The following is a 57,671-nucleotide window of genomic DNA, read 5'->3' as shown; positions in this document are numbered from 1 at the left end:
AATATGAAAGCGACTACCCACTGCCTTGTGTCCAAAATATAAAAAGAAAAATAATGCCATGCTGTTTCAAGAAAATTATAAGGCAGTACACGAAATCAGATTGCTGTCTGCTGTCGCTGTTCCAGATGAAAAGAATATTATAGAAAGGTAGATGCTGACAAGATAGCATCAGGTGAAAAAATGGTAGAGAACTTTAAGAATCGTGATTTAAATGTAGTGGTATTCAAAGATGGAGAATTACAGTTGGATGTATCAGTATGTCCCGAAGAAAACAAGGTTTGGCTAAACAGAATGCAGATTTCCATGTTGTTTGACAGGGATATCAAAACGATTGGTAGACATATCAATAACATATTTAAAGAGAAAGAGTTGGACAAAGAAGCAGTTGTCGCAAAATATGCGACAACTGCCGCTGACGGAAAAACGTATCAAGTGGACAACTATAATCTTGATGTCATCATATCAGTAGGATATAGAGTCAAATCACAACGCGGTATTGAATTTAGAAAATGGGCAAATGGAATCCTAAAAGATTACATGGTTCAAGGCTATGCAGTTAATGAGAAAAGGCTGCAATATTTAAATAAAACAATACGACTGCAATCCGGCATTATTGCCGGAATCGCCGGTATTGATGCAGACTCGGTTCTTCAGGTGGTTGAAGAATACACTGCAGCCTTGGAATTGCTTGACAGTTATGATCACCAGAGCTTGAAAAAACCGGATGGAACCAAATGTGTTTATCAGTTGACTTATGAAGAAAGCAGAGAATTCATTGACAAAATGAGCTTTGATTCGGATGTGTTCGGAGTGGAAAAAGAGCCTGGAAAAGTTGCCGGTATATTGGCGGCTGTATATCAGGATGTATTCAGCCAGGAGGTTTATCCAACACTTGAAGAAAAGGCGGCAAACCTTTTATACTTTCTTATTAAGGACCATCCGTTCGCTGATGGATGCAAACGAATAGCAGCAGCATTGTTTCTGGAATTTTTAAATAAGAATAATGCCTTGCTTCATAATGGTGAAAAAATTATCAGTGATAGTGCACTGGTTGCCATCACACTGATGGTTGCTGAATCTAAGCCGGAAGAAAAGGAAATCATGATAGCACTGGTGATGAATTTTTTAATAAAGAATTGATGTTTTATGAAGCAAACGGAATATGAGCTGCTATGTTCAGGAATACTGTCAGGAACTGGCAGTTTTTTCTTAGGCATTTAAGTTGCGTGAACTGTCACAATCCACCTATACTAATACAAGATAGGTGGTATGTATATGAAGATACAGAAAAGAGATGGACAACTTCAGGAATTTGAAGGAGAAAAGATTGCACAGGCAATCAGAAAAGCATTCCGCAGTACCGGGACGCTCATTGAAGAGTCGGTACTTAAGGAAATTATTGAGGACATAACAAAAGCAGCAGCGGCAGACAAGCCGATGCTGAGTGTAGAGGTCGTTCAGGATCTTGTAGAAGAAGAACTGATGCAGCATCAGTTTTATAAAGAAGCAAAAAACTATATTCTGTATCGTCAGAAGCGAACGGAATCCAGGAAGGTGGTACAGGACCTTGTCCATGCACTGCAAAAGGAAGACCTTTACAGCATACTGGCGGATATTCAGCAGCGTTATCCGGATGAGGGCTATGATCTGCGTCATCTGCTCATGAAATTTCATTCCTTTTTGAAAGAGGATATGGAAAGTGATGAGCGGCTGCATATGCTGATGAAGGCAAGTGTTGAGTTAATCAGTAAAGAGGCACCCAAATGGGAATATATCGCTTCCCGCTTTCTTTCCTATGCACTGCATGAGGAAATCAGTGCCCGCATGCAAAAGCTGGAGCTTCCCGTATTCAGTAAAAAACTGAAATATCTGGAAGAACAGGGATATTACGGTGATTATATACGGAAGGCATACAGTGATGCGGAGATTGATGAGCTGGGCGCATATCTGAAGGATGAGCGCGATTACCTGTTTACCTACAGCGGTCTGGAGCTCGTGAAAAAACGGTATCTGATGTGTTCCCATGCTCATGAGGTTTTGGAAACACCGCAGGAAATGTTCATGGGTATCGCTATGCATCTGGCACTGCCGGAACAGAATCGCATGTACTGGGCGAAGCAGATCTATGATATTCTCTCTCAATTGCAGGTAACGATGGCAACACCGACCATGTCCAATGCCCGCAAGCCGTATCATCAGCTTTCCAGCTGCTTCATTGATACGGTAGAGGATACCTTAAACAATATTTATAAGAGTGTGGATAATTTCGCACAGGTTTCCAAATACGGCGGTGGAATGGGACTGTATTTTGGCAAGGTTCGTGCAAACGGCAGTGATATCCGCGGCTTTGAGGGAGCTGCCGGGGGTGTGATACGCTGGATCAAGCTTGTCAATGATACGGCGACCGCAGTCGATCAGCTGGGGGTTCGTCAGGGGGCAGTCGCTGTCTATCTGGATGCCTGGCACAAGGATCTTCCCGAGTTTTTGAATCTGAGAACCAATAACGGGGATGACCGCATGAAGGCACATGATGTGTTTCCTGCTGTCTGTTATCCGGACCTGTTCTGGAAGATGGCAAAAGAGGATTTGAATGCGACCTGGTATCTGATGTGTCCGCATGAAATTCATAAAATCAAGGGCTATCACCTGGAGGATTTCTATGGTGAGGAATGGGAAGAGCGCTACTTTGACTGTGTGCAGGACCCGCGTGTTCCCAAGCGCACCATGGTGCTGAAGGATCTGGTACGTCTGATTCTGAAATCGGCAGTGGAAACCGGTACACCGTTTACCTTTAACCGTGATCATGTGAACCGTATGAATCCAAATGCACATGCCGGTATGATTTACTGCAGCAATCTCTGTACAGAAATCGCACAGAATATGAAGGCGCTAAAGCTGGAAGAAAGCCGCATTGTGGAAATTGACGGAGAGAGCGTGGTAGTTAATGAAAGTAAGCCGGGAGATTTTGTCGTCTGCAATCTGGCAAGTCTGTCGCTGGGGAATATTGATGTAAACAACGAGGAAGAGCTTTCCCATATCATTCATGTTATTGTACGCGCATTGGATAATGTAATCGATCTGAATTATTATCCGATTCCCTATGCGAAAATCACAAACCGCAAATATCGCCCAATCGGTTTGGGAGTCAGCGGCTATCATCATATGCTGGTTAAGCAGAATCTGCGGTTTGAGTCCGAGGAGCATCTGCAATTTGCGGATACCCTTTTTGAAAAAATCAATTACTATGCGATTCAGGCAAGCACTGCACTGGCTAGGGAAAAGGGCAGCTATTCCATGTTTGCAGGAAGTGACTGGCAAAGCGGTGCCTATTTCACAAAGCGAGGCTATACATCCGATGCATGGAGCCGGCTGTTTCGGCAGGTGCGTGAGCAGGGAATGCGCAATGCATGGCTGATGGCAATCGCACCGACAAGCTCCACCTCCATCATCGCAGGAACAACGGCCGGTGTGGATCCGATTATGAATAAATATTTTCTGGAAGAAAAAAAGGGCAGTATGATTGCCCGTGTTGCACCGGATTTGGATGCGAGAACCTTCTGGCTGTATAAGAATGCCCATCTGATCGATCAGGAATGGGTGGTGCGCTCGGCCGGTATCCGGCAGCGTCATATTGACCAGGCACAGTCTGTCAATCTGTATATTACCAATGAATTTACCCTGCGCCAGGTTCTGATGCTGTATATTCACGCATGGGAATATGGTGTAAAAACGATTTATTATGTTCGCAGCAAGTCATTGGAAGTAGAGGAATGCGAATCCTGCGCATCCTAGAAGGGAGTATGTATGAGTGATTTAGTAAGAAAGCCTCTGTTTAATGAACACGGGGATTGCGAGGTCGGAAAGCGCCGCATGATCAATGGCAATACGACCAATCTGAATGATTTTAACAACATGAAATATACCTGGGTATCCGACTGGTATCGTCAGGCGATGAACAATTTCTGGATTCCTGAGGAAATCAACCTGAATCAGGATGTAAAGGACTACCGCAGGCTGCGTGAGGCAGAGAAAACGGCATATGACAAAACCCTGTCCTTTCTGATTTTTCTGGATTCCATTCAGACAGCGAATCTGCCAAATGTAGGGGAATATATAACCGCCAATGAGGTGAATCTGTGTCTGACGATACAGGCCTTTCAGGAGGCTGTTCACTCTCAGAGCTACAGCTATATGCTGGATTCCATCTGTTCACCGCAGGAACGCACGGATATTCTGTACCAGTGGAAGGACGATGAGCGTTTATTGAATCGAAACAAATTCATCGGGGATCTGTATAATGATTTCCAGACACATAGAGACGGCAGACATTTGATGAAAACGATGATGGCGAATTATATACTGGAGGGTATTTACTTTTATTCCGGCTTTATGTTTTTCTATAATCTGGGACGCATGGGAAAAATGCCGGGCTCCGTACAGGAAATCCGCTATATCAACCGGGATGAAAATACGCATCTATGGTTGTTTCGCTCTATGATTCTGGAGCTGCAAAAAGAGGAGCCGCAGCTGTTTACGGAAGAGCTGATTGAGGAATATAAGGACATGCTTCGCCATGGTGTGGAGGAGGAGATTCGCTGGGGAGAGTATGTGATAGGAAATCATATCGAAGGACTGACAATGGAAATGGTATCCGATTACATTCATTACTTGGGAAATCTTCGCAGCAATTCTCTTGGCTTCGGTTCCTTGTACGACGGCTTTGAAAATGAACCGAAATCCATGGAATGGGTATCCATGTATGCGAATGCCAATCTGATCAAAACCGATTTTTTTGAAGCACGCTCCTCCGCTTATGCGAAGAGCAGTGCGCTGGTGGATGATCTGTAGGCAGCTATAAAAACCATGTTTCTACTATCCTTTGTTTTTTAATACATCATGCAAAGGATTTCATAGGATGCGGATGTAATCGTATGGAATCCTTTTTTCTAATGGAAAAGCATACTTCATCGTACTGCGGTTTCATACGGATACCGTAATTGTACAGGCAATGTAAAGTACAGGTATGAATTGCAGGAAGACAGAGAAGAAAAGTAAGCAGCTATAAAGCGGTTTGAAATTGCAGGCATGATATATGCAAAAGGTCTGCACAAGCAACTAGCTGTAATCCTGAAAAGCGATGCATACACCTGCTCTCATATTCAAGCATATACAATGCGGGGCATGAGAGTTGCTTTGATTGTTAGCCTATGGTAATATTTATGCAGATAAACAAGGAGGTCACAGTATGACATATGTATATGCATCCAGAATGGGTAAAACAGAGAAATTGATCGAAAAGCTTGCGATTGACGCAATGAAAATAGAAAACGGTACAGAAACGGTGAAGGGTGATTACATTCTATTTACTTATACGGATGGGAATGGTGTCGTTCCAAACATCGTGGAGAGCTTCCTGGAAAACAACCCTGACGGCTTAAAGGGGGTTGTAGCCGGAGGAAGCAGAGAGCGCCATGCCGCAACCTTTGGCTGGGCGGGGGATATCATCTCAGAAAAATACAATGTTCCCTGTCTTTACAAGGTCGATGGTGAGGGCAGTGAAGAGGATGTTGAGAAAATAAAACAGATGATTCGCTAAGTATGACCGCATAATCTATGCGGTCACAAGAAGGATTGGATGCCTGCAGTCTGTATGCAGCTTCTGATCTTTTTTTTGTAATCAAAGGAAGGCGATACGAACAAATGTATGGTTCAAATATAAATTGTCTACTGATTATGCCTGAGGAAAGGTTCTATTCTTACCTTAGGGTGTATGCAAAAGGAAGGATTCAGATTCTGATGATAAGCTACTATCGTATGGATTTCTCCTTTAATTGAAATTCTCTGCAAACCCATTGGAAATTCCATACGGTCTTTTCATATACCGGTTTTTGTTCGTCATGGTTACTGTCGTACAGCTTTTCGGTCATCTTTCTTTCACTTTTTTCAAGTGCGTGGTATATTTTGGTTAGATATGGGTAACATATAGTGAAAACCCATGCAAAGGAGGCTTCACAATGAGTGAAAAAAGAAAAATCGTACTGGTTGGTACCGGCTTTGTCGGTATGAGCATGGCATATAGTTTTCTGAGCACCGGAGGAATTGACGAATTGGTGCTGCTTGATGTCGCAAAGGAAAAGGCAGTCGGAGAGGCGATGGATCTGCAGCACGGCTTGCCGTATGCCAGAGGTAAAATGGAAATCTATGCAGGAGATTATGCGGATTGCAGAGATGCGAGTATTGTGGTGATTACAGCAGGAGCTGCCCAGAAGCCGGAGGAAACACGTCTGGACCTGACAGCGAAGAACGCAAAAATTATGAAGAGTGTTGTGGAAAGCATCATGGCAAGCGGCTTTGATGGTATACTGATCATTGCCAGCAATCCGGTGGATGGCATGACATACCTCGCACAGAAGGTCAGCGGTCTGCCAAAAGAGCGTGTCATCGGCTCCGGAACGATTCTGGATACGGCACGCCTTCGTTATATGATGAGTGAGTATCTGGATGTATCCAGCTCCAACATGCATGCCTATATCATGGGAGAGCATGGCGATTCCAGCTTTGTTCCGTGGACACATGCCTATGTCGGAAGCAAATCACTGCTGGAGCTGCTGGATGAAAAAGGAAAGCCGCTGTCCGACCTGCATGACATCTATACCAATGTGCAGCAGGCGGCATATGAAATTATCAATCGCAAGAAGGCGACTTTCTATGGTATCGGGCTTTCCTTAAACCGTCTGGTGCATGCTGTTCTGGACGATGAAAATGCCATTCTGACCGTTTCCGCTTATCAGGAAGGGGAATATCAACAGAAGGGCCTGTATATCGGCGTACCTGCAGTTGTGAACAGAGAGGGTATCCGTGAGGTGATCCGCCTGAAGCTGAATGAGGTTGACCAGGCTAAATTTGACAGCAGCTGCAGGACCTTGAAAGAAATCAACCGGGATATCATTGATCCGCTGCTTTGATTCGGACAGTTTTCTACAGGAGATAAGGAAATGATTGCTGTTTTCTTATCTTCTTTTTTATGGTAAAGTAAAGAATGATTGGAATATCTGGAGGTAGTTTCTTTATGAATGAGAAAAGAAAAATCGTACTGGTTGGCTGTGGCTTTGTCGGTATGAGCATGGCGTACAGCTTTTTGAATACCGGAGGGATCGACGAGCTGGTGCTGATCGATGTGGATCAGGAAAAGGCGATCGGAGAGGCGATGGATTTGCAGCATGGGTTGCCCTACGCAAGAGGTAAGATGAGTATCAAGGCAGGTGGCTATGAGGAATGTCGGGATGCGGCAGTCGTTGTGATAACAGCCGGTGTTACGCAGAAGCCGACGGAAACACGTCTGGATCTTACAGCGAGAGACACGGTGATTATGAAAAGCGTAACCGAGCAGATTATGGCAAGCGGCTTTGACGGTATCCTGGTCATTGCCAGCAATCCGGTGGATGCCATGACCTATGTTGCGCAAAAGGTGAGCGGACTGCCGACGGAGCGTGTCATCGGCTCCGGAACGATTCTGGACACAGCCCGTCTACGCTATATGATGAGCGAATATCTGGATGTTTCCACCAGCAATATTCACGCGTATATCATGGGCGAGCATGGCGATTCCAGCTTTGTGCCATGGACCAATGCCTATGTCGGCTGCAAGAATCTGCTGGACCTGCTGGATGAAAAGGGCAGAGATTTATCCGATCTGCATGACATCTACACAAATGTACAGCAGGCAGGGTATGAAATCGTGAAGCGCAAGCGTTCCACCTATTATGGAATCGGACTGTCGCTGAACCGGCTGGTGCATGCCATTCTGGATGATGAGAATGTTATTCTGACAGTGTCTGCGTATCAGAATAACGAATATGGTCAAGAGGGGCTGTATATCGGTGTACCGGCAGTTGTCAACCGTCAGGGGATCCGTGAAATCGTAAAGCTGGATCTGAATGAAGTGGATCAGGCGAAGTTTAACCAGAGCTGTGAAACGATTCGTGATATCAACACGGATGCAGTTGATCCGCTGCTATAGAAAACAAACAGCGCATTGCCAGTCCAGTGTGCAGAAAATGGAAAGTCAGGCGTCCCTGCTTACAGGGATTGGTTCTTTCTTGATTGTGGGTAAACTTAACATAGGGAGACTTACATATTATTGTTTTTATCAATAGAAGCTGAAGTCTCCCTTTTGCAAATACCCTAACGTAAGAAAGAACCCGGGAATTTGCCGGCTTTCTTTTTTTATACCGGTCATTTGGAGGTACAGCAGTATGAGGTTCAAAATAATTTATGGAAGGATCTAAGAGCTTACGGTATGCGAGCGTGTGAATTATGCTTCATCCCTGCGCGTTTTTCCTGTATAATAAACATGGAAAAACAGAGTGAGCATACATCAGATGAAAACGGAGGAATGAACAATGAAGCAGACGATGATAGGAACCTGGAAGATGGCATTTGACGGTATCCGCAGGGGAGCAGCGGTTTTGCGGGAGCAGAGTGTAAAGGAAGCCATACGCACAGCGATACAGGATGTGGAACAGCGCGAGGAATTTGTGTCGGTCGGAAAGGGCGGTCTTCCCAATATCGACGGGCATGTGCAGCTGGATGCAGCCTATATGGATGGGAAAACATTAAATTTTGGCGGTGTGATTGAGATGGAGAATGTGGCATCCGCAATCGAGGTCGCAGCATCCCTGTGCGGGAAGCATTGCAATTGTCTGCTTGCCGGAAAGGGAGCGGAAGGCTATGCACAGGAGGAAGGCTTCGCTTTTGCAAATAATCTTACCGAGGCTTCGAAGCAGCGTTGGAAACAGGCTAAGAAGGATGCGGATTTAAAGGCATATGACGGTCATGACACGGTTTGCGTGCTGGCCGCAAAGGATAATGAAATGGCTGCGGGTGTGTCTACCTCCGGGTTGTTTTTAAAGCATGCCGGCAGAGTGGGGGACAGCCCGGTCATCGGCTCCGGCTTTTACAGTGACGCAATGGCCGGCAGTGCAGCGGCAACCGGTCTAGGAGAAGATATTATGCGTGGCTGTCTGTCTGTTCGGGTTGTTGATCTGATGCGTGCAGGGATAGCCGTACAGGATGCTTTGATTCAGGTGCTGGATACCCATATGGCACGTATGAAGCAGGCTGGAAACGACTGTGATGCCATATCCATGATTGCCATGGATACAAAGGGGAACTGTGCTGCTGTGACAAATTTAAAGGAATTTCCTTATGTTGTGGCACAGGATGGTGAGGTAACCCTCATGGTCGCGGCATATGAAAACGGAGTTCATCGCTGTTTTCCTGCCGATGAAGCATGGTTGAAGCAATATAGCGGTGATTGATATGACTCCTTTACTTGATCATCTGCATGTCACCGTTCGTGATTTAAAACGTGCAGAACGCTTTTATGATCAATTTCTGCCACTGCTTGGCTTTGATCTGCGTTATAAGGAATATGACCGTAAGGAAGCAAATGCATATGAAATAATAGAATACCATCATGCGGCGTTCTCCATCGGTATTGTCAGTCCGCGGAGCTGTTTTGAAAAGGAAAAGCTCAGCCGCAGGAAGCCTGGAGCTTTGCATCATGTGGCATTTATGGTAGATGATACGCAAACAGTGGATCGCTTATACGAGCAGGTCCTGCAGATGAAGATGCAGATTGTTCATGCGCCAAGATTTTATCCGGAATACTGTGAGGACTATTATGCATTTTTTCTGAAGGACAGTGAAGGTATTGAACTGGAGATTACATGCTATGACAGGCAGAAATACTTCCCTTACATCAGCGGTGATACTGAAAACAGCAGGCATGGTAGCTGAAGCAAATGGATCTGGTAATGAACAGACATTTTCAGGCCTGTTGCAGCATTGTGATTTTTAAAATTGAAAACGCAAAGGTTTCCTATAACAGCGATACCTTTGCGTATTTTCATTTACGAGAAACGAAGTATCCTTCATCCATCAGTCGAAGTATGAAATCTTATCTGGGTCAAAGCGATCCGCAATTTCTTTATCTTCACAACCGTAGCCCACAGCAATGACCGCAACCGGGAGTAAATCCTCCTTCAACTTATAATAATTGCGAAAGTTATCTATGCGCTCCTTTCGCGGTCCCACGGCACACCAGCAGGTTGACAGTCCCTGATGCCGTGCTTCTATCAGGATGTTTTGGATTGCGGCACTGCAGTCACAGTACAGATATTCATCCAAATCGGTAGCTTTTTGATCACCCATCACAAGAATGGCGCAGGGCGCTGTTTTCATCATTCCTGTATAAGGCTGCAGGGTTGTCATCTCATCCAGAGCTTTCCGATTGCGAATCACCATAAATCGCCAGCTTTGTGTATTCCTTGCCGTAGGCGCATGCATGGCGGCGCGAAGTAGCTCCTCCAGCTTTTCCTTTTCTACTGTCCGATCTTCATAGCGGCGTATACTCTGCCTTGTCCATATTTCAGTAAGCATATGCTTTTCCTCCTTTTCCTTTTTCTTCAGTATAGCACAAATGAAGAAAAAAGACCTGCGAATAATGCGCAGATCTAATGACCGTTTGCGTATGCTTCCGATACGCCGTAGCCGGCATCCAGCTTCAACAGGTAGTCCTTTTCATATTTCATTAAAGTGGAATAGGTGACAAACTGATAGCCTTGCTTCTTTAATTCCGGCAGGATGGATTTCAGACTTTCCACGCTTGGCTCATATATATCATGAAACAAAATAACGATATTGCCGTTCTTTGCCCCGTTCAATGCTGCAGCAGTGATGCTGGCGGCATTCTTGCTGGACCAGTCTCTTGTGTCGATATCCCAGAACGCATAGCCAAGATGATTGCCCTTCAGCATATTGTTGTTTACCGCACCATATGGCGGACGGAAATATTGCGGCTCTGCACCGCAGATGGCATAGATTGCATCCTGAACCTTATAAATGTTTTCCGTGACCTGTGAAACAGACATGTATCCTTTTTTGGAAGCCGCAAGATCCATGGAATGATCCCAGGAATGATTCCCCAGCTCAAAGCCGCGGTTATACATTTCCTTTACTGTATCACGGTTTGCCTCCACGTTTTGTCCAAGCATGAAGAAGGTGGCGCGTCCGTCGTATTGTTCAAATATATCCATGACCTCCGAGGTATAGGCACTTGGCCCGTCATCAAAGGTAAAGGCGATCATCTTCTTTTTAGGGTCAACCTTTGGCTGTGCCCTGGCAACCGCTGTATCCTTCTGGTACAATGACGGTATATGGGAATCCTTCAGTCTTATGTATTTCCTATATTCCTTATATGGAATGGAAACGGTATGCTTTTCATCCAGATGGATACGCAGGCTTGTCTTTGTCATGGAAAGGGCACTAGTATCACGCTTTATATCCTTTTTCCAGCCCTGTTCCCCGGCCAGCCTTTTCACCAAAGCAGGATACTCACGGCGCAATACATCCTCCAGCACCAGCTGCTTCTTCTGCTTTTTATCATACAGCATCCATGTGGTCTCTGTATGCGTTTGCACACCATCAACATTGTATGTGTGTCTGTGGAATGCCAGATTCACATAGCGGTCAAAAAGCAGTGAGCTGTCATAATCAATGCTTGTAATCTGCTTCTTTGTCTTACCGGCCGCTGGCACAGTCTTTTTCTCGTATGCCTTGACAAGGCTGTTTAATTCCTTTTCTTCATATGCAGGATAGGTAAAGGATACAAACGCCTCGTTCTCATATTCCTTACTGACCTGCTGTATATCTCCGTAATCTTTTCCTTTTGTTTCATAGGCTTTGTATGTTTCGTACGGATCATGAAACAGCATGCCGCTGATTTTCCATATTCCGAAGCCGATTGTGGTTATCACCACGGCACAGAGTACCAGTAAAATTGCCAGTCGATCCTTCCTTATTTTTTTTCTTCTCGTATTCATAATCCCTCCAAAATAGCTATCCGGTAATATTATAGCATCCTTTTACATAAATTACCTTGTAGTGGTTGAAAAATCATAAATTTCATAACTCTGTAAGATATGGGAAATAATGAGGTCTGTTGGCGAAATGGATCCTGTAGCAATGAATACCACTGTGTATTTCATATGGAAGGTTGCGTATTGCTGTCATATGGATTCCAATTGCATAGGCATTACAAACGGTCTTTCATACATTGGATTGCATTACAGGCTGTACAAAAAAGCCATACCTGCAGCGGTATGGCAATACACTGAATTGAAAATAGCGAATTGATATGATGTTACTTCATGGAGGCAGGGATGACGATATTTTCATTTACCAGCTCTTCGTTTTTATATTTGCGAAGAGTGGAAAGGGAAACGAACTGATAGCCCTTTGCCTCCAGCTTCGGCAGCACCTGCAGGATGGCATCTCTGGAAAAATCGTGGATATCATGCAGTAGGATAACGGAGCCGTCATGCACATTCTGCATGATATTCTGGGTGATGATATCTGCGTTTTTATTGCTCCAATCCAGAGTATCCAAATCCCAGAGTGCGAAATCCAGAGTGGATACGGCACGTACATTGTTATTCAATGCACCATAGGGTGGACGAAACATCGTCGCATCCGCACCACATGCCGCAAATATGGCGTCCTGTGTGTTATAAATTTCATCACTTACCTCAGCTTTGCTCATCGCATCACTTTTGCTTGCAGCGATCCGCATGGAGTGGTCCCAGGAATGATTTCCCACCTCAAAGCCGCGTTTATACATATCGCGAACGATATCCGTGTGATCCACACCGGTCGTGTCGTCCTTCACATTCTGACCCAGCATAAAGAAGGTGGCACGTCCGTTGTATTTCTCAAATTCCTTCATGATGATTTGTGTATTTTGCCAATGCGGACCGTCGTCAAAGGTGAAGGCAATCATTTTCTTGTTGGGATCCACCTTCTGCTCTGTCGGAATGATCGCGTCTTTTTGATATAGTGAAGGAATGTTTCGGTTCGCAAGGCGGATGTATTTCTTATATTCCTTATAGGGAAGGGCCATCCCTTTTGTTTCCTTGCCGGTATAGAGCATAAGCCCGTCTTTTTCAACCTGCACCTGCAGGGAAGTGATGCTGGGGGTTTTTATGCCTGCTGTCTCTGCCAGCTTTTTTACCACCTGCACATAATCCCGACGCAGGGCATCCTGCACGGTGATCAGCTTTCTCTGTTTGGTATCATAGGTATAGTGATTTCTGACTTCATCCACCTGTTTTTCATCAGCATCATAAATCTTCTGTATAAAGGTTAGATTCACATACTGATCAAACAGCTTTTCACTGGCATAATCAATCGCGATATACTGCATGCCTTCATGCTTGCGCTTTGTCTGTATACTTGTACTGCGATAGGTTTGTACGATTTCATTGAGCTGTTTATCTTCAAACTTCGGATAATAGAAGGAAAGATAATAGGTATCCTCCTTCTCCTCGGTGAAATGCTCCATCGTACCTTCCTTCTTATTGCTTTCGTCATAGGTGTTGTAGGCCGCATACGCATCCTCAGCCATGATTTTATAAATACCGAAGCCGCCTGCCAGCAGCAGGACCGGTATCAGTATCAGCAGCATGAGCCGCTTTGGGTTGACATGTCTGTTCCGTTTGTATTCCTGTTTCATCATTACTTTCCTCCTGTATACTTGTGAAGCTCACTGCAAGGTATTTTAAATTCCTGTGTTCCCATATACCCAGGGGCAATGGAATATTTTTCAAAGATGATGACAACGTTTCCCTTGCTGTCAATATAGTATGGCTGATTTTTACGGATTCCCTGAAATCCCATCGCTCCGTCAAAATAGCTTGCATTTTCATTCTGCTCAGTACGCTCTTTGATTTGTCTGCGGACACTGGTGTTAATAATATCCTCATAATCCTTGCCAAACAAATCCTGCAGTGTGATGTCTCTTCCACTGGATAAATCCAGATTGAAGGTCTGATATTCCTGCATGGAGGTATTCAGCTGATAGTTTGTCATAATCTGGAAGGATAACAGGTTCTTTTGATTACAGGTGATTTTATAATCGATTGTGACCTCTGTTTTTGCGGTCAGCGATTCCACCTTTTCCTTTTTCATCATTTCCCGAACCTGTGCACTGTCCTTATACAGCTGCTCGGTGGTTTTATTGATGCGCTCATCAATCTGTTTATTCACACGCTCCTCCATCTCTGGATTTCCCGTGTTTTTCACCTCCGGAACCTTGACGCTTAAGGAATCCACATCACTGGTTTTCTGATATTCCCGCACGCACAGAATACGGGAGACATCGCCCAGCAGAGGAATCGCGAATACGCTTTGGGCAAACGCCGGTACGGTGTTCAGCACAATCAGATAACCTATAAGGGCAGCACTGAGCGCAGGCTTCCATAGCCTGTAAAAGGTAAAGCGGCTCTGCTTTTTCTGTGCCTGATCGATGCAGGTATCCATAAAGCTGTCCAAATCCTGTGGTGTCTGTATTTCCTCATATTCCTGTCGTAGCTTATCTACCTTTTTCATACATCCTGTTCCTCCATCTGTATACGCATGTCCTTCAATCCTTTATAAAGCCGTGTCTTTACGGTACTTAAAGGCATTGACAGGATATCCGAAATTTCATCCAGCTTGCGGTCTTCGAAAAAGCGGAGGATGAGAATGGTTCTGGTTTTCGGATCCAATGCAAACAGCAGCTGATGAAGCTCCTCACTGAGCAGCATGTCGGTATGCTCCTGCAGCATGATGTCTTCCTCCAGCGGATATACAGATTCCCGACGCTGCTTACGGATTTGATCCAGACAGGTATTGATGAGAATTCTGTAGAACCAGGTATCCATATACTCCATGTTTTTCAATCTGGTCAGACCGGTAAATGCCTTTAGGATTGCATTCTGCAGCATATCCTTGGCATCCGCATCGCTATGCATATAAGAATATGCCAGACGATACAGGCGTTTTTCATTCGATTTTAAATAGAATTCCAGATCGTCCGGATGCAGTCGCTGTTTCATGTACCGTGTCTCCTATCTTGCTGTTTCAGTTATTAGACGCATATTACAGGAAGAAAGTTTGAAAAATTTATAGAAATTTGTATAAATCAGTCGAATCCTGCTCATATGTATTATGACATGAAACCCTGTTTGCGCATACGGAGAACTTCTTAAAAAAGCTTAAATGATGACTGGGCAATTCTCTTTACAAATGTCTGAAAAAGGCGCATACTATATGTTTAAAATAAGAATAATTCTTAATATTAAAGGAGGAAGCAATATGGATCAAACAGCATTTTTTAAATTGAGCTACGGCTTATACATCATTTCAACTACTTCAGAGGGAAAGGATGCAGGCTGCGTTGCAAATACCCTGCATCAGGTAACCTCATCTCCTGCACAGCTTGCGGTAACCCTGAACAAGGACAATTATACGGAGCAGCTGATTGAAAAATCAGGACGCTTCAGTGCAGTCGTGCTGACGCAGAACTGCGGTATGGATATCATTAAAAATTTCGGCTTTTGTTCCAGCAGGGACAATGACAAATTCGCGCAGTGCGCTTACCGAAGAGATACACACGGGGTTCCCTATCCCAGTGAGCACATGGCGGCACGCTACAGTCTCAAGGTTGTAAAAACACTTGATTTGGGTACGCATGTCATGTTTGTTGGGGAAGTGGTAGAGGCAGAGGTGCTCAGTGAGGAAGAGGTTATGACCTATGCTTACTATCATCAGGTGAAAAACGGAGCTACCCCGAAGAATGCACCGAGCTATCAGGAAAAGAGTGAAAAAAGCGGCTGGAGATGTACGATCTGCGGTTACATCTATGAAGGAGATCCGCTTCCACAGGACTATGTATGTCCGTTATGCGGTGCACCTGCGGCATTGTTTGAAAAGCTGTAAACAAAGACAAATCCGGCAGTTGTTGAATAGGAGCATGCACAGTCACTGTAGGCGGGGAATGCCATGCAGCTGATTGGAAGAGGCAGTTGCATACTTGTAAGCCTTATGCATATGTAGAGACTGTTCGCCATACATGCAGCAGAGGAAAGAGTAGTCTTTCTTCTCATGATATTTAAAATCATATACGTGCAGGTGAGTCTGGTCAGTGGCAATTGCTGAGCAGGCTCTTTTTTCTGCCTGCAGAAGCAGACAGGGGGCATATGGCAGTATACCGCAATTGCTTACCTACGAAAGTATGCATACAGAGAAGCGATAATCACAAGCAGCTTGACAGCAATCCTTTTATGTAGCGCTATCCTCTTTTATTTACCAGATAATTTCCAAAGGAAACGTCTGCAGACGTGCTTGCTCTTTATCGTGTATATATCACGACCCTCCTTGTTTTTTTCTTCCGTATATAAGGTAGCAAATGCATGTATCCTACTTGTATCCGATAAAAATACAATAAAGTGGAAGCATGCTATAGTGCGGAACGTAGCATCCGGTTCCCGCATTTACACACCTGCTGGTATTTATGATTTTATTAGAGACAGCCGAAAAAGCAATAAAAAAGAACATCGCAGGATGTTCCAGGGATGACGCCTTTTACGTATACATGAATATACGTAGTACAGTTACGAATTATAAATATGGATGATGCCGGTATCGTTTAAATTCTGTACAATCAATATGAGAATCGGAAGTATGAAGATACCGAGAAAGCCGAACAGCCTTGCCCCCAGGTACATGCACATAAGCATCAGCAGAGGATGCAGACCGATCTGTTTTCCAACGATTTTCGGTTCAATGATATTGCGTATCACGGTGATGACAAGATACAGAATGAGCAGACCCACACCTGTTTTCACCTGATTGTTCAAAAAACTGATTAGAATCCAGGGAAGCATGATGCCACCGGTTCCAAGCACAGGCAGTACATCAAAAATAGCAATCAGAAAGGCAATGACGAGTGCGTTTTCAATCCCCAGTATATGCAGTCCGACGGTCAGCTCGAAAAAGGTCAGCAGCATGATTTTGCCATAGGCGACGGCGAAGCGTGCAATCGTATCGGTGAAATAGTGCCGGGAGGTAAAGACGATCTGTGCTCCCTTCTCCGGAAGCTGCCGGATAAAAAAGGCTATGATGCGCGGATAATCGGCATTAAAGAAAAAGGAGGATATGATGGCGAAGAAGAAGGCGATAAGCAGATTGGGAAGGGAGGACGCAAAGCCGGTGAACAGGGATACCAGATGCTTGGACAGGGAGGATATGATACTGTATAAAGAAGACTGCAGTCCGTCCAGAAAGGACTGGATGGCCTGCGCACCTGTGATATCCACCTCCTTCCATACACTTTCCACATTTCCCAGCGTATCGTTGAGAAACGGCTCCAGATTTTGCTGATACAGTCTTGGTATGTCTTCCACAAAATCCTTCAGGAATGCAAAGCCCTTCATAAATAGCAGTGTCACAAAGGCACCGATGGTCGCATAAAAGACCAGAATCACAATTGATGACCAAAGCTTTTCATGACCGCCGCTCAGCGCTGTCAGCCTTTTGATGAGCGGACGCAGCATGAAGGCAATCAGAAAACCAATCAGAAAGGGCATGATCGCATACATCACATAGCGTAGAAACAGATACAGCAGTGCCAGTATGAGGCAGCTGTAAACAAAATGGATGATAAAGGCTCTTTGTTTTTCCGTATTCATAATACTTCCTCCTTTGCGGTTGCTTCGTAATCCGCGGAAATGTTTGTTGTCAGATGCTTTATAGACGGATTGCAATGCTGAACAAGCTGATGTATGAAAGAACAGCGGTGGCGGATGATGTTTGCACAAGCTGCCTTGTGCTTGTCCAGCAGGGCATGTCCGGGTTTGGAAAACCTATTTTTGATGCTATACAGAGAGTATAGATACAGTATAGAAAAAAAGAACCGAGAAGTGTGCGGATTCCTGTCATATACTCAGGAATACAGATACAGCTTACGGCTCTTTTTTACTTTTTTTTGTGCTAACAGAGCGAATACAGCTTCTATCGATCAATACGATCGTGTTGAATTCTTATGCTTTAAATTTACCGGCGATCAAGTAAGGACCCATTTACTTCCCGTCCTCTTTTTTTCTGCGTTCATTGATGATGGAAAACAGCCGCTCTGCATTGATCCGTGAGATAGCTTCCATTCTTGTCGGGAATGCCTTCTGTAATCGGATATGGGTGCGTTTGCGTTTGGTGTGAAGGGATGTAATGCGCTGCCGCAGCCTTTCGATACGCTCCAGAAGAATCTCATCCGCATTGGTGGAATCCAGAACCCGTGCTACCGCATCGCTTAGATTCTCCTGAAGCAAAGTAATGCTGGCATTCGCAAATTCCTGCCGCAGCTCGCGAATGCTTTCCTCGATTTCCTGAAAATCCTTGTTCTTGCGCAGCAGTGCAAGTGCTGTGTTAAACAGGTCATAGCCAAACCCGAAAAGAGCGGCTGTACAAAGCATAGTCTGCATCCCGGGGGAAAACAGATGCACAAATTCCTGGATTGCCGGATGGATGAGATAATAGACAACCAGCACCATACAGCCGAACAGCAGGGAGTTTTTCAGGCAGACACGGCCGTGAATGTTGAATGGATAGCTTGAGTAATCCCACCATTTGGTATGAAAGAGAACCTCCATGCCCCAGCTCGTAACGTACTCCAGGGCGCTTGTTACGATGATGCCCATAACAAACATGAGGGGAATGCTGTAACCGAAAGGATCGAGAATGTGAAGCACCGCCAGTGCTCCGCAGCCATAGATGGGACAGTAGGGACCGGCGAGAAATCCGCGGTTGATAAATGTATGCGCGGGGATGCTGCAGTAGATACATTCGCAGAGCCAGCCGAAAAAGCTGTACAGGAAGAAATATAAGATAAGCTCCATACGATCCTCTTAAAACTCCTGATACAGACGGTAATCGCCGAAATCGCGAATCGTCATAAGGGCATCACTGTACTTGCGCTTTTCCTTGTCATTCACTACGATCACATCAATTCCGGCATTGCGCGCTGCCATAACGCCGTTTTCGGTATCTTCAAACACAATGCATTCCTCTGCGGTTAGATCAATGTTGTGCAATGCCTCCAGATACATCTGGGGGTCCGGCTTGGAGCGGGTAACCTGCTGGGAGGTTATCACATAATCAAAATAGGCTTCCATGTGCTTTTCCCGCAATATATGGGATACGATTTCTGTCGCATTGTTGGTGCATAGACAGATTTTATAATTCTTTTGCTTTACATACTGCAGAAACATGAGTGCATCCTTTTTCAACGGGGCGTTGTCGTAATGCTCCAGCAGAAAATCACTCACCCGGCGTACAAGCTCCTTTCCTTCCGCAGGGTCTTCCACCTCCTGCAAAATGCGGGTCTCCATTTCCGCAAAGCTGCGAACGCGGGATTTCAGTATTTTCAGAATCAGTGTTTTCTGTACCGTTTTCAATTCGCTCAGTGCCTGCCTGAAGTTGATATTCTCATAGGTGTTGATGAGCGTTCCATCCATGTCAAACAGAATTCCTTTTTTTGTCATCGCATGTTCTCCTTTCGCATAATCGCATCCAGAAACTGGTTCAGCTTCTCCAGTCCCTTCACGATGATTTCCTTATCCTTATAATTGTACTGCTTCCACTGCTCCTCATAGTGCTGTTGGATCTTACGCGATATCGTCTGTACGCAAAGTGCTCCGCTTTGACTTGTGCAAAGCTCCACAATACGTTCATCCTGTTCCCTTTTTTTGCGGATCAGATAGCCGCTGTGCTCCAGCTTTTTGCAGAGAGCCGACATATTGCCTGCATCGGTGTGCAGTGCCTTTGCGACAGAACCGATTGTGGTGCAGGGGTGCTGCTGTATATAGGAGAGCACGGAATACTGCATGTCGGTAATGCGATAGTGCTCGTATTCTTCCTTCAGATAACGGGAACGCTGAAATGTCAGCTTGCGGTTCAATTCCTCTACCTGCTGTTCATACAGTGAAATATCCATATGCATGACTTCCTTTCCTTATTATATGTGATTTACATATTTTACAACTGTGTGCCCTCGCTGTCAATGGTCTTTGGTTTCAGGAAGCGGGAGGCGAAAATTCCATGAAACATTTTCATTTTTCACGAAACGAAAAAAACGGCAAAATATACATGAAATCGCTTGCAAAAATCATAAAATAAGATACAATATAACTATACTAGAAGTGATGCAAGAAAGGGGCGTGTGTTTTGTGACAGCAAACAGAATCATGAAAAAACCTGACACAGACAGTGCATTCCCTGACGTACCTGATGAAGATGTACGTAGTTTCTTCGCGGCCTTAGAATGGATGTAAAGTGCGATTGCTTTGCGTCCGTTTTTTTATTCAGATGATTCAGTATAAACTAAAGGAGGAATTAAAATGGATCAGAAATTCAACAAAGCATTCTGGGATGCATGTGCAAACGGTGATTTTGCAACGGTATGTGCGGAAATCAAGAAGGGTGCTGACATCAACTATCAGAACGGTGATGGAAGAACGGGTCTGATGCGTGCTGCCAAGCGTGATTACAAGGATATCGTACGCGTGCTGCTGGATAATGGTGCAGAGGTAAATCTGGAAGATAATAAAGGAAAGACCGCCATTATGGGGGCAGCGAAGAAAGGAAATAAAACCATCTGCAAGAAGCTGATTGAAGCAGGTGCGGATGTGAATATGTCGGATGATCGCGGCAGAACTGCGCTGATGCGTGCTGCTTTTCTTGGACATGATCGCTGCGTTGAGGTGCTGCTGGATGCCGGTGCTGAGATCAATGCGCAGGATGAGGTGGGCAGAAGTGCGTTAATGGAAGCCTGCGTTGCATTTAAAAAGGATGTTATCCGTATGCTGATTGAACGAAATGCGGATGTGAATCTCTGTGATAACAATGGCTGTACGGCATTGATGCGTGCGGCATATGGCGGATATGTGGGACTTGTGGAGGATCTGCTGGCAAACGGTGCGGATAAGGACCTGATCGATAAGGAAGGTCACAAGGCAATTCACTATGTACGGGAAGACTGTCTGGCTCAGCTGAAGCCGATACTGAAGTAGGAGGTAGCCTGTATGAGAGACTATCTGAGCCATGAGGTACGAAATGTAGTCGTACTCGGACACAGCGGTGTCGGTAAAACCGCAGTTATGGAAAGTATGCTGTATTTTACAAAGGCGAGTGATCGCTTTGGTGTTACGAGTGAGGGAAGCTCACTGATTGATTATGATCCGGAGGAAATACGACGCGGTATCTCCGTGTATGCTTCGCTGGTGCCGATCGAGTGGAAGGATTGCAAAATCAACTTTATCGATACACCGGGGTATGCGGATTTTATTCGCGGCGCGGAAGCGGGAATCGCGGTTGGAGACAGTGCCCTGATTGTCGTGGATGCCAAGGATGCTGTACAGCCCGGGACGATCAAGGCATGGGAGGCAGCACAGAAGCGCTCCATTCCGACAATCTTCTTTGTGAATAAGCTGGATGAGGATAATGCATCCTTTGATCAGGCATATTCCGTTCTGCGGGAAACCTTCGGTAAGAGCGTTATTCCGTTTGAAGTTCCGATTATGGAAAATGGAAAGACCATCGGCTCCGTGAATATTCTGCGTGATAAGGCATGGTATTTTGAAGGACCGCTGGCTGATCCGAACAAGGCACAGCCAGTACCGGAGGATATGACGGATATCGTTGCCGAATATAAGAATCAGATTGCGGAAGCGATTGCCATGAGTGATGATGAGCTGATGGAAAAATATTTCAGCGGTGAGGAATTCAGCGAGGCGGAGCTGACAAGAGGAGTACGTCTGGGTGTGCGGAATGGAGAAATTCGACCGGTGTTCAGCGGAAGTGCTACGCATAGTGTCGGTACAGAGCGTCTGATGGATCTGATTGTGAAATACTTCCCGACATATGGAGAAGCAGGAAGTATCATGGTCAGTGATTCCGAAACCAAGGAACCGGTTATGCTGGAAACAAATGAGAAGGAAACGCTGTGTGCACAGGTATTCAAGACGGTTGTCGATCCGTTTGTCGGACGTATTTCCTATATCAAGGTGTTGGCCGGTGTGATGAGCAGTGACTCTGTCATATATAATGCAACCAAGGATCAGGTGGAGAAGATTTCAACCATCTTTATCGTCAAGGGGAAACACCAGACGGCAGTTGGAAAGCTGTTTACGGGTGATATTGGAGCCGTTGTCAAGCTGCAGGCTACACAGACCAATGATACCTTGTGTGAAAAGGGAAAGCACTATCTGGTAGAACCGATTCAATTCTCGGAGCCGATGCTTGGTATGGCGGTATTCCCGAATTCCAAGAATGATGAGGATAAAATGAGCAGTGCGCTTGCACGCATGGTGGAGGAGGATCCTACCCTGCGTCTGGAAAACAACAAGGAAACCAAGCAGACGATTCTGTATGGAATCGGTGATCAGCATATTGATGTTGTACTGAATAAGCTGAAGAACAAATATAAAGTGGAGGTGCGCCTGGAAACACCGAAGGTACCGTATCATGAGACAATTCGGAAAACGGCAGTCGGTGAAGGCCGGCATAAGAAGCAGTCCGGCGGTCATGGACAGTTTGGGCACGTTTTCGTGGAATTTGCACCGAATCCGGATGAAGAGGAAATGGTATTTGAGGAAAAGGTATTCGGAGGCGCCGTTCCGCGTCAGTATTTCCCGGCGGTGGAAACAGGTCTTCGGGAATGTATGCAGCATGGTCTGCTGGCAGGCTACAAGGTAGTCAATATCAAGGCAACTCTGCTGGATGGAAAATATCATGATGTCGATTCCAGTGAGATGGCGTTTAAGCTGGCTGCCCGTCTTTCCTATAAGGCAGGTATTCCGGAAGCGAAGCCGATCCTGCTGGAGCCGATCGTGAATATTACCGTTAAGGTACCGGATGAATTCACCGGTACGATCATCGGCGATTTCAATAAGCGCCGTGGAGCAATCATGGGCATGGATATGGTTGACGGCTATCAGGAAATCACAGCACAGGTACCGCTGGCTGAGGTACAGAAATATCCGATCGAGCTGCGTGCGATGACACAGGGACGCGGAGTATATACACAAAGCTTTGACCGCTACGAGCCGGTACCATCCAATATTGCGGACGGTATTATTGCACAGCATAAGAAAGAAGAGGAAGAATAAACAGAGACGGGGATCTGCATGGCAGGTTCCCGTGTTCTTTATGAAAGAAGGAAAAACATAAATGAAGACAATGATAATAAATGCACGGGTGCTTATGCATGCACAGCGGTGTGTGAAGGAGGAAGCCGTTCTGATCGAAGATGGCACGATTTTGGATATCGCTTCGGAATGTGAGCTTCCTCATGCCGAGCAGGTTATTGATGCAGAGGGATTGTATCTGGCACCGGGACTGCTGGATACACATACGCATGGAATCGGCGGCTTTGATTTTAATACGTGTACTGCCCAAGCAATAGAGGAAATCATCGCTTTGGAGCATGCGGAAGGGGTCACCGGTTTTCTGGCCAGTCTGGTTGTGGAGAATCATGCAATGACGATGGAGCGGCTGCAGCTGCTGGATTCGCAGGTAACGGATTCCTTACTCGGTATTCATCTGGAGGGACCGTTTCTGAATCCGAAGCAGAAGGCTGTCATGAAGGAAGAATTTCTGCGTTTGCCGGATATTGAAGAATTTCGACAGTTTCTGCGTGTTTCTTCCCATGTTTCCTCAATGACGATAGCACCGGAGCTGCCTGATGCGCAAAGACTGATCAAGGAGGGGACAAGGCAGGGCATTGTCATGAATATCGGACACAGCATGGCAGATGCACAGCAGGTGATGCAGGCTCAGAGAAACGGAGCAAAGGGGATTACCCATCTGTATAATGCGATGAGTCAGCATGAGCACCGTAATCCCGGTGTGGTGACAGGTGCACTGCTTTCCGATCTGATGTGCGAGCTGATTGTGGACGGATTTCATGTACATCCGGATGTCGTTCATGCCACCTATCGTGCTTTAGGGGATGATCGCATCATACTCATCAGTGACGCCAATCCATATAAGGCGGTAGCGGATGGAGAATATCCGTTTAGCGGCAAGAATATTGTCATTCAGGATGGAAAAGCTACGGTAAAGGAAACCGGGCGAATTGCAGGAAGCACGCTGGCAATGAATACTGCCCTGCGCAATATGTGCAGATATACCGGTTGCAGTGTGGAAAGTGCGGTGCGTATGGCGGCATATAATCCCGCAAGGCTGTATGGCTGGAAAAAAGGATCAATAGAGCCTGGCTATGATGCGGATTTGATGTTAATGGATGATGCATTTCATATACACAGGGTCTGGCAAAGGAAATATTTTATGTAGAGGAAGGCAGGGAAAATCGTCTCTTCAACAACAAAAACAGCTTATTTGAGCATATATGCAGACTGCACATTTTCTTAGGATAATGCGTTTTTTATAAATGGTGGCTCATGTATACGTCTATTTCCAATAAGTGCCACATGAATATCTCCTATTATAAACTGAAAAAAACGCTGATACCGTACTTTAACAGGGGAGGTATCAGCTTTTCTGTATGTGAACAGCGCAGCTTGTACACATGTATTGAAGCATAAGGCTTCCAAAGTGTGTTTCTTTATACGAAGAAATGGATGAAAATCAGCTATAAGGTGCGTAAATTTTGAATGATTTTCTCATCTATCAAGCGGTTGTCGTACTGCATTGCAAGTATGATACTGCCTGCATCGGGAGAAAGGATTGGCGCAGTGAGCGTTAATGTTGGTTCGATGGACAAATATTCCTTTAACGGCTCCAGAATATAGCTACCGCTTTTGAATACGCCTCCGCTATAGGAAACAGGGATATTCTTGGAAGTGAAGGGCAGCTGCCGGTAAATCGCTAGATAAATATCAGCAAGCTCTTTTGCGGCTTCCTGAAAAATTTTCATTGCGACAGGATCATTTTGCTTTGCAAGTGTAAACACTGTCTGCGACATCGCGGCAACTCTGGTTCTGTCAAAGTTCCAATTCACAACACAAGTGGTTAGGATATCACTGTCCTCCTGTAGATGATATTGTGTTTTCACAGCTTCATATAATGCAGTTTTTGGTTCTCTGCCATCGCTTTGTTTAGTGAAATGCTGAATCAGCCGACAGGCGATCCAGTAGGCACTGCCTTCATCACCGCCGAAGATATGGTGCCATCCTGCGCTTCTGCACATCTGCCCCTGTTCATTTTTCCCAAGTCCTATGGAACCGGTGCCTGCGATTACATTGATTCCTGCAGCTCCAGCCAGGGATCCTGCCAGTGCGTTTTCCATATCGTTGCCTAGCATGTGCGGTATTTGCGGATAAGCTTTTTTGACAGCCCTTTCGATGGCGGGACTGTCCTTTTCTATATCCCGATATCCTGCACAGGCGATAAACGCAGCGGCGATTTGCTCTACCTTTATCGCACTGCTATTCAGGCAGTCATACATGCCGTCCTGCATGACTTTGGTGACACCATCCAATCCGCATTGCAGATAATGACAGGTAGGCTGTATGCTTTGCGCCTGTACTCTGCCAAATGCATCACAGATGATGAATTTTGTCTTGGTTCCTCCCCCGTCTACTCCCAGATAATAGTTCATTCTTTCATATCCTTTCGTGCTGTAGAGTTTCGTTCGATGAATTTTGTTGGTAACAGGATATTGAGTATCGTCTCATCATGCTCGTGAATCAGCTGATACAGCCGCTGAACCGAACGTTTTCCGATTTCGTGTGTTGGTACATCCACCGTGGATAACGGTGGAATCATATGTGCAGTGGTGGAAAGATTGTTGAAACCGATGATGGAAATATCTCTTGGACAGCGAATATCCATTTCATACAGCTTTCCAAGGATGACGGATGCGAGTGTATCGCTTCCCGCGAAAATAGCGTCTGGGCGATTCTCCTGCAGCATCAGCTGTTCGGTTTCCTGCACACATTTTTCAATATCCCAATCGCAATCAATTACGATTGAGGGATCATAGGGAATTCCTGCTTTGCGCAGAGATTCACGATATGCGATCATCCGCTTGCTATCTAAAAAGCAGGTATTTGGCGCTCCGCCACCGATATAGGCGATTCTGCGACATCCGCAGGCTAGAAAATGATCCATCACCTGGAAGGTTGCCTCAATATGATCAAATCCGACGTTGTTATAGTCGCAGCAGTATGGATCGATTCCTACGATGTAAGGAATGGATGCTGTTAAAGCTGCGAAGGTATCCTTTGGCAAATCCTCCATTAAAAGCAGTCCATCCAGATTCTGTCTGCACATTTCCGATAAAATAGCGGGATCTTTTAATTCATTGTAATTTTTTATGGAAGAAATTGCCATCCCATATTTCGTGCTTTCCTCCTCCGCGGATGCTAAAATAGAATTGAAAAAGGGATCACCGTATTTCTCTGAAGTAACTGCCATGATACAGCCGATATTGTATTTACTGGTCTTGGCTTTGCTTTTGAAGGTGTAGTTCAGTTCACGGACTGCATCTTCAATTTTTTTTCGTGTAGCCTCTGTCGCTTTGAAGGATTCATCGTTGGATAGGATACGGGATGCAGTGGCAAGGGATACACCAGCCAACTTAGCGACATCGCGAAGTGTTGACATATAACCATCTCCTCTCTGTTTACTAAACATTATAGAACAAAATTAGGGAAAAAGCAAATAATTTAGTAAAAATATTGTCTGTAAGCCTTTACAAACAGAAAGTGTTGCGGTATACTGTGGTTGTAATCAACTAAATAATAAACAAATGTTTAGTAAACAAAGGAAGGAAACTGTTTATGAAAAGGAAATTTGCATTTATTGGAGCCGGTTCTCTTGACTTTACCAGAGGACTGGTAAGGGATATCCTGACATTTGATGCTTTCAGAGACTGTGAAATCATGCTGATGGATATCAACGAAACACGTCTGAAATATGCCAAGGATGGTGTTATGCGCATTGTGGAGGCAGGAAAGTATCCTGCAGTCGTTCATGCGACAACTGATCGCAAAGAGGCTTTAAAGGATGCTGACGGTGTATTGATCACTATTTTGCAGGGAGGTGTTGAAGTCTGGCGGCATGATATCGAAATTCCAAAGAAATATGGAGTTGATATCTGTGTCGGAGATACACGCGGGCCATCTGGCATCTTTCGGTTTTTGCGTACGGCACCGGTTCTACTGGATATCATTCGTGATGTGGAGGTGCTTTGTCCGAATGCCATTGTATTGAATTATACAAACCCTATGGCAATGCTGGTCAGCTATCTGCAAACGCAGACAGAAGTTAATGTCACTGGCTTGTGCCACAGTGTACAGGGAACAGCAGAAATGCTGGCAAACTGGATTGGAGCCGATCCAAAGGAGATTTCCTATACCTGTGCCGGTATCAATCATCAGGCCTTCTATCTAAATTACGAATGGAAGGGGAAAGATGCCTATCCGCTGATTCAGAATGCTATTCAGCGAGAAGAGGTTGCCAATGAGGAAATGGTTCGAATCGAGATGTACCGGCATCTGGGGTATTTTCCAACCGAATCCAGTGGGCACAATTCCGAATATAATCCTTGGTTCCGCAAACGCAAGGATCTGATTGAAACCTACTGTACGCATGGAACCGGCTGGAATCCGGGAGCATATGCCTATATTCTGGATGAATATCTGGAACGTGAGGATACCTGGGAACAGGAGTACCGTGATTGGGTGAATCAAGGAGACATTGATTTGAAACGGGGAGATGAATATGCATCCAATATCTTCAATGCCATCTTCGGAGATCACACACCGTATTTCTTCAACGGCAATTTGCGAAACAAAGGCTATATTCGAAACGTTATGGAGAATGCCTGTGTGGAGGTTCCGGTTGTTGCGACCAGCAAGGGGATTCATTCCATTCAGCAGATTACGCTTCCGGATCATCTGGCTCTGATGGTGGATCATTCTGCTCGCATCGAGGAGCTTGCTGTACAAGGAGCGCTAAACGGCGATCCACAGCTGATCTTTGAGGCGATACTCTTTGATCCATTGACGGCAAGTGTACTGAGTATGCAGGAAATTCACGATATGGTACAGGAAATGCTGCATAAAAACAAAGACTATCTGACATATTTCAAAACACTGGATTTAAAGGATTAAGACGGGAGTAAATCAAAACATTAAAGCAAAGCGAGGAGAAAATCGATGAAAAAATTAGTTTGCTGTGGATTATCAGCGCTGTTAAGTGCAACGATGTTCGGCTGTAGTTCATCTTCCGGGGGATCTGATGGGGATAAGGTGGAATTGACCTTCTGGGGACACCAGAATGAACCATGGGCAGCTTCTTATCAGAAAATTGCCAGAGAATTTGAGGAAAAGAATCCGGATATTCATATCAATATCGAATTCTTCCCATATGATCAATTTGAATCCAAGGTCCAAACATCCTTGATTTCCAAGGAAGGCGGAGCGGATATTTACGAGCTATGGGGCGGCTGGGGTCTGGATTTCGCCAGTACCGGAGCGCTTGCTGAGATACCGGAAAATCTGTCAAAGACCATTCATGACGATGTGTACCCATCTACGATTGGCGCTTTGGAATATGAAGGCAAGCTGTATGGTCTGCCAATGGAATTCAATATTGAAAATGGTGCTATGCTTGTCAATAAGAAATTGATGAGTGAACATAATTTAAAGACTCCTACCACCTGGAAGGAATTAAGAGAAACAGCGAAAAAAGCTACGAAAAAGGATGGGGACACCATTACAATCAAGGGCTTTGATTTTGTGAATTGGGATTCTGTACCATATATGTTCCTGTCCATGATTCTGTCCACTGGAGGCACCTATCAAAACGAGGACGGTAGCTTCAATCTGCAGACACCACAGGCAAAGGCAGCACTGCAGGAGTTGTATGATATGGTGAAGGTCGATGGTGTCACAACAATGGAAGGTCTTGATGGAGGCGGTGATATGGAAGGATATCAGCAGCTGTATGCAGGAAATGTTGTTATGGTTCCGCGCGGTCCGTGGACAATTGCGGAGGGCATCACCTCCTTCGGCCTGGAATATGGAAAAGATTTTGATTATGTATCTATGCCATGGTTTGGTGATAAGCCGGCATTTGCTGCAGAAACTGGATGGTCTATGGCGGTTAATGGAAACAGCAAGCAACAGGAAGCAGCATTCAAATTTCTTGAATATTTCTTCCAGGATGATGTGCTGATGAAACATAATATCGCATGCTCTCAAATTCCTCCGAAAAAATCTGTCGCATCCAATCCGGAATTTATCAAACAGATGCCATATGCCGAACCACTTGTAAAAATTCTTGACAAGTCGCAATTCATTGGTCATTTCAATACAGATCAGTTTAAGGAAAAGGTGAATGCAACCTTCCAAAAGCTGGTACGCGGTGATATTAAAAATGTTGATCAGGCACTAATTACTATGGAGAAGGAATTAAACGGTATTATAAAAAAATAATGCCAGTATAGGGAAGAGGACATCGCTCTTCCCTAATCTAAAAGAAGGTGAACCCATTGAAAAACAAAAAATTCGTTCTCATCGTCCTGATTCCAATCTTTCTCCATCTTATGATTTTTATGATTGGTCCCATTATCGGAGGTCTTGCGATATCATTCTTCGATTATAATCCTTTACGATCCGATAACCATTTCGTAGGTTTAGATAACTTTGTCCGTCTTGTACAGGATCCAGTATTCTGGAAAGCAACGAAAAACACATTGTTCTTCGTTGTGATTACCGTTGCACTGAATATCGTGATATCCTTGGGAATCGCACAGCTGATCAGTATGTTTAAATCTAACAAGACCCGAAGTCTCTTCCGTATGATTTTCTTCCTGCCATGTGTTGCCCCCTTGGTCGCTTCCAGTGTAGTTTGGGCAAAGAGTATTTTACCTACCACAAACGGACTGGCCAATATGGCATTGCGTACCCTTGGTTTAGCAGAGGTGAATTGGCTTGGAAACCCTGATGTGCTCATGTGGTCCATCATTGTATTCTCTATATGGGCAGATATCGGCTACAACATCATCCTCTTTACGGCAGGTATCGATGGAATCCCTGGTGAATTCTATGAAGCAGCTGATTTGGATGGCGCCAGCGGCTGGCAGAAATTCCGTCATATCACATTGCCTCTGCTGAAGCGAACCTTTACATTTGTGACCATTATGACACTGATTTCTCACTTTCAGGCATTTGCGCAGTTCGCTGTCATGGCAGTTCGTAATGGCCCGCAGAATTCAGGATTGGTTTTGACCAGCTATATTTATAAGACAGCCTTTGAAACTAAGGACATGGGATATGCTTCGGCAATCTCTCTGGCATTGTTCATGATTATTATGGTTGTTTCCCTCATCCAGCAGCGTGCTAATAAGGTAGAATGGGAGTATTGATATGAAAAAACATAAAATGACGAAACAAAAGGCTGTCCGCTATAGTATCTTTATCGGTCTTGCGATCCTTGCAATTTTCTTCATCATGCCGTATTTCTGGATGCTGTCTAATTCTTTCAAAAGCACACAGGAGATTCTAGTTAATCCAAGACATCTTTTGCCGCTGGAGCCAACACTCAGCGGATATGAAAAGGTATTGACACAATCCCCGTTCTTCACCTGGTTTAAAAACAGTGCATTTATTACGGTGACAAATACCGTCATTATTCTGTTCACCAGCGCACTGGTAGGCTATGTGTTCTCAAAATTTCAATTCAAACGCAAAAAGCTATTGTTTGCCATCCTGCTTGCCAGTATGATGGTTCCCGCACAGACAACTATGATTCCTTCATTCCTTTTGATCAATTCACTGGGATTGTATAACAGTGCAGGCGCTTTGATTCTACCCTCCTTCGTAAACGCCTTCGGTATATATCTATGCAAGCAGTTTTGTGATGAGATACCAAGAGAGCTTATTGAAAGTGCTAAGCTGGACGGGGCAGGAGATTTCACGATTTTCTGGAAAATCATTATTCCTCAGATACGACCAGCACTTGGTGCATTGGCTATCTTCACATTCCTGAATTACTGGAACGATTATCTGAATCCACTGATTATGCTGAATGAGGTTAAGAAAATGACGTTGCCGTTGGCTTTGTCCTTCTTCGCATCGCAGCATATGGCTGACCTTTCCGCAACAATGGCTGCTTCTGCATTGATTATGGTGCCGGTTACTGTCGTTTTCATGATTTTCCAGAAGCATTTCATCAAGGGTATCGCGATGACAGGTATGAAATAAAGGAGAGCAGATATGGCAAATTTAAGGTTAGAGAATATAAATAAGATATATGATAATAAGGTACAGGCTGTTTTTGATTTCAATCTGGAAATCAAGGATAAGGAATTCATTGTTTTTGTAGGTCCGTCCGGCTGCGGCAAATCCACGACGCTTCGCATGATTGCCGGTCTCGAGGAAATATCCAGCGGCAGTCTGTATATTGATGATGTACTGGAAAATGATGTGCCAAGTAAGGACCGTGATATCGCCATGGTATTTCAATCCTATGCGCTATATCCGCACATGAGTGTCTATGATAATATGGCGTTCGGCATGAAAATCAAAAAGGTGCCAAAGGATGAAATAGATAAGCGTATTCACGAAGCAGCGCGAATTTTGGAAATCGAACCATATCTGAAACGCAAGCCAAAAGCACTATCCGGCGGACAGCGGCAAAGAGTTGCTCTGGGGAGGGCAATTGTCCGCAATGCCAAGGTGTTTTTGATGGATGAGCCGTTATCTAATCTGGATGCCAAGCTGCGCGTGCAGATGCGTTCTGAAATCATAAAGCTGCATGAACGCATCGGAGCGACGACAATTTATGTTACTCATGATCAGACAGAGGCTATGACGATGGCGAGCCGCATTGTTGTTATGAAGGATGGGTATATCCAGCAAATCGGAGCACCGAAGGAAATTTACGAGCATCCGGCTAATATGTTTGTGGCAGGCTTTTTAGGAAGTCCAGCTATGAATTTCATCGAGGGAACGTATAAGGAAGGTATGTTCTGCTTTGATGCACATTCAATTGAAGTAAATAATCTTGCGAAGGAGAGTCTGAAAACCTATGAGAATAAAAGAATTATCATGGGAATCCGTCCGGAAAACATCTACATGGAGGAAATCGTAGCACAGACCTATCCAAAATCTGTCATAGACTATCAGTTGGATGTAAAGGAACTGCTGGGAAATGAATATATACTGCATGGGACGATCGGTAATACGCCGATGGTTGCCAAGGTAAATGCGCGTATGGAGCTGCAGCCGCATCAGATGCTGAAACTGACGATAGATGCGAACCGTATGAATTTCTTTGATCCGGAAACAGAAGAGGCAATTCATTCATGAACGATCTCTATTTATCACAGTTTGACCCGTATGCAGAATGTATAACACCACAGCATCCGATATGCAAACCGAAATTTCCGGTATTCGATATGCATACACATATGGGTAATCTGGTTCCCGGCCCCGGTTATGCGGCACTGTATAATACTGCGGATTATGTCGAAGCTTTGCAGGATGCTGGCGTTGCACATATCGTGAATCTTGATGGTGTCTGGGGAAATGAGCTTGATGCCATGATTCGTAAGACGGAGGGTTTTGAGAATTATATAACTACATTTGTATGGATCGATGTATCCAGAATTGATGATCCGGATTTCAAGCAATGGGTGCGTAATCATTTGATGGAAGCTTATCGGAAGGGAGCACGCGGTATCAAGATGTGGAAGGTCATTTCACTGGAATACAGGGATACGTACGGCAGGTATATTCGAACAGATGATTCGCGTCTGGATGTTGTGTATCAAACAGCAGCGGAACTGCACATGCCAATTTTAATTCATATTGCGGATCCAGTAGCGTTTTTTAAGCCTGCTGATCGTCATAATGAACGCTTTGAGGAATTGAACTGTCATCCTGACTGGCAGTTTGGCAAACCGGGGCAGTTGTGCTTTGAAGAACTTATGGATATGCAGGATCGTATGGTGGAGAACCACCCGCAAACAACCTTTATAATTGCACATTTCGGCAGCTATGCGGAAAATCTGAAGCATGTTGCACTGCGTCTGGATCGATACGATAATATGTATGTGGATATGGCGGCGCGTGTAGCAGAGCTGGGGAGAGTGCCCTATTCCAGTAAAGCATTCTTTGAAACGTATTCAGAACGCATTGTATTCGGAACGGATTGCTGTCCGCTGGATCTGGGACAGCATTCTATTTATTACCGGTTTCTGGAAACCATGGATGAATATTTTCCATATCAGCCAAATGGCGAGCTTCCGGGACAGGGGAGATGGCGAATCTATGGAATCGGTCTATCGGATGAAATTTTGCGAAAAGTCTATTATCAGAATGCATGTCGTATTATGAATATGGATGAACAGCAGTTTTTGCTACAGAATAAATAAGCCTTGAAAAGCAATGGTTTTCATGCAACTATTGCTTTTTTGTATAGGATTATTACTGTCAAGTAAAGCTTTATTGAAATAGAGATTGTCAAAGCAGCTTTTTATGTTGTTTTCTGTTGTACAGAAATCGGATAATCTCTTCTGTATCATATGAGCTTTGCAGAAAATCATATGTGTGTCATACAAATATCCTTTAAAAAGAATGGTTGCAAAGTGCCATTTTAAGCGCTATACTATAGTTGTATTCAAACGTATAACATAATAGATAGCAGAAAGCAGGTTGAAAAACTTGCTTTTTTAGACTGTTTTTACTGAAAAGATACACTTTTTCCTTCATATTTGTCTATTTTCCTTTCATTCATATATGTATACGTTTTGAGATGGGAGGGATAGATAATACGAATTTCTTATTTTTAAATGTTTGAAAGATGGAAAAAGGAGGAATACATACTGTATGAAAAAATTATTAACGTTATTTGCTACGATAGCTCTAACTGCCGTATGCGTAACGCCAACCCCTTTGTATGCGGCAGATGTACAAACGGAAAAGACGAATGAAACTGTATCAAATGCTGTTGCTGAGATCAATGGTACATCCTATGCATCGTTGTCTGAAGCGATTCAGTCAGTACAAGAAGGACAATCAATCAAATTACTTCAAGATATAAATTTAACAGCTTCTATTGATGTAAAAGATAAAACCTTTTCACTAGACCTCAATGGGTTAAACATTAAACAGGAGCTGAATGATAGTGTTGGTAAAACAAATGCACCGATTCGACTGTATAATTCATCAATGACAGTCAATGATAGTGTTGGTACTGGTTCAATTTTCGGGTATCAGTGTGCAGTGGGAGTATTTGTTAATTCCAGCTTGATATTGAACAACGGAAGCTTAAAAGGTGAGTGGTATGGCATCGCTGGTAATGGTCTCAATAATAATGGTACCACGATTGTGATAAATGGTGGTTCTATTTCTAATGCAGATCCTGATGGTACAGGTGCAGCAATTTATCATCCACAGACCGGGGAAATCACAATCAATGGTGGTACTGTTAAAGGTGATCTTGGTATTCAATTATGTTCCGGTAATCTATCTGTAATGAATATCAACGGAGGTACTGTCTCAGGTACCGGAGCAGACAAAAGAAACAGCAAAACAGGAGATGGTGCTATCCCGGATGGTGCAGCTATTTCTGTTGTAAATCGCCCTGGTTATAGCTCTATTCCAAATGTGACAATCTCAGGAGGAACCTTTACATCAAGCAGCAGCGAAGCTTTACTTGCATATACATGGAGCAAAAATGAAAATAAAGAATGGGTTGTATCTGATTGGGCGAATGCAAAAGAAAATGTGAGGGTTAATGGTGGTATTTTCAATACAGACCCAACTGCTTATGTAAGTAATTCATATAAGGCATTCAAGACTAGTGACGGATTTGCCGTTGCACCGCTTGCAAGCAATATAACTTTATCTGAAAACGAATTAACATTGGAGGAAGGAGCCAGCAAAACAGTAACAGCCGTTCTGGCACCTGAAGGAACTCTTGAAACGGTAACCTGGTCAAGTGATAAGCCTGAAATAGCAACTGTAAAAGACGGAAAGGTTACTGCACTGAAGTCTGGTAAAGCTGTAATCACAGCGGAAACAGAAAGCGGTAAGAAAGCTTCCTGTACTGTTACGGTTACCAAGCCTGTAGCAGTAGAAACTCCTTCTATTGATACATCCAAACCTACTGATGAAATCAAGGTGGGTGTAAATGATGAGAAAGCAGAACAGTTATTGAAAGATGTAACTGATCAGATTATTGCAGGCTCCAGTGAGTTCACAGATGCAGATACAGCTAATGCTGTTATTAAAGCTGCAAAAGCAGGCAAGACAGTAACGGTTGTTGCAGATGTGCAGAAGGCTGATTCCAGTAATGCTCAAGTACAGGCTGATGCTAAAAAAATTCAAAAGGAACTGGAAGCATTGACCGCTGAAAGTAATAATACAGCAACAGTGGCAATGTATCTTGACCTGAGTGTCTTAATCAAAGCAGATGATACTGTATTAGGAAATATTACAAATCTGAGTACCCCTATGAAATTCACTGTTGTGGTCCCTGAGAATCTATTAGCAGAAGGAAGAGAATTCTATATACTTCGTGTTCATAATGGAGCTGTTAATAAAATAGTACCAGAGCATAATAAGAATATTTTAACCTTTGGAACAGATCGTTTCTCTACTTATGCTGTCGTATATGAGGATAAAAAAATTGATGATAACGGAACTACCCCGGAACCAAAACCAGAGCCAACACCAGAAAAGACGATTTATAATGTTGTCTTTGTCGATATGAATGGCGCAGTGCTGAGAACTGAAAAGGTTGAAGCTAACAAAGCGGCAACAGCACCAAAAGCACCGGAAGTTGAAGGCTATCGTTTTGTGAAATGGGATACTGATTTTACGAAGGTAACCAAGGATTTGCTTGTAAAACCTGTTTATGAAAAAGTAGCAGCTACAGAAAAACCGTCAACACCTGAAAAACCATCCAATGATAAGAAATCACCGAATACCGGAGATACAACAAATGCAGGTCTCTTTACAGCATTTGCACTGCTTGGATTAGTTTCGATGGGAATTATTGCTATTCAGCGTAAAAGAAAACAATTGATGAAATAATATCGTCATAAATAAAAACCGGATTGCCGGTTTTTATTTTGTCTCATTCTGTTCCTTTAGATATATGTCAACTTCATGAGAAGTTAAACGTCTTATTTCAGCGTTTGGATATCGTTTAAATCTCTCTCTTTGATATAGAGGTTTCTCATTGAGACATACCTTATGGTTGTTAGTATAAGCGGCTGCAATGGAGGGGCTATTAAAAATCTTATAGGAATATCGTCCTCTTTCATTTTTGATTTCATAGATTCCGCAATTTGTTTCTGCACAAATATCAGCACTACGCAGATACAGCTTGGCGGTTTCCAGTGTTTTGAAAGGGAAATTCCATCTTTGCAGACCACTTTTCTCCGTCCTATTCACGCAGATGCACCTGCCACAGGTTCCACATATGTATTGCAGATGATTTTCCAGACAATCTCTGGGATTCAATATAGGTGTTGAGCGGTTATTGATGCTGTAGCATTCTTCACATTCCTTCATGACAGTTCTCCTTTTTAAATCACAAAGCTGATTGCCGTTAATGTTTCCAATTAGGCATCCTGCTGCTGTATATGACAAGTATACACTATGACACACTGTCAGAGTCAAGGATTGTAATCACATATATAATTAGAAATAGAAAAGATAGTGATAGCAATTCCTAGAAAGACAGGGAATGCCCAACAGAATAGAATGTTTCGTCCATATGAAAAACTTTATTAAACAGAAAAAGGGTTTTATCGCCCTGTGATTTGCATTATGCAACAGCCTTCGTATTTATTTCATAAACAAGCAAAAGCCCTGCATAGGTACATTCGTTGCCAATATTATTATGAATTTGGGGAAACAAGCAGATGAAAAACTGTTTTATAAGTGTAAGCTTATAGAACAGTTTCTCGGCGTATTTATGTATGATTATTGGCTAATCATAACCTGATCCTTTAGCTCCTGCAATGTATTACATGTCAGTATCAAGCTGGATACATTCTCTATCTGTTCATCGTTCAAAGAAAATAGCCAGACTGAGCAATCCTCATGGTATTTACTATCCAGCTGCTGGAGCAGCAGTGATATCTTTCCTTCTATTCTACCTTTGTGTATACCAACTTTCTCTCCTTCGATTTTACCTTCTTCTTTCCCTTTAATGATTCCTTCTTTCATCCCCTCTTCATAGCTGTCCTCCAAGCCATAGCGGTAACGTGCCTCTCCCATCTGAATCGCCATTGCGGTTGACCACAGCTCATCATCCTTCTGCATTTCCTCGTACTTATCCATGAATACCTTCACCAGCCTTTCCTTTGACTTCAGTATATCATTTTTTTCATTATTTTCAAACAGGTATATCAGCTGTTCAAAGTCATTCAGCCTCTGCATTTCCTTCTCCTTTACGATGTCATTGATTGCCGGCATATGAATATAGGTACGAAGGATGAGCGGATAGTAGCTTTCATTCTCTCCCTGCTCATTACGCATCTGATACTGATTGATCAGATTTCTGTTATTCCATGCATATTCGTCAATGAAAATAATCTGATATACTGGCTTTAAATCCCTGTACTTCTTACCACTGTTGAGCTGATTGTTCAATGCTCTGGCACCGTAAAATTCAAAGCGCATCATTTCTGCTAATCCCTTGTAGGTCGTCTGCATCTCGATATTGAAATGGCGGTTTTGTTCATCCTTCACATGAACATCCAGAATGATGCGCTTCTTTCCAATGATGCCCGGATCCAGATTGGGATTGAGCACGGTGCTTTCCTTTACCCGGATTCCGGTAACACGCTCAATGATGGTGTTGCGGGCGTACACAGAGCCTTCATCCTCACGGGAAAGGGTGTACTTAAAAAATAGATCGTTACTGTAGTTGAGTTGATTTGTTGCATCTGACATTCATATGTCCTCCATTCTGTAAGGGTTCCTTACACCCTTCTATACGTATGGAATCTGTCAAATTCCTAAAAAATCCACAAATTATTGATATTTCATGGATTCTAAACTATAAGATACATGAGCATGCAAACCACTATACAATCTTCTATAGGACCTTTCCGTATAAATTATCAGAATGTTTGTAGGAGACGGCTGTTTTATCCCGTAAATAACTGCAATCAAAAGATTTTAAAGTATTTTCATGCAGAATCATGTTGCTATTTTTACCGCCGTTGTTACACGCTGTGGCGCTCGCACATGGTTTACCTGTGTGAATGGTATATTTCATAAGCTCTTTCCCATAAAATCTTTTTCGTAGGAACCGCTTTATGCTACAATAAGGGCAGAGGTGAGCAAACATGAAGGAAATAAAAATTACAGATATCAAAGGCTTTCAGGTTGGGCAGGCAGAGAATCAGAAGGCGGGGACAGGTTGTACCGTTATCCTATGCAGAGATGGCGCAGTTGCGGGAGTCGATGTCAGAGGCGGTGGACCGGCTACCAGAGAAACCGATCTTCTGCATCCGATCAATATGGTACAGAAAATTCATGCTGTAATGCTGAGCGGAGGCAGTGCCTACGGTCTTGATGCTGCCAGTGGTGCCATGCAGTATCTGGAAGAACACGGTGCAGGCTTTGACATGCAGGTAGCCAAGGTTCCTATTGTCTGTGGTGCGAGCTTGTTCGATTTGTCCGTTGGCGATGCACATGTCCGGCCGGATAAGGAAATGGGCTATGCGGCATGCGTGGACGCAGAAAATGATACGGTATTAGAAGGAAATCACGGGGCGGGGACAGGAGCGAGCGTTGGAAAGCTGCTGGGCTTTGAGCATGCTATGAAAAGTGGTATCGGAACCTGCGGTATACAGGTTGGTGACCTGCAGGTTGCTGCTATCGTAGCTGTAAATGCCTGTGGAAATGTAGTGGATTATGAAACAAATGAGCTGCTGGCGGGTGTTTATGATTCCCATAGCGGATCTGTTTTAAAGGCACAGGATGTTCTGTTTCAACAAATGGATGCTCTGCGAAAGCTGCCGGAAGGCAATACGACAATCGGCTGTTTTGTGACAAATGCAAAGCTTGATAAGGCGCAGTGTACCAAGATTGCAGGAATTGCACATAATGGCTATGCGAGAGCGATTCATCCGGTACATACCATGAGTGATGGAGATTCTATATTTGTACTCAGCAGTGGTGAGGTTGAGGTTATGGCTGATGCTGTCGGTATGCTTGCGACAGAAATGATGGCAAAGGCGATCAAACGCGCGGTTTTACACGCAGAATCAGCTTATGGGCTACCGGCCCATAGTGATGTAATATGCAAATAACCTTCTATCACTGGGGATATCAGTGTCCTATCATTGCAGAAATGCTGGAGCTGTTTCAAGAAGCTGCCATGGATGATGTAACCTGCATTGATATCACAGGTCAGGAAAAGCTTGCATTTGAAAAACAGCTGTATTATCCCTTTCTAACTATTTTCAATCAGCAGCTGCACTGGTATGGTCCTGTTACAGCTGCGGTATTAAAGGGAGTGCGGGATGGAGCCATTACAAGGGAGAAACCGTATGTTATTGAGCAGTCCTACGAGGAAAAAAGAGGTGAATTGCTTCCACTTACCAGTGAAACCCTGGCATTGACCGCAAAGGGATGCACACTGTGTGCGGATTGCGCACAGATGAAGAAAAAATCGGATTTTCTCAGCTCCTGCGGACTCACCACATTTGGTTTTATCCATCAGCTGGAGGGACAAATCGTAGGTGGTGTTGAATGGATGCCATCCTTACAGGTTCCATATCCGATTCCCAAGGATGCGCACACGGCTTTTTTAACATGTGTATATCATTCCAGTGAAGAGGCAGACTATAAGGCCTGGCCCTTGCAGTGTATGGAGAAAGAGCTGTTTAAAATCTACCGGAGAATACTGGTGATATGTGATGAGGAAAGTACGTTTCCCAACGGGACGAAAGATTGGTTTGAACGACAAGGGTATTGTGATCTTGGCTTGATACAGGTATTGGATGGCTATGCCAGACTGCACTTACTGGAAAAGAAGCGAAGCGAATAATATGGGATGAAGACAGTATACGCTATCTATAATGGATACTGTCTTTTTTATGAATAACCGTTTTGTGATATACATTTAAACTTTTATAGAAAATCATTGTCATTCATATCGAGGGGAAGTATACTATATATATCTAATATATACAGCATTGTATACGTTTAGAAATACTGAATTTTCAGACATATTTGTATGAAAAAGATACTTTTTTATGCAATTTCGGTAAAAAAAAGAAGCTTTTCAACTTCTTAATGTTAATTTATAAATGTATAGGAATAGAAACAGCTATGCATGAGCAGGTTTTTTAAGATGAACAAGAGGTGTATCAACGTGAAATATGCAATTCGGATTTCTCTAATGTGTGTATGCTTTTCGTGTGTAACGGCAAATGCAAGTACGTTATCTGCAAAGCGGCATACTCCGGATGTAGCTGTCCTTGCATGCCGCAGAGCTCTTTTTATGCTGGGAGCGGTATCCTGTGGAATTCTGGTATCTGAGCAATTAAGGAAGTACAGGGGTAAATAATGCAGAGAAGCAGAAGGGCTTGCATTTATGTGTTTATGAAAAAGGAAATCCAGCTTCTTACGCCTGTGAAGTAAGGCTGTGGATTTCCTATTTTAAATGCTTACCATCATTGATTGTTAAGCTGCTGTTGAAGCTGAAGAAAAAGAATGCTGTCATACCACAATCCGTAAAAGGACTGGCTTTTCCTATAGACTGGACTTCTTTTGACCTTCTTTTCCTCCTCAAATTTTGTGACACCTTAAAGACGGGGAATTGCTTCCAAGGTTTTATCTGTAACTTGCGCAATCCTGCAAATACTGCCTGTTTGCGTGCTTATAGAGTTTTGGCGGTATACATCCGGATAGAATCGCCGCTGTCCTCCCTGATCAAGAATAGATATTCCCATCCGCAGACTTCATAAAATACGGTGTGGTCAGTGATGAGATAAAGCCGTGAAAGCCCTTCGCTGCCTGCCTCCCTGCGAATGTGATCTAGCAGCGTCCTTGCATATCCGTTGCCCCGCCACGCATTCTCTACATACAAGGCACATACATTTGGCGTTAATTCTTTACGCTCATGAAAATCATTGGCTATCAGTCCTGCACCGGCGATGATTGTTCCTGATGAATCCAGAATTACATACCATTGCGGAATGAAGGCAGTACCTGTACTACACTCCTGAATGCTATCCTCATAAGCCTGACAGGGAATCTGCCATTTGCTGTGAAACCATTGTGCTGCCACCTTAAGAAGCTGCGGCTGTTCACGCAGGGAGAGCACCGTAAAAGCTTTCCTTTCCATAATCCTGCCTCCTTTTTGTGTACTTATTATAGCACACGGAAAATACAGAAGCCATGTAATCGGTATCATGTGAAAAGATACACAAAGTTATTGGCAGAGAATGGGAATTGTATTATAATAAATGCGTCATCCGTGTATAGAAGATATTCTGACAGGATCTGTTTGGACCTGTAAAGAATGGGACAATACGGAAGGACATCTTTCGATAGACATCGCATCTGTAAGAGAGCGAGAGTAGGAGGACACATATGAAATCGAAAAAAACGCAGTACATGTCCATCATGGCCATGTTTTTGGCTATCCAGATCATACTGGTAGTCACACCCCTGGGTTATCTGCCAATCGGACCGATCAGCGCGACGACCATGCATATACCCGTCATCATTGCCGGGATAGCACTCGGTAAAAAGGCAGGTGCACAGCTGGGCTTTGTATTCGGACTGACCAGTGTGCTTAATGCGACATTCCGTCCGACACTGACATCATTCTGCTTTTCCCCCTTTGTAACGATTGGCGGAATCGGCGGAAACTGGATGAGTTTGCTTATCGCCTTTGTGCCAAGGATTCTGCTGGGATATCTTGCCGGTCTTATTTATGAAAAGCTGTGCAGGAAGGGGATTAACGAAAATGTTGGAATCATCGCCGGAGCATTAACCGGGGCAATTACCAATACCGTTCTGGTGCTTGGTGGTATTTACCTGTTTTTTGGGAGTGCTTATGCGGATGCCATCAAGGTTGCTTACGATACCTTGATCGCAGTTCTGCTTGGCGTTGTGGCAACCAATGGAATTGCCGAGGCGATTTTAGGAGCGGTTGCGACCCTGCTGGTATGTAAGGCAATCAGGCCGATCACCAGAAAATTTAATTAAATACGATTATAAATCAAATTCTCTAATGTAAACAGGGAATTTGATTTTTTTGCGTTTACGTATAAATTCATCGATATACGATCCTCTGTAACAGTTTTATGCTTGCTGAAAAGGATACCGGTTTTCATATTCGCTTCTTATCTTTTGTGCATGATGTTTGCAATTATGGAAATACTTTTGTATGATAGGTATACAATGTGACTTTAAAAAATAAAGTAAATACTGGAGGTATTCACTATGAATGAAATAAAAGGCTTTGTGGGAACCTATGCGCCCGCAAAAGGAATTTATTCCTTCCTGTATGATGTACAGAAGGATGCATTTGTAAAGACGGATTTGTTTTATCCTGTCAAGGATGCAAAGTATCTGTCATATTATAAAAACAGACTGGCGTTTCCCACACAGCTTGCGGATGCCAGACTCTGTGTTCTTGCGAATGGCAGAGAGCTGCTTGCAGGACTGGAAAACAGTACCGCCTGTTATGTGGTTCAGGATGAGGATTGTGTTTACACGGTAAATTATCACGACGGTACCCTGATACGCTATCGTTTCAGCGAGGAAGGGCTGCATGAGGAAAGCATTGTGCATATTCAGCATGAGGCAGGTGCTCATCAGGCAATACTGACCGGTGCAACCATACTGGTTCCCTGCCGTCTTCTGGATCGTGTATATGTATATGAGCGCACGAGCATGGAGCTGATACGCGCTATTTCCTTTCCGAAGGGAACCGGCATCCGACATGGTGTATTGGACGATCATGGAAGATTCCTGTATATGATCAGCGAGGACAGCTGTGAAGTATTTGAAATGAATATGGAGCAGGGTGGTGTTATCACCAGAAAGCTTTCTCTGCTGAAAGAAGGGGAACAGGGCGGAGGTGCCGCAATCCGCATCAGCAGCAGTGGTGAAACGCTGTATGTCTCCGTGCGCGGAATCAATCAGCTATATGTCATTGATATTGCCCAATGGCGCATTTTGCAGCGCATTTCCAGTGGCGGCGATCATCCGCGTGACATCAATCTGTCCCCACAGGGGGATTATCTGTTTGCGGCGAACCGCAGCAGTGGCAATCTGGTTGCCTTTAAAATTGATCACATAAGCGGAATGCTGGAGGAAAAGGCACATACGGATACGATACCGGAGGGTGTCAGCATCGTATTTTACGAATAGGAGGAAACACGTATGAGAACGAACAATATTGGTATGGTAGGTCTGGCTGTCATGGGCAGAAGCCTTGCATTGAACATGGCAGATCACGGATATAAGGTAGGCGGCTATAACCGCAGCTATGCGGTGACAGAGCATATGCTGGAAGCTTGGCCGCATGAGAATTTCACTGGGTATTCCACGCTGGAGGAGCTGGTTGCATCGCTGGAAAAGCCGCGTAAGGTCATGCTGATGGTAAAGGCGGGTAAAGCGGTGGATGCCATCATAGAGCAGTTGATTCCATTGCTGGAGCAGGGTGACATCATACTGGATGGCGGTAATTCCTTCTTTGAGGATACCATTCGAAGAGAGGCGTATCTGAAAGGAAAGGGACTGCATTATTTCGGTGTGGGTATCTCCGGAGGTGAGGATGGTGCGCGCTTTGGACCGAGCATCATGCCCGGAGGAAACAAAGCAGCCTATGAGGAAATCCGTCCGATTCTGGAGGCTGTCGCAGCACGGGCAGAGGATGGCACACCCTGCTGCACCTACATTGGAGAAAATGGTGCCGGACATTATGTGAAAATGGTGCATAACGGTATTGAGTATGCGGATATGCAGCTGATTGCAGAGGCGTATCTGCTGTTGAAGCATGTCGGACATTTCGATAATGCGCAGCTGGCAGAAATATTCAGTGAATATCAAAAGGGAGAGCTGAACAGCTTTCTGATTCACATCACATCCGATATTTTCCGCGAACAGGACGATAAAAGTGGCAAGGAGCTGGTAGACTGTATCCGGGATGCTGCACAGCAGAAGGGGACCGGGCGCTGGACAAGCATCGAAGCCCTGAAGCAGGGGGTGGATGTTTCCATGATTGCAGCTGCCGGAAATACCCGTGTAATGTCGAATAATGAAAACAGGAAAGCAGCTGAGAAGCAGTATCCGCATGTTGAAATTGCAGAGATTTCCAATCCGGATGCCTTTAAAGAGGAGGTTCGTCAGGGCTTATATGCGGCAAAAATCATTGCCTATGCACAGGGTTTTGATCTGCTGAAGCAGGCAAGTGCATCCTATGGCTGGGAGCTTCCGTTGGGAAAAATCGCGTCAATCTTCCGTGCCGGCTGCATTATACAGGCAAAATTTTTAAATGATATCACCAGAGCATATGAACAACAGGCGGATCTTTCGCATCTCTTGCTGGATAGCTTCTTTCAGGAACGTGTGGTATCCTATGAAAAGAATTTGCGGCAGATCGGTGCGCAGGCAATCCTGAGCGGTATCCCGGTTCCGGCGATGGCCAACGCCATCAGCTATCTGGACCTGTTTTGTGCAACGCATGTCGGAGCCAATCTGATTCAGGCACAGCGTGATTATTTCGGTGCGCATACCTTTGAGCGTGTGGATGAGGAAGGCAGCTTTCACCATGAATGGAGGCGGTGGGCATGAAGCAGCTGACCTTTACCATATTCGGGGGAACCGGCGATCTGACCTTTCGCAAGCTGCTGCCTGCACTGTATAATCTGCAGGCGCAAAGTAAGCTGGAAGAGGACTTCTCCATTGTGATTATCGGACGCAGAGACTATGATCATGCCGGTTATTGCGAGGAGGCTGCAGGATGGATCAAGCAGTATGCCCGTCTTCCCTACCGCATGGATGAATTTGAGCGCTTTGCCAGACGGATCCATTATGTGCAGATGGATTTTACAGGGCTGGAAAATTACGAAAGGCTGAATGCGTTTTACAAAGAACGGCATTTGCACAATCATGTCTTTTACTTCGCTGTTGCCCCGCGCTTCTTTGCGGTGATAGCAAAAGGTCTGGAACAGGTGGAAAAGGCCTGCACGGGAAAGGTCATCATTGAAAAGCCGTTTGGAGAAGATCTGGAATCTGCCAGAGTTCTGAATGAGGATTTGGAACGCTTCTTCACAAAAGAGCGGATGTTCCATATCGATCATTACCTGGGAAAAGAAATGGTGCGCAATATGCAGGCAATCCGTTTTATGAATCCGATTTTTCAGGATGTATGGAATGCCAAGTATATCGAGCATGTGCAGATCAGCGCCATGGAGACGGTCGGGGTGGAAAACCGCGGCGGCTATTATGATCAAAGCGGTGCATTAAAGGATATGGTGCAGAATCATCTGTTTCAGATCTTGAGCATAACAGCCATGGAACAGCCTTCCTCCTTCTTTGGTGAGGATATGCATCAGAAGCAGCTTGATGTTCTGCATGCCCTTCGTCCGGTGGAACAGCTGGATATGAAGGACAGTGTTGTGCTCGGACAGTATTTTCATTACCAGAAGGAGGATCGCGTGGCGGATGATTCCATGACGGAAACCTATGCGGCTCTGCGCCTGTTTGTGGATAATGAGCGCTGGAGGGATGTGCCGTTTTACATCCGTACGGGTAAGAAGCTGAAGGAGCGTGAGATGGAGGTTGTCATCACCTTTAAAAAGACGAATCCGGATGTGGCAGCCAATGTTCTTTTGATTCGCATTCAGCCTACAGAGGGTGTGTATTTTCAGTTCAATATCAAAAAGCCGGGAGACAGTGATGAAATCGAAGCAACCAGTATGGATTTCTGTCAGAGCTGCTCCGATGCGAACCGCATCAACACACCGGAGGCCTATGAGCGTCTGCTGGCAGCGGCTGTACAGGGGGATGCTTCCTGGTTCTCACAATGGGATCAGATTGAAAGCAGCTGGAATTATGTGGAACAGCTGCGTCAGCGCTATCGCAGGGAGCGCCTGCCGCTTGCCACCTATATGGCGGGCAGTGCCGGTCCGAAGGAAGCGGATGAGCTGCTGCAGCGCCATCACCACACCTGGTCACATGCCGATGTCTGAGCTGGAGGAGTTAAAACGGCGCAGTGCACAAAGGGCTGCAGCCTATGTGCAGGATCATATGGTGCTTGGTCTGGGGACAGGAAGTACGGTTCGCTGGCTGATTGAGGAGCTGGGCAGACGTACAGACAGACAGCATCTTCAGGTCGTTTCCTCCTCTCTTGCCTCCAAGCTGCTGGCTCAGCAGGCAGGTCTTTGCGTGGTGGAACCGGATGTCATCGATCACATCGATCTCGTGATTGACGGTGTCGATCAGATCGATTCACGGAAGCAGGCAATCAAGGGCGGCGGCGGTGCGCTTGTCCGTGAAAAGATACTCGCCGAGGCGGCAGAGCAGGTAATCTGGATCATGGATGCAGGTAAGCGTGTGGAAACAATTGAGGATTATACGCTTCCGATTGAGCTTGTACCGTTTTCCCATCCCTTTGTGCGGCGGGCACTGATGAATTGGGGATATGATGCAACACTGCGGATGCAGCAGGACAGCGCTTTTATCACAGATAACGGAAACCTTATTCTGGATGTGCGCATACCGGCATCCCGCTCGATTCAGGAGGCTCATGATGAGCTTGTGCATATCGCAGGTGTTGTGGAAACCGGATATTTTCATATAGAGGCTATGTGTATAACAGCAGAAACAACAGGTGTTACCATCTGGTAAGCTGCTTAACAGGTGAAGGACTGTTTTATTTCGTGTAACGTGGGACGAAATAAAACAGTCCTTTTTGTTATGAAACGCAATGGAGGTGTTGACAAAAGCGGTGTACTATTTATATAATACACTTGAAGAGGTGATACGATGAACGTATTCAGCGATCTGAAGCTCAATAGTAAAACCAGCGTTTATCTTCAAATCATCCAGCATGTCAAGCGTAAAATTCTGAATAAAAGTATTATTGCTTATACGCCGCTGCCGTCACGAAGAGAGCTGGCGTCCTTACTGTCCATCAATCCGAACACGGTGCAGAAGTCGTATAAGCTGATGGAGGAGGAAGGAATCCTGCGGACAATCAGCAATGTGAAAAGCGTTGTATACGTTGATGAGCAAATCATGGAACGCCTGCAGCAGGAAATGATACAGGAAACTGTGGATGATTTTATCGCCAACTGCCGCGAATGCGGGCTGCCGTTTCAAAAGGTGGTAGCTATTCTGAGCACACGCTGGGACATCTGATTTTTCGTTTATAAAAAGTGTACTACTTAAGTAATACAGAAAGCGAGGGAACGAAGTATGCTGCATATGGAACATCTTACAAAGGATTACGGAAACGGTCAGGGGGTATTCGATATCTGTCTGGATTGTGAAAAGGGACAGATCATCGGTTTGGTGGGAAGCAACGGAAGCGGTAAAACAACGCTGATAAAAACGATTTTGCAGCTTCTGCCCTATCAGGAGGGAACGATACAGTGGAAGGAACAGGCAATCAAGGATATTTTTGAGGATATCGCCTATATCACGGATACATTAAGCTTTTTACCGGATATGAGTCCGAAGGCCTATGGCGCCTTTCTGAAGGATTTCTATCCGCGTTTCAACAGCAACCGCTATGACCGCATTCTCCAGCATTTTGAAATTGACAGCCGCAAGAAGCTGAAGAAAATGTCTGCCGGTCAGAAGCTGAAGGTGGAAATCGCCGCCGGATTCTCACAGGGGGCACATCTGCTGTTGCTGGATGAGCCGTTTTCCAATCTGGATGTTTTCTCAAAGCAGGATTCCGTCAAGATGCTGCTGAGTCTGTTGAATGACGAGGAAACCGTGCTGATATCCTCCCATGATATCGATGATATCGATCAGGTCATCGACCGTGCGGTGGTATTGCGTCGGGGCAGAATTGTACAGGATGTGGTCATGGAGGAACTTCATGAGCGGGGAATCTCCTTGAAGGAATGCTTAAACGATATCGAAAAATATGATCCAAACCGCGTGAATCTGCTGTTTGAGGAAGGAAGTGAGTCACATGTTGAGCTTCCGGACGCATAGAGAGCATATTTCCAAGCTGATGTACTATCAGCTTCACCGCACAGGCAAAATCTACGCCTTGTTTGCTGTAGCCTTGATTGCACTGCCGCTGATTACGATCATGCTGAAGGATATAAGCTATTTTCAGAGAGGCTATTATAATGAATTTCTTTTAAATCCGACATGTGCACTTACCTTTCCACTCCTTGTGTTCCTGTGGCTGCTGTATTCTGTATTTGATTTGAAGCGGCTGCACTGGAAATACAATGTACAGGACAGAGAGCTGATTCTTCCGGTTTCACGACTGGATTTGATTATTTCAAATGTGTTGTTCACCCTGCTGAGTCTGTATGCACTGTACGTATTGCAGAGCATTGTCTATTATGCAGGCTATCAGCTATATGAAATGAAATCGCCGCAGCAGCTGTTACATAACGGATTTTTCCTATCCATGACGCGTACGCAGTATTATACCGGTATGTTTCTTCCTTTGAGCATCAGCGGGTATCTGACGCAGCTGCTGTACAGTGTTCTGATGTCCCTGTTTGTCGTATGTATTGGAAGGTTCGGCTTCCGTAAAAATAAAATTGCTCTGTTCATGATTGTGCTGTATGTGCTGTTTCCAATTGTGATTTATTTTCTCGGTATGAACATGTCACTGGCGATTGGTGAGAAGCCGACCGGATTCACGCTGCAGCTATTGAAGTTTTATGAAGTGTTCGTTTATAAGGGCTGGTACCGTCTGTATCTGTGTATACTGGGGGCAGTCATGATGGCAGGTCTGTATCGGAAAACACGAAAAAGTGCATGGTAGGCAGGTGATGGATGTGAAAAAATATATGGGGTATCTGCCACTCTGTATGCTGAGTATTATCATTGTCTTTTCTCTTCTGGTCTACAGCAAGCGTAATGATTTTGCTATCGGACTAAGCACGGTGGCAGCTCAGGAACATAAAAGCGTTGGCGATCCAAATGCTATCAGGGATTTGAAATACTCCTTTTATATCATGGACGATTATCCGTCAAGCAGGAACATACATGCACTGGAAAACATATGGCGCGTGGATGCGGTTGGGGATACATTTACAACCACCTATGACCCTGCTGGCTATATGGCACATATGAAAAAAAATGCAGAAAAGCAAATGCTGTATATGTCTATTCAGGCACGCTATGATGCGGAAACGATGAATCCCGGGGCTATGACAAAGGAATGCTCCACCTATGACAACGGGATTCCGTTCTGCACATATTCCGGAAAGGTTGATCATCTTACCTATGATATTATCATCGATAACAGCGATTACGGATATGGTAATACAGTAAATTTTCCCAAGACTAAGAAAAGTGCGGTTTTGCGTTCAAAAAGTGGGAAAAAGGAGATTGAAGTCAATTATACCCTGCAGGAAGGACAGTCAGAGGATGATATCTACATCTATTCTACATATGGCGGAGGAAATGCAGATGATATATATGGGAATCTGAAGGGAAGCGCCCTGCAGACGATCTATGATGTTAAAATCGAAGATGATTTCTTTGTAAGTGTGAGTGCGCTTGATTTTGATGTGAATCTCGGCAATTTGAAATTTGATAACGATCCAACCGGAATTTACAAGGTTGATTCACAGGGGAAGGTTACGCAAATTGTTCAAAAGGATATAAAAAAGGGCACCCTGATCTCTATGTGTGCAATGGATAATCATCTGGCAGTCGTCGAGGAAGAGGACGGTAAGCTGTACGGTCGTCTGTATTCCACAGAAGGAAGGCTGCTGGATGAAATCCGATTGGAAATGGACCTTGATCAAATCGGCAAGGTCATGGTAAGTGAGGATCAGGGTACACTGTTATTTCAGCTTCAATCGATCTACGATATCATGAAATATACGGTTGTAATGTATGATGTAAAGGACGATGCCTTTCAGAAGCTGGATCGCATGGTGATGGAAACACAAACGAATACGTCCATGTACGGGTCCTATGGCTTGTATATCAGTTTGCATTATGATCGCAGCAAGCAGATTTTGTATAGTATTCAGATGAATGATGACAACGGTCTGTATGTGAGTGCACAGACGAACAAAAAGGTTCTGTATAACAGCTTTCTGTATGGTGATTATAATGATGATACATATCTGGCGCTGTCGGATGCGGCATCGAGTAATTCATATGAAAATATCGTTTTCTCTTTTCTGAATACACAGAGGCGTAGGCTGAGTGATCTTATTTCTCCATTGGATGGTGATGTATGATGAAAAAATATATGGGGTATCTGCCGATAGGCTTGCTCTGTCTCATTGTCCTATTTTCCCAGCTGCTTTACACAAGGCGCAACGATTTCCATGTTGAGCTGAGTACGATTGCACATGAGGGGGAACGTATAGGCGACCCGGATGCCATTAAAGATTTAGCATATTCCTTTTATATCGCGGATACCAATCTGGGAGGGTACAGCGGTGAAGGAAGCAATGCCTGGCGAATCGATGCGCAGGGAGAATCCTTTAAAATAAGCTATGACCCAAAGGGATATAAGCAACACCAGATGATGGTTGGGGATGATGCAGAGGTATTCTTCTCTGTGAGTGTCTCACCGAAATATGATGAAAAAACGATGCCGATGAGTGAAGAAAATAAGCAGAGTGATGCGGATTTCTATAACGATGCATCGATTCATTCCTATGAAAATAAGATTGAGAGACTGTCCTATGAGCTTGTGATCGGACGACATCATGTTGAGGGTGGTGCGCTGATCAGTGACGGTGAGGATAACATACAGCTTTTTACGGTAAAAACCAAAAACGGAAAGCGTGATCTGACCGTCACATATCACGAAGAATCTGCAGGAAATCAGGAACGAGTCTATGTATATCCGCAAGCCAGCGTTGGAAATGCAGATGACAAGTACGGGAATTTAAAAAACTACGGCTTTTTAAACGCCCCGATTGTGAAGCTGGGAAAAGAAAGCTTTACTGCGATTGGAGCACTGCAGTTCGAGGTGAATTTTAATGAGGTGGAATTTGAAAAGGATCCTACCGGAATCTATCGTATTGAGGAAAGCGGAAAGCTGACACCGCTTGTTCCCATGGATGTGAACAGGGAAACAGTTTTATATATGGAGGCATTTCAGGGAAAGCTGATCGCCGTCGTGGAAAAGAACGGCTATCTGTATGGCAGAGCATATTCTTCAAAGGGTGTTCTGCTTGATGAATTTCAGTTTTCATTTGATTTACAGAATACCAATCGGATGATGCTGCTGCCGGAAAAGGAGCATGTACTGTTCGTACAGGAGCCTGTATATGATGGAAACAATCGGGATCTGTTGATATATGGTATGGAACAGGAACAATTTAAGCAAATCGATCACATGCCGTTAAATGGTTTGAATATCACGGATATCAGCGGAAATTATGCGAACACGCTGCTGCATTATAAGAAAGATACGGGGATTCTCCACATTGTTGTAAATGACGATGGAAAGGCTTTATATGTCGCGGCACAGACAAACAAAAAGCTGTTGTACAGGAGCACTTTGCTGGGAGATTATACGGATGACAGTAAGCTTGCTCTTCCGGATGCCACGCAGATTACCACAGGCAATGCGTATGAGAATATAATGTCCTACGTATTGAATACACAGAAACGAACCCTGCAAAATCTCCGCCTTGTACAGGATGGTGATGTATGATGAAAAAATATATATGCTATATACTGCCGGTATTTCTGCTGCTGCCCATACTGGGAGCGCTCGGTGTCTGGTCGCAAAAGAACAATATGCAGATTGGTCTGCGGAAAACGGCTGACGGTGAATTTGATGTGACCGGGGATCCATCCGCCATCAAAAATCTCTCCTATCAGTTTATGGTGACAGATTATCTGAATGTCTGGCAGGTTACGGGAAAGGGGGATAAGCTGCAGGCTGCTTATGTCAAAAGCGATGTGCTGACAGACCGAACCAATACAGTGGATATTCAGATTTCACCGGTATTCGATGAGCATATCAAGCAGAACTCCATCGAGAATCCCGGATTTGATCAACCAGACGACATGGAGATCACCCATATGATCAGCGGCGTAGAAGCCGTATCCTATCGCCTGTCCCTGCTTGACCCGCAAGCCTATGGAAAGAATAAGCAGGAGGATATAGCTTTTGAAGTTCGATGGAAACAAGACAAGCTGGGCTCTTTGATCCGATGCGATTATTTTGATAACGACCCCAAAGGCTCTCTTTCCTGCTCCCTGACAGGTGATGACCTCTATCAGAATGCAAGAGCATCGGCAGGCCTGTCGGACATGTCTGTGGATGCGCATGGATATTTCATCGTATCCCCCCTGCAGTTTATGTATGATTTTTCACAGGTTACCTTTGATCAAAATCCCGGCGGTATCTATCGGCTGGAGAATGGCAAAAGCAGGCGCATTGTATCACTGCCACTGGGAAAACAGGATATTCTGGGAATGGTGAGTACCGAAAAAAACGTAATCGCTCTGGTTATGGAAAAGAATGAATTGTCTCTGTATACCTATGACAGCAACGGAAAGCAGCTGGATCGCTCAGCCCTGTCTGTTGCCCTTGCGGATATCATGGAGCCTGTACTGCTGCTGGATCAAAACAACCATATTCTCTTTGGATATGGAAATGGATTTGAATATGTATTCCAGGTGTATGAGCAGAAAAACGCAAGCCTGAAGCAAATAGACAGGGTGAACATTTCCGTTAACGCGGGCAGCAGTGGACCTTTACAGCTGCAATATGATCAGGGTGTCCTGTATTGTATGCAGGAGGGAAACCAGACAATACGTATCATGGCCGCAAATCATAAAGGGATGTTGTACAGCAGTGAGGTGTATGGCGATTATCAGGAGGATGATCTTTTGGGCTATCTGGATTTAAACGAGGGCCTGAGCTATGAGAAAATCATACAGCGCTATTTGTTTGATGACAGACGATCAATCGTAAATCTCAAGCTTTTGAGTACAAGGTAGGTGGAGAATATGACAAAGGAATTTGAAAATCTGAATCTGCTTCTGTTTTACCGGTGGAAGCGAAGCTATAAATTTTACGGTATCGTATTTGCGCTGTATCTGGCATTCTGTTTATTTGCCCTGTTGATGAAGGGAGAACAGCTCGGCTGGGTCCGCTATGAGGTATATTTCGGCTCGCGGCCATGTCTGCTTCTGTTTCTTGCTGCCCTCAGTGTGGTGATTGTTTATCAGGTGGCAACACTTCTCTACATGCAGCTGCGCTCCAATGCACTGCATCGCTATCTGATACTTCCCCAATCCCGTGTGCCGTTTATGCTGTCGGAGCTGCTTATGAATATCAGTGCCATCGTCATACTGCTGTTATTGCAGTATGCGGTGTATTATATCGGATACCGGTACTATATGACGCTTGCCCCCTTCTATAACCTGAAAAACGGTTTCTATTTATCCATTGTCAGAAGCGGCATGCTGAAATACTTGTTCCCATTGACAATAACCCAGCTTCTGATCATCGTAAGCAGTATTGTGACGGTATCCGCTATGACAGTGTATCTGGGGGTATATTACCAGAGGCTGCAAAGCTATATCCTGTGCATTGCCAATATTGCAGGCGTTTTGTTTGTATGGGGCATGCCGAGCGGGATACAGTTTGATGTACAGCGCGGTATGCAGCTGGCTCTGATGCTGGTGCTGGCTGGTCTGATGGTGCTGAGCTTTCGCAATTCCATGAATCGCAACCAGTACGGAGGTCGATGATATGAAACGTCATATGATTCTTCTTCCTGTGCTGCTTGCAGTTCTTCTGATTGCCAGCGCCGCTCTGTATTTGCACAAGCCGACCTTCACCTTCACACTGGAAAAAGCAAGCGGAGATATGCAGCAGGTGGAAGGGCTGGAATATACAATGACAGTTGCGGATGCTTCCATGCGCTGGGAGCTGAGTGGAAAAGGAAAAGATATTAGCTATACGACCTCGTTTCTGAAGGAGCAGGAAGAGCTCGCCATGGAATATGATTCTCTGAATGAGGGCTTCTATCTGTATATCCCCACTCTTTTAGATGGAAAACAAGTAACGGATTATGAACTGGAAATCAGCAGAACGATAACGGATGACCGGTATGAAGAACCGGTAAAAGCGGATTTTTACAATATAAAGCAGGTAGCTGTTGATCTGCTGGTGAAAACAGATAAGGGCTATGCCTGCTTTCCAAGCGGATTGCAGCAGCGCTTCCAGACTCCCCGCAGCAATATCGTATATCATCAAAAGGATCAACAATTGTATTTCCAAAGCAATCCGGAAAAAGCGGGATTACAGAAGGGAGGGGGACTGCGCCACCCGTATGTGACGGTACAGGGGAAAACACTCGTTCCGCTGTATGTTGCCGGAAACGGCAGCAGTGGGCAATATCGCATTTATGAGGTGGAAAAAGCATTGCAGAGTGAATCTATGCCAAATGTTCAGGAGGCGAAAAAAGCGAGTAAGGTTAAACAGTTTATAAGCTTTGATGCAAAGGTGAATGGCATTTCGGATGTAATCAGCTATCACGATCAGCTGTACGCAGCAGTGTTGCGTGATAATCAGGGCTGGCTGGAGGTCTATGATGCTTCGGGCAAGCTTGTTAAGGAAGAAAAGCTGCCAAAGAATACAGTGTTTCACCGATTTGATATACAGGATGGAAGGCTTTTAATTCTAACCTCACAGCGGGATAAGAGCTACCTGAAGGTGTATGAGCAGGATAAACTGGTGATGGATATCACCTCACCGATTTCGCTGTCAGATTCCAAGTTCAAGCTGCGAGACGGCCGTTTGTTTGCCTTGAATCTGAGACAGCCGGAAAATAAAGCACAGCATTTTCTGGAAATCAGTGTATTCGATCAGTCAAAGATGGTATTTGACGGCTATGTGAAGGGAGATTTTGAGGAGGATGAGAAAGCCTCGGCCTTTTACAAAAAGCTGAGGGATAAAACAAACCAGACAATTCCCGCTATGCCGTATGTGAACGTGCGGGATGTGTATGCGTATGGCTTCAAGGATTAGATCGTGATCATTGTCACGGTCTTTTTTTTATTCAAAAAATCTGGTGGTAGAAAAAAATGCCGGAATACCGTATACTAATACTATAACGCATAATAGAAAGAAGGAACACACATGAGCAATCTGCGCAGAGATTTGATTCTGTGGAGCGATACACTTCAGGATTTTCATCTTCCCCGCTGGGAGGAGCTGCCGAACTTTGATTTATATCTGGATCAGGTGATAACGCTGATTGAAGGATATTTGCAAAATCTGTTTGATGAAGAAAATGATACGATTCTGACCGCCGCCATGATCAATAACTATGTTAAGCTGAAGCTGATTCCCAAGGCGGAAAAGAAACGCTATAACCGCATGCATATTGCCTATCTGATTGCAATCACCATTTTGAAGCAGGTGCTGACGATCAGCGAGGTGAAGCAGGGAATTGAATATCAGGCGGGCATCAATGGTCTGAAGGAAGCCTTTAATCTGTTTTGTGAGGAGCAGGAAGCAGCGATTAAGGCAGTCGCAGATCATTTAAAAAATCAGGACAGCACCTTTCTTCTGGAGGGTATCACCGTGCAGAATACGGCAATCAAAATGGCAACGATGTCCTTTGCGGGCAAGCTGGTCGCAGAAAAGATTCTGCATCTGCAAAATTCCTATACTGCACGATTATAAAAATCCTCTGCCTGTTTGTTTCTATATCACCAAAAAAGCTGGTTACCATCAGGGAATGCTTCCTTTGGACATACAAAAAAGAGAATTCACACCGATTGCAGAGCAATCAAAGTTGAATTCCCTTTTTTAAAGCCTTATACGCAAAGAACCTCCTCATCAATGATGGTTGTGAAGATGATACGGAGGAGCTGTTCTTGCGGTTTCCACGACGAGTATGCGAATGCTTTGAAACTTGCGAAAAGCTGGATCCTCTTTTAAAATCTGCTGTATGGCACTCAGGCGCTTGGCTCCGTCCACACACTGATAGCCGTCCCTTAGCTTTCGAACATGGATAGGAAAGTTAAGGCCGATGCGTTTCAGACTGTCCTTTAACGTCTTGGGATAGGCGCATTCCTTAAATTGTATTTCCGATAGCGCTGCTGCTTCTATTTTCATTTCATCACCAGAGACATTTTATCATACTTTTGAAAGAATCTGAAGAAATCTTAATCGTATACGCAAAACCTGTGAAATATGTTACAATAAGCAAAGGTGATAGGGATGAAGGATTTTTTTACATTTTATACGGATATTAGAAATATGGCTGTGCCGTTTACGGCATTCAGCCTCTACCATATGCTGTTTCTCGCTCTGGCGATACTTCTGATTACGACGCTGTTTTCTTATTATCGGCGTCTGGATGCCGGAAAACAGCGGCGAATGCAGGTCATAATGGCGATTTACTTTCTAGTGGAGGAGCTGCTGTATACAACCTGGCTGTTTCTGTTTTGCCATGAACAGGTGTGGCATCAGATCCTGCCGCTGGAGCTTTGCTCTCTGTGCGTCTATATGAATGCACTGACAGTCTATCTGAAGAAGGACACCCTGCGGTTTTTCAGCGGTGTCGTCGGGCTTTGTGCCGGTCTGATTGCCATGGTGTATCCTGCCAACATCAGTGAGCTGTATCCGGTGCTGTCTTATCGGACCATTAACTTTTACATACTCCATGCCTCCTTTGTTTTGTTTGCACTCATACAGCTGCAGGACCGTACATTGCTGCAGTACCATTATATGAAAAAGAATTTTCTGATTATCTGCGGCATGTTTACAACAGCGTTTATTATCAATCTGAATCTGCATACGCAGTATATGTTTGTCGGAATTCCACCGAAGATCAGCTTTATCGCAAGTCTGTATCACATTACGGGAATCATGATGTTTCTGCCGACTATCCTGCTGGCACTGTTTCTCATTCAGTGTGCAGTGGTATTTCTATTGCGCAGAGTGTACCGTGTGAAACAGGATATGCAGGGGTCTGTGTGACAATTCTGTGAAATTCGGTCAAATAAGTTCCAAATTTTACCAGATTGTAATACAATAGGATTGTAAAGTTAAAAGGAGGATATTCGATTATGGCTAAATTTGTATGCAGTGTTTGCGGTTATGTTCACGAAGGGGATGCAGCTCCGGACTTTTGTCCGATCTGTAAGGCTCCTGCTGAAAAATTCACAAAGCAGGAAGGTGAAATGAGCTGGGCAGCAGAGCATGTTGTCGGTGTTGCACAGGGTGCGCCGGAAGATATCATGAACGATCTGCGCATGAACTTTGAAGGTGAATGCAGCGAGGTTGGTATGTACCTGGCAATGGCACGTGTAGCTCACCGTGAAGGTTATCCGGAAATCGGAATGTATTATGAAAAAGCAGCATATGAGGAAGCTGAGCATGCAGCGAAGTTTGCAGAGCTGCTGGGTGAAGTGATCACCGATTCCACAAAGAAAAATCTGGAAATGCGTGTAGATGCAGAAAACGGTGCAACTGCAGGTAAATTCGATCTTGCAAAACGTGCAAAGGCATTGAATCTGGATGCAATTCACGACACAGTACACGAAATGGCTCGTGATGAGGCAAGACATGGTAAGGCGTTCAAGGGTCTGCTGGATCGCTATTTCAAATAACATATATCA

Annotated in this window: 52 protein-coding genes; 37 read left to right on the top strand and 15 right to left on the bottom strand. The window is 44.5% G+C overall.

The window, feature by feature from the left end; genetic code table 11:
* The first annotated feature begins 180 nt into the window (after nucleotides 1–180).
* The 8 genes from rhuM to KSZ58_RS13525 all read left to right on the top strand — a co-directional run bounded on the left by rhuM (nucleotide 181) and on the right by KSZ58_RS13525 (nucleotide 9,801).
* A complete protein-coding gene (gene rhuM / locus KSZ58_RS13560) occupies nucleotides 181–1,140 on the top strand; it encodes a RhuM family protein (RefSeq protein ID WP_217752782.1) in 960 nt (319 codons plus the stop codon).
* A 135-nt stretch (nucleotides 1,141–1,275) separates the two neighbouring features.
* The gene (locus tag KSZ58_RS13555; protein ID WP_009270879.1) at nucleotides 1,276–3,792 is read left to right on the top strand and encodes a ribonucleoside-diphosphate reductase subunit alpha; all 2,517 of its coding nucleotides are present in this window, start codon (nucleotides 1,276–1,278) and stop codon (nucleotides 3,790–3,792) included.
* 12 nt (nucleotides 3,793–3,804) lie between these two features.
* The gene (locus KSZ58_RS13550) at nucleotides 3,805–4,848 is read left to right on the top strand and encodes a ribonucleotide-diphosphate reductase subunit beta (RefSeq protein WP_008816841.1); all 1,044 of its coding nucleotides are present in this window, start codon (nucleotides 3,805–3,807) and stop codon (nucleotides 4,846–4,848) included.
* Nucleotides 4,849–5,245: 397 nt separating this feature from the next.
* Complete coding sequence (locus KSZ58_RS13545) at nucleotides 5,246–5,596, top strand: class Ib ribonucleoside-diphosphate reductase assembly flavoprotein NrdI (RefSeq protein ID WP_008816840.1); 351 nt, start codon at nucleotides 5,246–5,248, stop codon at nucleotides 5,594–5,596.
* Nucleotides 5,597–6,014: 418 nt separating this feature from the next.
* Complete coding sequence (locus KSZ58_RS13540) at nucleotides 6,015–6,965, top strand: L-lactate dehydrogenase (protein ID WP_009270878.1); 951 nt, start codon at nucleotides 6,015–6,017, stop codon at nucleotides 6,963–6,965.
* Between the two features lie 104 nt (nucleotides 6,966–7,069).
* A complete protein-coding gene (locus KSZ58_RS13535) occupies nucleotides 7,070–8,020 on the top strand; it encodes an L-lactate dehydrogenase (protein WP_002609542.1) in 951 nt (316 codons plus the stop codon).
* A gap of 382 nt (nucleotides 8,021–8,402) precedes the next feature.
* The gene (locus KSZ58_RS13530; protein ID WP_008816839.1) at nucleotides 8,403–9,320 is read left to right on the top strand and encodes an isoaspartyl peptidase/L-asparaginase; all 918 of its coding nucleotides are present in this window, start codon (nucleotides 8,403–8,405) and stop codon (nucleotides 9,318–9,320) included.
* A gap of 1 nt (nucleotide 9,321) precedes the next feature.
* A complete protein-coding gene (locus tag KSZ58_RS13525) occupies nucleotides 9,322–9,801 on the top strand; it encodes a VOC family protein (RefSeq protein ID WP_008816838.1) in 480 nt (159 codons plus the stop codon).
* A 141-nt stretch (nucleotides 9,802–9,942) separates the two neighbouring features.
* On the opposite strand, the gene KSZ58_RS13520 is transcribed toward KSZ58_RS13525, so the two are convergent.
* The 5 genes from KSZ58_RS13520 to KSZ58_RS13500 all read right to left on the bottom strand — a co-directional run bounded on the left by KSZ58_RS13520 (nucleotide 9,943) and on the right by KSZ58_RS13500 (nucleotide 14,936).
* Complete coding sequence (locus tag KSZ58_RS13520) at nucleotides 9,943–10,443, bottom strand: nitroreductase family protein (protein WP_002609547.1); 501 nt, start codon at nucleotides 10,441–10,443, stop codon at nucleotides 9,943–9,945.
* Nucleotides 10,444–10,517: 74 nt separating this feature from the next.
* Nucleotides 10,518–11,885, bottom strand: a complete 1,368-nt coding sequence (locus tag KSZ58_RS13515; RefSeq protein ID WP_009270877.1) for a polysaccharide deacetylase family protein — start codon at nucleotides 11,883–11,885, stop codon at nucleotides 10,518–10,520.
* A 320-nt stretch (nucleotides 11,886–12,205) separates the two neighbouring features.
* On the bottom strand, nucleotides 12,206–13,576 hold the full coding sequence (locus tag KSZ58_RS13510; protein WP_009270876.1) for a polysaccharide deacetylase family protein: 1,371 nt from the start codon (nucleotides 13,574–13,576) through the stop codon (nucleotides 12,206–12,208).
* Nucleotides 13,576–14,448, bottom strand: coding sequence for a DUF3298 and DUF4163 domain-containing protein (locus KSZ58_RS13505; RefSeq protein ID WP_009270875.1), 873 nt, complete (start codon nucleotides 14,446–14,448; stop codon nucleotides 13,576–13,578). Before KSZ58_RS13505 ends, KSZ58_RS13510 begins: the two co-directional genes overlap by 1 nt.
* The gene (locus KSZ58_RS13500) at nucleotides 14,445–14,936 is read right to left on the bottom strand and encodes an RNA polymerase sigma factor (protein ID WP_002609553.1); all 492 of its coding nucleotides are present in this window, start codon (nucleotides 14,934–14,936) and stop codon (nucleotides 14,445–14,447) included. Before KSZ58_RS13500 ends, KSZ58_RS13505 begins: the two co-directional genes overlap by 4 nt.
* 259 nt (nucleotides 14,937–15,195) lie before the next feature.
* Between KSZ58_RS13500 and KSZ58_RS13495 the strand changes: the two genes are divergently transcribed.
* Nucleotides 15,196–15,819, top strand: a complete 624-nt coding sequence (locus tag KSZ58_RS13495; RefSeq protein WP_009270874.1) for a flavin reductase — start codon at nucleotides 15,196–15,198, stop codon at nucleotides 15,817–15,819.
* Between the two features lie 674 nt (nucleotides 15,820–16,493).
* Here KSZ58_RS13495 and ytvI read toward each other — a convergent pair.
* The 4 genes from ytvI to KSZ58_RS13475 form a co-directional block, all read right to left on the bottom strand.
* Nucleotides 16,494–17,570: a sporulation integral membrane protein YtvI gene (ytvI, locus tag KSZ58_RS13490; protein ID WP_009270872.1), complete on the bottom strand. Its 1,077-nt coding sequence runs from the start codon at nucleotides 17,568–17,570 to the stop codon at nucleotides 16,494–16,496.
* Nucleotides 17,571–17,960: 390 nt separating this feature from the next.
* The gene (locus KSZ58_RS13485) at nucleotides 17,961–18,773 is read right to left on the bottom strand and encodes a putative ABC transporter permease (RefSeq protein ID WP_009270871.1); all 813 of its coding nucleotides are present in this window, start codon (nucleotides 18,771–18,773) and stop codon (nucleotides 17,961–17,963) included.
* Between the two features lie 9 nt (nucleotides 18,774–18,782).
* Entirely contained in the window at nucleotides 18,783–19,418 is a 636-nt protein-coding gene (locus KSZ58_RS13480; protein WP_002609561.1) for an HAD family phosphatase, read from the bottom strand.
* Nucleotides 19,415–19,870 carry a MarR family winged helix-turn-helix transcriptional regulator gene (locus KSZ58_RS13475; protein ID WP_002609563.1) on the bottom strand — a complete coding sequence of 152 codons (456 nt, stop codon included), beginning with the start codon at nucleotides 19,868–19,870 and terminating at the stop codon, nucleotides 19,415–19,417. Before KSZ58_RS13475 ends, KSZ58_RS13480 begins: the two co-directional genes overlap by 4 nt.
* A 403-nt stretch (nucleotides 19,871–20,273) precedes the next feature.
* On the opposite strand from KSZ58_RS13475, the gene KSZ58_RS13470 reads away from it, so the two are divergent.
* The 3 genes from KSZ58_RS13470 to nagA all read left to right on the top strand — a co-directional run bounded on the left by KSZ58_RS13470 (nucleotide 20,274) and on the right by nagA (nucleotide 24,228).
* Complete coding sequence (locus tag KSZ58_RS13470; RefSeq protein WP_065531950.1) at nucleotides 20,274–20,945, top strand: ankyrin repeat domain-containing protein; 672 nt, start codon at nucleotides 20,274–20,276, stop codon at nucleotides 20,943–20,945.
* A gap of 12 nt (nucleotides 20,946–20,957) precedes the next feature.
* The gene (fusA, locus tag KSZ58_RS13465) at nucleotides 20,958–23,042 is read left to right on the top strand and encodes an elongation factor G (protein ID WP_009270870.1); all 2,085 of its coding nucleotides are present in this window, start codon (nucleotides 20,958–20,960) and stop codon (nucleotides 23,040–23,042) included.
* Nucleotides 23,043–23,103: 61 nt separating this feature from the next.
* Nucleotides 23,104–24,228 (top strand): N-acetylglucosamine-6-phosphate deacetylase, encoded by a 1,125-nt coding sequence (gene nagA / locus KSZ58_RS13460; RefSeq protein WP_009270869.1) that lies wholly within the window; start codon nucleotides 23,104–23,106, stop codon nucleotides 24,226–24,228.
* 298 nt (nucleotides 24,229–24,526) lie between these two features.
* Here the strand turns inward: nagA and KSZ58_RS13455 are convergent, their stop codons facing one another.
* Entirely contained in the window at nucleotides 24,527–25,495 is a 969-nt protein-coding gene (locus KSZ58_RS13455) for an N-acetylglucosamine kinase (RefSeq protein WP_009270868.1), read from the bottom strand.
* Nucleotides 25,492–26,502 carry a LacI family DNA-binding transcriptional regulator gene (locus KSZ58_RS13450; protein ID WP_002609572.1) on the bottom strand — a complete coding sequence of 337 codons (1,011 nt, stop codon included), beginning with the start codon at nucleotides 26,500–26,502 and terminating at the stop codon, nucleotides 25,492–25,494. The genes KSZ58_RS13455 and KSZ58_RS13450 overlap by 4 nt, the downstream gene beginning before the upstream one ends.
* Before the next feature lie 176 nt (nucleotides 26,503–26,678).
* On the opposite strand from KSZ58_RS13450, the gene melA reads away from it, so the two are divergent.
* The 7 genes from melA (at nucleotide 26,679) to KSZ58_RS13415 (ending at nucleotide 35,948) form a co-directional block, all read left to right on the top strand.
* A complete protein-coding gene (gene melA, locus KSZ58_RS13445) occupies nucleotides 26,679–28,013 on the top strand; it encodes an alpha-galactosidase (protein WP_009270867.1) in 1,335 nt (444 codons plus the stop codon).
* 45 nt (nucleotides 28,014–28,058) lie between these two features.
* On the top strand, nucleotides 28,059–29,339 hold the full coding sequence (locus KSZ58_RS13440; RefSeq protein WP_008816823.1) for an ABC transporter substrate-binding protein: 1,281 nt from the start codon (nucleotides 28,059–28,061) through the stop codon (nucleotides 29,337–29,339).
* Between the two features lie 56 nt (nucleotides 29,340–29,395).
* Entirely contained in the window at nucleotides 29,396–30,271 is an 876-nt protein-coding gene (locus KSZ58_RS13435) for a carbohydrate ABC transporter permease (RefSeq protein WP_009270866.1), read from the top strand.
* Between the two features lies 1 nt (nucleotide 30,272).
* The gene (locus KSZ58_RS13430) at nucleotides 30,273–31,109 is read left to right on the top strand and encodes a carbohydrate ABC transporter permease (protein WP_002609581.1); all 837 of its coding nucleotides are present in this window, start codon (nucleotides 30,273–30,275) and stop codon (nucleotides 31,107–31,109) included.
* Between the two features lie 12 nt (nucleotides 31,110–31,121).
* On the top strand, nucleotides 31,122–32,216 hold the full coding sequence (locus KSZ58_RS13425) for an ABC transporter ATP-binding protein (protein WP_002609583.1): 1,095 nt from the start codon (nucleotides 31,122–31,124) through the stop codon (nucleotides 32,214–32,216).
* Nucleotides 32,213–33,283 carry an amidohydrolase family protein gene (locus KSZ58_RS13420; protein WP_008816819.1) on the top strand — a complete coding sequence of 357 codons (1,071 nt, stop codon included), beginning with the start codon at nucleotides 32,213–32,215 and terminating at the stop codon, nucleotides 33,281–33,283. Before KSZ58_RS13425 ends, KSZ58_RS13420 begins: the two co-directional genes overlap by 4 nt.
* A 454-nt stretch (nucleotides 33,284–33,737) precedes the next feature.
* Nucleotides 33,738–35,948, top strand: coding sequence for an Ig-like domain-containing protein (locus tag KSZ58_RS13415; protein ID WP_009270862.1), 2,211 nt, complete (start codon nucleotides 33,738–33,740; stop codon nucleotides 35,946–35,948).
* A 33-nt stretch (nucleotides 35,949–35,981) separates the two neighbouring features.
* Here the strand turns inward: KSZ58_RS13415 and KSZ58_RS13410 are convergent, their stop codons facing one another.
* Nucleotides 35,982–36,431 carry a hypothetical protein gene (locus KSZ58_RS13410; RefSeq protein ID WP_002609587.1) on the bottom strand — a complete coding sequence of 150 codons (450 nt, stop codon included), beginning with the start codon at nucleotides 36,429–36,431 and terminating at the stop codon, nucleotides 35,982–35,984.
* Nucleotides 36,432–36,845: 414 nt separating this feature from the next.
* Nucleotides 36,846–37,820, bottom strand: a complete 975-nt coding sequence (locus tag KSZ58_RS13405) for an Rpn family recombination-promoting nuclease/putative transposase (RefSeq protein ID WP_009270863.1) — start codon at nucleotides 37,818–37,820, stop codon at nucleotides 36,846–36,848.
* Nucleotides 37,821–38,218: 398 nt separating this feature from the next.
* Between KSZ58_RS13405 and KSZ58_RS13400 the strand changes: the two genes are divergently transcribed.
* Both KSZ58_RS13400 and KSZ58_RS13395 read left to right on the top strand, forming a co-directional pair.
* Nucleotides 38,219–39,187 carry a P1 family peptidase gene (locus KSZ58_RS13400; protein ID WP_009270864.1) on the top strand — a complete coding sequence of 323 codons (969 nt, stop codon included), beginning with the start codon at nucleotides 38,219–38,221 and terminating at the stop codon, nucleotides 39,185–39,187.
* Entirely contained in the window at nucleotides 39,178–39,927 is a 750-nt protein-coding gene (locus KSZ58_RS13395) for a hypothetical protein (protein WP_009270865.1), read from the top strand. The genes KSZ58_RS13400 and KSZ58_RS13395 overlap by 10 nt, the downstream gene beginning before the upstream one ends.
* Nucleotides 39,928–40,761: 834 nt before the next feature.
* Here KSZ58_RS13395 and KSZ58_RS13390 read toward each other — a convergent pair.
* On the bottom strand, nucleotides 40,762–41,229 hold the full coding sequence (locus tag KSZ58_RS13390) for a GNAT family N-acetyltransferase (protein WP_217752781.1): 468 nt from the start codon (nucleotides 41,227–41,229) through the stop codon (nucleotides 40,762–40,764).
* Between the two features lie 248 nt (nucleotides 41,230–41,477).
* Here KSZ58_RS13390 and KSZ58_RS13385 point away from each other — a divergent pair, with 248 nt between their 5' ends.
* The 14 genes from KSZ58_RS13385 to KSZ58_RS13320 all read left to right on the top strand — a co-directional run bounded on the left by KSZ58_RS13385 (nucleotide 41,478) and on the right by KSZ58_RS13320 (nucleotide 55,728).
* Complete coding sequence (locus tag KSZ58_RS13385) at nucleotides 41,478–42,098, top strand: ECF transporter S component (RefSeq protein WP_008817921.1); 621 nt, start codon at nucleotides 41,478–41,480, stop codon at nucleotides 42,096–42,098.
* A 237-nt stretch (nucleotides 42,099–42,335) separates the two neighbouring features.
* The gene (locus tag KSZ58_RS13380; protein WP_002609598.1) at nucleotides 42,336–43,268 is read left to right on the top strand and encodes a beta-propeller fold lactonase family protein; all 933 of its coding nucleotides are present in this window, start codon (nucleotides 42,336–42,338) and stop codon (nucleotides 43,266–43,268) included.
* 12 nt (nucleotides 43,269–43,280) lie between these two features.
* Nucleotides 43,281–44,693: an NADP-dependent phosphogluconate dehydrogenase gene (gene gndA / locus KSZ58_RS13375; protein WP_009270859.1), complete on the top strand. Its 1,413-nt coding sequence runs from the start codon at nucleotides 43,281–43,283 to the stop codon at nucleotides 44,691–44,693.
* Entirely contained in the window at nucleotides 44,690–46,093 is a 1,404-nt protein-coding gene (gene zwf / locus KSZ58_RS13370) for a glucose-6-phosphate dehydrogenase (protein ID WP_009270858.1), read from the top strand. The genes gndA and zwf overlap by 4 nt, the downstream gene beginning before the upstream one ends.
* Entirely contained in the window at nucleotides 46,080–46,751 is a 672-nt protein-coding gene (gene rpiA / locus KSZ58_RS13365) for a ribose-5-phosphate isomerase RpiA (protein ID WP_224721071.1), read from the top strand. The genes zwf and rpiA overlap by 14 nt, the downstream gene beginning before the upstream one ends.
* A gap of 138 nt (nucleotides 46,752–46,889) precedes the next feature.
* The gene (locus tag KSZ58_RS13360) at nucleotides 46,890–47,264 is read left to right on the top strand and encodes a GntR family transcriptional regulator (protein ID WP_002609605.1); all 375 of its coding nucleotides are present in this window, start codon (nucleotides 46,890–46,892) and stop codon (nucleotides 47,262–47,264) included.
* A 66-nt stretch (nucleotides 47,265–47,330) separates the two neighbouring features.
* Nucleotides 47,331–48,071: an ATP-binding cassette domain-containing protein gene (locus KSZ58_RS13355; protein WP_224727307.1), complete on the top strand. Its 741-nt coding sequence runs from the start codon at nucleotides 47,331–47,333 to the stop codon at nucleotides 48,069–48,071.
* Nucleotides 48,049–48,864 carry a hypothetical protein gene (locus tag KSZ58_RS13350; protein ID WP_008817916.1) on the top strand — a complete coding sequence of 272 codons (816 nt, stop codon included), beginning with the start codon at nucleotides 48,049–48,051 and terminating at the stop codon, nucleotides 48,862–48,864. Before KSZ58_RS13355 ends, KSZ58_RS13350 begins: the two co-directional genes overlap by 23 nt.
* 7 nt (nucleotides 48,865–48,871) lie before the next feature.
* Nucleotides 48,872–50,299, top strand: a complete 1,428-nt coding sequence (locus tag KSZ58_RS13345) for a hypothetical protein (protein WP_008817915.1) — start codon at nucleotides 48,872–48,874, stop codon at nucleotides 50,297–50,299.
* Nucleotides 50,296–51,732 carry a hypothetical protein gene (locus KSZ58_RS13340; RefSeq protein WP_008817914.1) on the top strand — a complete coding sequence of 479 codons (1,437 nt, stop codon included), beginning with the start codon at nucleotides 50,296–50,298 and terminating at the stop codon, nucleotides 51,730–51,732. The genes KSZ58_RS13345 and KSZ58_RS13340 overlap by 4 nt, the downstream gene beginning before the upstream one ends.
* Entirely contained in the window at nucleotides 51,729–53,030 is a 1,302-nt protein-coding gene (locus tag KSZ58_RS13335) for a hypothetical protein (protein WP_009270855.1), read from the top strand. The genes KSZ58_RS13340 and KSZ58_RS13335 overlap by 4 nt, the downstream gene beginning before the upstream one ends.
* 9 nt (nucleotides 53,031–53,039) lie before the next feature.
* Nucleotides 53,040–53,786: a hypothetical protein gene (locus KSZ58_RS13330; RefSeq protein ID WP_009270854.1), complete on the top strand. Its 747-nt coding sequence runs from the start codon at nucleotides 53,040–53,042 to the stop codon at nucleotides 53,784–53,786.
* A 1-nt stretch (nucleotide 53,787) separates the two neighbouring features.
* Nucleotides 53,788–55,068, top strand: coding sequence for a hypothetical protein (locus tag KSZ58_RS13325; protein WP_009270853.1), 1,281 nt, complete (start codon nucleotides 53,788–53,790; stop codon nucleotides 55,066–55,068).
* A gap of 111 nt (nucleotides 55,069–55,179) precedes the next feature.
* Nucleotides 55,180–55,728, top strand: a complete 549-nt coding sequence (locus KSZ58_RS13320) for a DUF1836 domain-containing protein (RefSeq protein ID WP_002609619.1) — start codon at nucleotides 55,180–55,182, stop codon at nucleotides 55,726–55,728.
* Nucleotides 55,729–55,884: 156 nt separating this feature from the next.
* On the opposite strand, the gene KSZ58_RS13315 is transcribed toward KSZ58_RS13320, so the two are convergent.
* Entirely contained in the window at nucleotides 55,885–56,163 is a 279-nt protein-coding gene (locus KSZ58_RS13315; RefSeq protein WP_008817910.1) for a ParB N-terminal domain-containing protein, read from the bottom strand.
* 105 nt (nucleotides 56,164–56,268) lie between these two features.
* On the opposite strand from KSZ58_RS13315, the gene KSZ58_RS13310 reads away from it, so the two are divergent.
* The gene (locus KSZ58_RS13310; RefSeq protein ID WP_009270852.1) at nucleotides 56,269–57,030 is read left to right on the top strand and encodes a YwaF family protein; all 762 of its coding nucleotides are present in this window, start codon (nucleotides 56,269–56,271) and stop codon (nucleotides 57,028–57,030) included.
* An 89-nt stretch (nucleotides 57,031–57,119) separates the two neighbouring features.
* On the top strand, nucleotides 57,120–57,662 hold the full coding sequence (locus KSZ58_RS13305; protein ID WP_009270851.1) for an NADH peroxidase: 543 nt from the start codon (nucleotides 57,120–57,122) through the stop codon (nucleotides 57,660–57,662).
* Nucleotides 57,663–57,671: the final 9 nt, after the last annotated feature.

Source organism: Erysipelatoclostridium sp. DFI.2.3, from assembly GCF_019132535.1.
Taxonomy (GTDB): domain Bacteria; phylum Bacillota_I; class Bacilli_A; order Erysipelotrichales; family Erysipelotrichaceae; genus Clostridium_AQ; species Clostridium_AQ innocuum.
Note: the sequence above shows the minus strand (reverse complement) of the source record. Positions and strands in the feature narration are given on the sequence as shown.

Excerpts from the sequence above, each read along its gene's own strand:
- rhuM (WP_217752782.1), top strand. The coding sequence starts at position 181 with ATGGTAGAGAACTTTAAGAATCGTGATTTAAATGTAGTGGTATTCAAA.
- KSZ58_RS13555 (WP_009270879.1), top strand. The coding sequence starts at position 1,276 with ATGAAGATACAGAAAAGAGATGGACAACTTCAGGAATTTGAAGGAGAA.
- KSZ58_RS13550 (WP_008816841.1), top strand. The coding sequence starts at position 3,805 with ATGAGTGATTTAGTAAGAAAGCCTCTGTTTAATGAACACGGGGATTGC.
- KSZ58_RS13545 (WP_008816840.1), top strand. The coding sequence starts at position 5,246 with ATGACATATGTATATGCATCCAGAATGGGTAAAACAGAGAAATTGATC.
- KSZ58_RS13540 (WP_009270878.1), top strand. The coding sequence starts at position 6,015 with ATGAGTGAAAAAAGAAAAATCGTACTGGTTGGTACCGGCTTTGTCGGT.
- KSZ58_RS13535 (WP_002609542.1), top strand. The coding sequence starts at position 7,070 with ATGAATGAGAAAAGAAAAATCGTACTGGTTGGCTGTGGCTTTGTCGGT.
- KSZ58_RS13530 (WP_008816839.1), top strand. The coding sequence starts at position 8,403 with ATGAAGCAGACGATGATAGGAACCTGGAAGATGGCATTTGACGGTATC.
- KSZ58_RS13525 (WP_008816838.1), top strand. The coding sequence starts at position 9,322 with ATGACTCCTTTACTTGATCATCTGCATGTCACCGTTCGTGATTTAAAA.
- KSZ58_RS13520 (WP_002609547.1), bottom strand. The coding sequence starts at position 10,443 with ATGCTTACTGAAATATGGACAAGGCAGAGTATACGCCGCTATGAAGAT.
- KSZ58_RS13515 (WP_009270877.1), bottom strand. The coding sequence starts at position 11,885 with ATGAATACGAGAAGAAAAAAAATAAGGAAGGATCGACTGGCAATTTTA.
- KSZ58_RS13510 (WP_009270876.1), bottom strand. The coding sequence starts at position 13,576 with ATGATGAAACAGGAATACAAACGGAACAGACATGTCAACCCAAAGCGG.
- KSZ58_RS13505 (WP_009270875.1), bottom strand. The coding sequence starts at position 14,448 with ATGAAAAAGGTAGATAAGCTACGACAGGAATATGAGGAAATACAGACA.
- KSZ58_RS13500 (WP_002609553.1), bottom strand. The coding sequence starts at position 14,936 with ATGAAACAGCGACTGCATCCGGACGATCTGGAATTCTATTTAAAATCG.
- KSZ58_RS13495 (WP_009270874.1), top strand. The coding sequence starts at position 15,196 with ATGGATCAAACAGCATTTTTTAAATTGAGCTACGGCTTATACATCATT.
- ytvI (WP_009270872.1), bottom strand. The coding sequence starts at position 17,570 with ATGAATACGGAAAAACAAAGAGCCTTTATCATCCATTTTGTTTACAGC.
- KSZ58_RS13485 (WP_009270871.1), bottom strand. The coding sequence starts at position 18,773 with ATGGAGCTTATCTTATATTTCTTCCTGTACAGCTTTTTCGGCTGGCTC.
- KSZ58_RS13480 (WP_002609561.1), bottom strand. The coding sequence starts at position 19,418 with ATGACAAAAAAAGGAATTCTGTTTGACATGGATGGAACGCTCATCAAC.
- KSZ58_RS13475 (WP_002609563.1), bottom strand. The coding sequence starts at position 19,870 with ATGGATATTTCACTGTATGAACAGCAGGTAGAGGAATTGAACCGCAAG.
- KSZ58_RS13470 (WP_065531950.1), top strand. The coding sequence starts at position 20,274 with ATGGATCAGAAATTCAACAAAGCATTCTGGGATGCATGTGCAAACGGT.
- fusA (WP_009270870.1), top strand. The coding sequence starts at position 20,958 with ATGAGAGACTATCTGAGCCATGAGGTACGAAATGTAGTCGTACTCGGA.
- nagA (WP_009270869.1), top strand. The coding sequence starts at position 23,104 with ATGAAGACAATGATAATAAATGCACGGGTGCTTATGCATGCACAGCGG.
- KSZ58_RS13455 (WP_009270868.1), bottom strand. The coding sequence starts at position 25,495 with ATGAACTATTATCTGGGAGTAGACGGGGGAGGAACCAAGACAAAATTC.
- KSZ58_RS13450 (WP_002609572.1), bottom strand. The coding sequence starts at position 26,502 with ATGTCAACACTTCGCGATGTCGCTAAGTTGGCTGGTGTATCCCTTGCC.
- melA (WP_009270867.1), top strand. The coding sequence starts at position 26,679 with ATGAAAAGGAAATTTGCATTTATTGGAGCCGGTTCTCTTGACTTTACC.
- KSZ58_RS13440 (WP_008816823.1), top strand. The coding sequence starts at position 28,059 with ATGAAAAAATTAGTTTGCTGTGGATTATCAGCGCTGTTAAGTGCAACG.
- KSZ58_RS13430 (WP_002609581.1), top strand. The coding sequence starts at position 30,273 with ATGAAAAAACATAAAATGACGAAACAAAAGGCTGTCCGCTATAGTATC.
- KSZ58_RS13425 (WP_002609583.1), top strand. The coding sequence starts at position 31,122 with ATGGCAAATTTAAGGTTAGAGAATATAAATAAGATATATGATAATAAG.
- KSZ58_RS13420 (WP_008816819.1), top strand. The coding sequence starts at position 32,213 with ATGAACGATCTCTATTTATCACAGTTTGACCCGTATGCAGAATGTATA.
- KSZ58_RS13415 (WP_009270862.1), top strand. The coding sequence starts at position 33,738 with ATGAAAAAATTATTAACGTTATTTGCTACGATAGCTCTAACTGCCGTA.
- KSZ58_RS13410 (WP_002609587.1), bottom strand. The coding sequence starts at position 36,431 with ATGAAGGAATGTGAAGAATGCTACAGCATCAATAACCGCTCAACACCT.
- KSZ58_RS13405 (WP_009270863.1), bottom strand. The coding sequence starts at position 37,820 with ATGTCAGATGCAACAAATCAACTCAACTACAGTAACGATCTATTTTTT.
- KSZ58_RS13400 (WP_009270864.1), top strand. The coding sequence starts at position 38,219 with ATGAAGGAAATAAAAATTACAGATATCAAAGGCTTTCAGGTTGGGCAG.
- KSZ58_RS13395 (WP_009270865.1), top strand. The coding sequence starts at position 39,178 with ATGCAAATAACCTTCTATCACTGGGGATATCAGTGTCCTATCATTGCA.
- KSZ58_RS13390 (WP_217752781.1), bottom strand. The coding sequence starts at position 41,229 with ATGGAAAGGAAAGCTTTTACGGTGCTCTCCCTGCGTGAACAGCCGCAG.
- KSZ58_RS13385 (WP_008817921.1), top strand. The coding sequence starts at position 41,478 with ATGAAATCGAAAAAAACGCAGTACATGTCCATCATGGCCATGTTTTTG.
- KSZ58_RS13380 (WP_002609598.1), top strand. The coding sequence starts at position 42,336 with ATGAATGAAATAAAAGGCTTTGTGGGAACCTATGCGCCCGCAAAAGGA.
- gndA (WP_009270859.1), top strand. The coding sequence starts at position 43,281 with ATGAGAACGAACAATATTGGTATGGTAGGTCTGGCTGTCATGGGCAGA.
- zwf (WP_009270858.1), top strand. The coding sequence starts at position 44,690 with ATGAAGCAGCTGACCTTTACCATATTCGGGGGAACCGGCGATCTGACC.
- rpiA (WP_224721071.1), top strand. The coding sequence starts at position 46,080 with ATGCCGATGTCTGAGCTGGAGGAGTTAAAACGGCGCAGTGCACAAAGG.
- KSZ58_RS13360 (WP_002609605.1), top strand. The coding sequence starts at position 46,890 with ATGAACGTATTCAGCGATCTGAAGCTCAATAGTAAAACCAGCGTTTAT.
- KSZ58_RS13355 (WP_224727307.1), top strand. The coding sequence starts at position 47,331 with ATGGAACATCTTACAAAGGATTACGGAAACGGTCAGGGGGTATTCGAT.
- KSZ58_RS13350 (WP_008817916.1), top strand. The coding sequence starts at position 48,049 with ATGTTGAGCTTCCGGACGCATAGAGAGCATATTTCCAAGCTGATGTAC.
- KSZ58_RS13345 (WP_008817915.1), top strand. The coding sequence starts at position 48,872 with ATGGATGTGAAAAAATATATGGGGTATCTGCCACTCTGTATGCTGAGT.
- KSZ58_RS13340 (WP_008817914.1), top strand. The coding sequence starts at position 50,296 with ATGATGAAAAAATATATGGGGTATCTGCCGATAGGCTTGCTCTGTCTC.
- KSZ58_RS13335 (WP_009270855.1), top strand. The coding sequence starts at position 51,729 with ATGATGAAAAAATATATATGCTATATACTGCCGGTATTTCTGCTGCTG.
- KSZ58_RS13330 (WP_009270854.1), top strand. The coding sequence starts at position 53,040 with ATGACAAAGGAATTTGAAAATCTGAATCTGCTTCTGTTTTACCGGTGG.
- KSZ58_RS13325 (WP_009270853.1), top strand. The coding sequence starts at position 53,788 with ATGAAACGTCATATGATTCTTCTTCCTGTGCTGCTTGCAGTTCTTCTG.
- KSZ58_RS13320 (WP_002609619.1), top strand. The coding sequence starts at position 55,180 with ATGAGCAATCTGCGCAGAGATTTGATTCTGTGGAGCGATACACTTCAG.
- KSZ58_RS13315 (WP_008817910.1), bottom strand. The coding sequence starts at position 56,163 with ATGAAAATAGAAGCAGCAGCGCTATCGGAAATACAATTTAAGGAATGC.
- KSZ58_RS13310 (WP_009270852.1), top strand. The coding sequence starts at position 56,269 with ATGAAGGATTTTTTTACATTTTATACGGATATTAGAAATATGGCTGTG.
- KSZ58_RS13305 (WP_009270851.1), top strand. The coding sequence starts at position 57,120 with ATGGCTAAATTTGTATGCAGTGTTTGCGGTTATGTTCACGAAGGGGAT.